This is a genomic window from Glutamicibacter protophormiae (genome assembly GCF_016894325.1).
Taxonomy (GTDB): domain Bacteria; phylum Actinomycetota; class Actinomycetes; order Actinomycetales; family Micrococcaceae; genus Glutamicibacter; species Glutamicibacter protophormiae.
Map to the genome: position 1 here is coordinate 1078952 of NZ_CP069806.1, position 57671 is coordinate 1136622.

A 57671-nucleotide genomic window follows, 5' to 3' on the forward strand; every position below is an offset into this window, starting at 1 on the left:
CGATGAGTCCGCAATGTTGAGCGCACACCGATGAACAATCAGTTCTGCGTGATCCACCGTGCGGCGGAAGAATTTCACGAATTACACAGCTGATCTGCCAGAACACCTAAGTCCCAACGGACTCGGGGTTTATGCAGATCACATCAAAACAGGAGAGATGTGGCTAAACCCCGCGTTCACGAGCTCGCTAAAGAGCTCGGAATTACTTCGAAAGAAGCACTGACCAAACTGCAGGACATGGGCGAGTTCGTTCGCTCTGCATCCTCAACCGTTGAGCCTCCGGTCGCCCGCAAGCTGCGCGACGCATTCCCGGGTGCCAACGGCGGCGCAGCCAAGCCTGCTGCCGCACGTCCGGCAGCAACCCCGGGAGCAGGCCGCCCGGCTGCTCCGAAGCCAGCTGGCACCAAGCCGGCTGCCGCCCCGAGCCCGCGCCCGGCAGCAAATCCTGCCGCCGCCGCGCCGAAGGCCGCTCCGGCTGCCCCCGCGGCACCGGCAGCCCCAGCCGCACCAGCGGCTCCGGCGGCTCCGAAGGCCCAGGCCACCCCGGGAGCACCTGTTCCAGGTGCACCGAAGCCAGGCGCACGTCCGGCTCCGAAGCCGGGTACCCCGCGTCCGGGCAACAACCCGTTCAGCTCCCAGCAGGGAATGCGCGCCGGTGACTCCACCGAACGCCGCGGCGGAGGCCGCGACGGATCGCGTGCTCCTCGTCCGGGTGCTCCACGCCCAGGCGGCCCACGCCCGGGCAACAACCCATTCAGCTCGCAGCAGGGCATGCGGACCGAAGGCGGTTCCGCTGGTCCGCGTCCACCACGCGACGGCCAGCGCGGCCCGCGTCCGGGCGGCGCCGGTGCAGCTCAGGGCGGCCCGCGCCCACCACGCGACGGCCAGCGCGGCCCGCGTCCAGCCGGCCAGGGCGGTCCACGTCCAGCCGGTGCAGGCGGCCCGCGTCCAGCCGGCCAGGGCGGTCCACGCCCAGCCGGTGCAGGCGGCCCGCGTCCAGCAGGTGCAGGCGCACCGCGTCCGGGCGGCACCACTGCCACCCCGCGCATGATGCCTAACCGCACCGATCGTCCGGCTCCTGCCGGCGGCGGTCGTCCGGGTGCAGGCGCCGGCGGCCGTGGTCGTCCGGGCGGCGGCACCGGTGGCGGCGGCGGTACCGGTGGCGGTTTCCGCCCAGGTGCACCACGCGGCCGTGGCGGCGTGGGCGGTGCCTTCGGCAAGGGAGGCGCCGGTCGCGGCAAGCAGCGCAAGTCGAAGCGTGCCAAGCGCCAGGAATTGGAGCAGATGAGCGCTCCGTCGTTGGGCGGCGTGAATGTTCCGCGCGGCACCGGCGACACCGAGATCCGTCTGCGCCGCGGCGCATCGATCACCGACTTCGCAGACAAGATCGGCGCAAACCCGGCAGCACTGGTGACAGTACTGTTCCACCTCGGTGAAATGGCTACCGCCACCCAGTCGCTGGACGAGGCCACCTTCGAGGTGCTGGGCCAGGAACTGGGCTACAAGGTTTCGGTCGTCTCCCCTGAGGACGAGGACCGCGAACTGCTCGAAGGCTTCGGCCTCGACCTGGATGCCGAGCTTGAGGCTGAGGGCGAGGACGAGCTCGAGGAGCGCGCCCCGGTCATCACCATCATGGGCCACGTCGACCACGGTAAGACCCGACTGCTGGATGCCATCCGCAAGTCCAACGTTATCGAGGGCGAGCACGGCGGCATCACCCAGCACATCGGTGCCTACCAGATCACCCATGAGCATGAGGGCCGCGACCGCTCCATGACCTTCATCGATACCCCGGGCCACGAAGCGTTCACCGCCATGCGTGCCCGTGGCGCCGAGGTCACCGACGTGGCCGTGCTGGTTGTCGCAGCGGACGACGGCGTCATGCCGCAGACCATTGAGGCGCTGAACCACGCACAGGCCGCAGGCGTGCCGATCATTGTCGCAGTGAACAAGATCGACAAGCCGGAAGCCAACCCCGACAAGGTCATGGGCCAGCTCACCGAGTACGGTCTGGTGCCCGAGGAATACGGTGGCGACACCATGTTCGTGAAGGTCTCCGCCCTGCAGAAGCTGGGCATCGAGGAACTGCTCGACGCCGTGCTGCTGACCTCCGACGTCATGGAGCTCCAGGCCAACCCGGACAAGTCCGCCCGCGGCGTGGCCATTGAAGCCAACCTGGACAAGGGCCGCGGTTCCGTGGTCACCGTCCTGGTGCAGTCCGGTACCCTCGCGGTCGGCGACACCATGGTGGTGGGCACCGCCCACGGCCGTGTTCGCGCCATGTTCAACGAGAACGGCGAAAACCTGGACATCGCCCTGCCATCGCGTCCGGTACAGGTCCTCGGCCTGTCTTCGGTGCCGCGTGCAGGCGACAGCTTCCTGGTCACCGACGACGAGCGCACCGCCCGCCAGATCGCCGACAAGCGTGAAACCGCCGAGCGCAACGCCATGCTGGCCAAGCGCCGCAAGCGCATCACGCTGGAGGACTTCGACAAGGCCGTGGCCGACGGCAAGATCGACACCCTGAACCTGATCCTCAAGGGCGACGCCTCCGGTGCTGTTGAAGCACTGGAAGACTCGCTGATGAAGATCGACGTGGGAGAGGACGTGCAGCTGCGCGTCATCCACCGCGGCGTCGGTGCGATCACCCAGAACGACGTCAACCTGGCGACCGTGGACAACGCGATCATCATTGGCTTCAACGTGCGTCCTGCCGAGCGCGTTGCCGAAATGGCCGACAAGGAAGGCGTTGACATGCGCTTCTACTCGGTCATCTACGGCGCCATCGATGACATCGAGGCTGCGCTCAAGGGCATGCTCAAGCCGGAGTTCGAAGAAGTTGCGCTCGGCACCGCCGAGATCCGCATGGTCTTCCGCTCCTCGAAGTTCGGCAACATCGCCGGCTCGATCATCCGCTCGGGCACCATCAAGCGCAACACCAAGGCCCGCCTGGTGCGCGACGGCAACGTGGTCGCCGACAACCTGTCGATCGACTCGCTGCGCCGCGAGAAGGACGATGTCACCGAGGTCCGCGAGGGCTTCGAATGCGGTATCGGCCTGGGGTCGTTCAACGACATCAAGGAAGGCGACATCATCGAGACCTTCGAGATGCGCGAGAAGCCACGCGTCTAGCAGCATCCCGCTGGTAGCTTCGTGACTTACCGATTCGTGGGCGCTTGACCGCTGCCAAGCGGCCAGGCGCCCACGAATTTTGAACCATAAGGAGAAAACCATGGCTGATTCAGCCCGTGCCGCCCGTCTTGCCAAGCGCGTGCAGGTCCTCATGGCCCAGTCCCTGCGCACCGTCATCAAGGACGAGCGCATCGACAACGTGACGGTGACCGATGCCCGCGTCACCAACGACCTGCAGCACGCCACCGTGTACTACACGGTGTTCGGCGACGACGAGTTGAAGACCGACGTCGCCGCCATGCTCGAAAAGCGCGGGGGAGCCCTGCGCAAGGAGCTGGGACGCAACCTGACCATCCGGCTGACCCCGACACTGACCTTCGTGGCCGACGAGATCCCCGAGGGCGCTTCGCACCTGGAGGAACTGCTGGCCAAGGCCCGCGAGAAGGACGCCGAGGTCGCGGCCCTGCGCGAAGGCAAGCACTTTGCCGGCGACGAGGACCCGTACAAGAAGGACGAGGACCAGGACGCAGAACAGGCCTAGGCCTGCCTGCGCTTCCAGAGCCGCTGGCCGGAGCGCCAAGCTGGGAAATCCCCGGCGCCCGCACGATGAACATCGTGCGGGCGCCGGGGATTTCGCTTGTCCGGACCGGGGGAGCGCCGCCGGGTGCGGCGTCGCGGATCATTCCACGGTGAACTGCACCCGGTGCCAGCCAGAGGAGCCGTCGGGCACCGGGTCGGCACGCTCCTCGGTCTGCAGCTTTCCGCTGCGGTCGTAGGCGCGCACTGCCACCGCATGCAGGCCGGGCACCGCCTGCTCCCAGCGGTAGCTCCACTGGCGCCAGGTATCGAGCCCGGCCGCGTCGGCCAGCTCGGCATCGCGCCACTGCCCGCCGTCGATGCTGACCTGGACCCGGGAAATGCCGCGGGTCTGCGCCCAGGCGCTGCCGCCGATATCCACCCGGCCAGCGGGCACCGTGGCAAAGGACTGCGGGGTATCCACCCGGGAGGACATCTTCACCGGGCCGCGCTCGGACCAGCCGCGGGTGGTCCAGTAGGCGGCCTTGTCCGCAAAGCGGGTCACCTCCAAGTCCACCACCCACTTGGTGGCCGACACGTATCCGTAGAGCCCGGGGACCACCATGCGCACCGGAAAACCGTGCTCCATGGGCAGCGGTTCCCCGTTCATGCCCACGGCCAGCAGCGCCATGCGCCCATCGGTCAGCGCTTCCAGCGGAGTGGACGCGCTGAACCCGTCAATCGAGGTGGACAGCACCATGTCCGCCCCCGCGGTCGGCTTGGCGCGGGCCAGCACCTCCCGCAGCGGATATCCCAGCCACTTCGCATTGCCCACCAACTCCCCGCCCACAGGGTTCGAAACGCAGGTCAGCGTCAGGTAGTGCTCCACCAGTTCCTGGTCGAGCAGCTCCTGGAAGCTCATCGTGAACTCGTGTTCCACCAGCCCATGGACGCGCAGCGACCACTGCGCCGGGTCGACGCCGGGCACCGTCAGCGCGGTGTCGATGCGGTAGAAATCCTGGTTCGGGGTAATGAACCGGGGCATCCCGGCGAGCTGCAGCTGGGCGCCCGGGGGCACCGCGGGGGCCGGGGTCCGGGCGGCCGGAAGCCGCAGGGCCTTGCGCGCCAGGTCGGCGGCATTGCGGGTCGCGGACAGCGACCTGGACAGGAAGACGGCACCCGCCGCGAGCACCACGGACCCGGCGGCGCCGAGCATGAAATTGCGCCGGGCCACCCCGTCGGAGGGATCATCGCAGTGCGCCGGATCCAGCCGTGCAGCCAGCGAACACAGCCACCGCAAGGTGGACAGCGCCGCCACGGTGCCCAGGACCGTCGGAACCAGGTCCAGCGGGCCGGTGGCGGAACGCGAGATCACTGCGGCGCCCAGGATTCCAGCCAGCACCAGCACCGCCGCCGACGCGGCAGCGGTGCTGCGCCGGCCCAGCACGCCGATCAGCGCGGCGAGCACGATAGCCACGGCTCCCATCGAAACGAACAGGGCCAGCTTGTCGTTGGTGCCGAACAGCGAAATCGCCAGGTCCTTCAGCCACGGAGGGGTGAAATCGATAACCGCGGATCCCAACGCCACCATGGGCGCGGACGAAGCCGCGAAAAAGGCCGACGCCAGCTGGGCGACGCCGAACAGCACCCCGGCCGAGCACAGTCCCGCGAGCGCATACGCTCCGCGCGCTCCCAGGCTGCGCGTCGTTGTTTCCTTCACGGCATGTCACCTCCGGTGAAATTGGCCGCCGTCCCGTGGTTCCGGGGCGGCTGGTCCTTGAGCAGGTGGTTCGGAGCCGTGCTGGCCGCGGATTGGCCCGGACGGGCTCAGAGTTCCTGGACCATCAGCGGTTCGGTGGTCGGCGCGGGCGAACCCGCAGCCGGTTCAACGGTGATGCCGAAATGCGAGATCCCGTCCATGGCCCCGGAGACCAGCTTCAAGCCGTCGGCGTCGGCTCCCGGGAGCATGCCGGCCGGCTGGGCGCCGTCCGCGGAGATCAGCCAGAGCTCGTAGCCCTTGTCCCGGGGCAGCTCGGGCATCCCGGCGGTGGTGACGGCCATCAGGCCGCGCTCCACCGAGTAGGACAGGGTCACGCTCGCCCCGTCGGCCATGGCCTGGGTTTTGGTTTTCACGTCCGGCGCTCCCAGCAGCGCGGTGAGCTCGCTCTGGCGTGCGCCGAGATCGGTGAGCTGTGCCTGCAGCTCGCGCTGTTCCGCCTGCTGCAGGTAAACCACGGTTCCCAGCCCTGCCGAGCCCAGCAGCAGGATGGCGGCGGCCAGCGCGAAGAACTTCGCTGACCCGCGGCGGGCTGGCCGGGTCTGCCACCCGGGCGCGGGGTCCGCGGCGAGTGCCGGCCCGGCCTGCGGGTCTTGACCCGCGGGACCGTCGGCGGGCAGCTGCGGGCGTCGGGCGATCTCTTCCATGAGACGGGATTTCACCCCGGCCGGCGGCGGCACCGGTGCGCTGCCCAGCGCCAGCATGGCGGCGGTCTCGTCCATGGAATCCATGTCGGCCTTCAGCTCGGGGGAGCCTGCGGCCAGTGCCAGCAGCCTGGCGCGTTCCTCCTCGCCCAGCGCATGCAGGGCGTAGCTGCCGGTCAGCTCGTTCTCGTTCGGTTCCACTACGCCACCCCCATCAGGTCTCGAAGCTTAATCATGCCATCGCGGATGCGCGTCTTGGCGGTGCCCACCGGGATTTTCAGTAGGTCGGCCACCTCGTGGTGCGTGTAGCCTCCGAAGTAGGCCAGCTCGATGGCGGCACGCTGGGTCTCGCTCAGGCGCTTCAGCGCCTGGACGATGCGCCGGCTCTCGTCATGGAGGATGGCGTTCTCTTCGACGTCGTTGTACTCGGTGCCGATGTCCTGCAGCCCCATGCGCAGGTCGCGGTCCCGGCTCGCCTGGCTGGAGCGGATGCGGTCCACCGTGCGGCGGTGCGCGAGGGTCAGGAGCCAGGCCGCGGCGCTGCCGCGGGCCCGGTCGAACCGCTTGGCCTGCTGCCAGGCCTCCACGAAGATTTCCTGCAGCACTTCCTCGCTTTGCGCCTCGTCCTTGAGCAGGCGCCGGACCAGTCCAAAGACCCGCGGAGCGAGGCAGTCGTAGAACTGCTCGAAGGCGCGCTCGTCGCCGTCGGCAATACGGCGCATGAGTTCTTCGGGTGAAACCATCACCCGCTCTGGAACTGCGTCGCTCATCTCCGAACTCATAGACCCAAGAATCTCATGCACGACTGGATCTTTCCCATGGTTCTCATCCACCGTTCAGTTTCAAGGGCGTTCGCCGGTACCTGCCGCGGCGCGCGGCGCACGGCGGCGTCCGGATCCTCCGCCGGAACCGGACGCCGCCGTGCCTTGGTTGGTCGGACAGGGTGCTTGCGCCGCGGCTACTTGTCGGCCGGCGGCATCAGGACGGTGTCGACCAGGTAGACCACCGCGTTGGCGGTCTGGACTCCGCCGCAGACAACCTTGGCGTCATTGACCATCAGGTTGTCGCCGCTTCCGGTCACCTTCAGGTCCTGGCCTTCAACGGTGGTGTGAGTTCCTGCGATGTCTGCGGGCTGGATCTCCCCGGGAACCACGTGATAGGTGAGCACCTTGGTCAGCATGTCCGAATCCTTGACGACCGCGTTCAGATCCTTTTCCGGAATGGCCGCGAAGGCCTCGTCAACCGGTGCGAAGACCGTGAATTCGGCGCCGTTCAAGGTGTCGACCAGATCGACGTCCGGGTTCAGCTTTCCGGAGACCGCTTTGGTCAAGGTCTTCAGCAGCGGGTTGTTGGATGCCGCGACAGCGACCGGGTCCTTGGCCATTCCGGCGACCGAACCGTCGCCGCTCGGAACCGCTTCGGCATAGGCCGAACATCCCGAGCCGACCAGGCTCCCGGCCGGATCCATGCCGCTGTCGGCGGCTGGGCTGCTTTCGGCAGCCATGTCCGAGCTGGAAGCCGCGGGTGCGGATGAGCTCGATGATTCCGGGGTTCCGCTGTCCATTGAGCAGGCACTGAGCCCCAGCGCGGCAACCGCGATCAATCCCAGGGCTCCGGCGAACGTTTTCTGAGTGTGCTTCATGTCGTTCTCCCTCTGCGGCGACGGCGAGAACCGTCGCGGTGTCCCGTCCCGGAAGGGGCGGGCTTTCACAGGGTATTCGGGGCGCACCGCGTTGCGGATTGGAATGGATCGAAAATAATTTGAAAATGGTCCAAATGGGGCAGGTGCCGGTTCTTCCCTACAAAGTGAGGAACCGGCACCTGCGCGGTATTGCGGAGGGGGAGGAATACCTAGATCAGGTCCTCACCGCGGCGCTTGGCCTCGCGGACCTCGGAAATGAATCCCTTGCAGATGACGACGGCGACCACGGCCACGATCACCGGCCAGATAAGAACATAGAGGCTGAGGGCTAGCATTTATTCACGCTCCTGAACGGTGGTGGTGGTGTTCCCGCTGTCGGCAGAAGGCACGGCGACCGGCTGTTCTCCGGTGTCGAAGTCCCCAGCCCGCTCGGCGATGACCGAGAAGTCGAAGTTCTGCGTTGACTTGAAGGACATGAGATAGCAGATGATGGTACTGACCGAATAGGCGACGAGCGAGGCCGACAGTGTCGTGTAGTCGCGCAGGAATCCGAAGCAGAACGGTGCCGCGACCACGGTGGCGCCGATGCCGAGGACCAGCGCCGGGCGCAGGCCGAAGAAGCCGAAGGCCATCAGGCCCAGGACGATGCCGATGCCCAGGACGGCCAGCAGTTCGATCAGCACGGCGGTGACGCCGGTCATCGGGATCATGTCGAAGCGCACCGGAATGAACACCGCCAGCGCGGCGATGACGGAAACGGTAAAGGCCTTGTTGGTGACCTTCTTCCAGTAGAAGCTGGCGAGCACCGGGAAGACCAGCGCGCCCCACAAGGCGCCGACGAAGACAAGCAAGTCGAGGATGTTCATCTGCATGCTGGCCAATGCGACGGCCAGCGCGGTCGCGGCGACCATGGTCAGCCGTCCGACCAGCAGCATGGTTTTCGGGTTGGCCTTCTTCTTGCCTGCAATGTTCTGGCCGTAGATGTCGGCCATCATGATGGAAGACAGCGCGGACAGGTCGGAGTCGGCAGTCGAGGACAGCGCGCCGATGATCATGATGAAGAACAGCGCCAGCAGGATGCCCGGAAGGTAGCTTGCAGCCATTTCAGGGATGATGTTGTTCAGGTCCCCGCCGGTCGGCTCGAAGCCCAGGTACAGGGCCAGTACGCCGAGCATGCCGACGCCGATGACCATGGCGCCGTAGCCGATGGTTGCGGTGATGAATGTCGGCTTGATCAGGTCCTCGCGCACAGCGAACAGGCGCTGGGCGATCGTCTGGTTGCCGATGGCGTAGGCCAGGACCGCTGCGATGTATGGGGCGCCCTGGTTCAGGAAGGCCTCGGAGGAGAAGAAGTTCGACTGCTGCGCGGTGAGGTTCGACGCCCCGGTCTCGAAGGCTGCGGGGAATCCCGCCGCGAAGAAGATGAACGGCACGATGATTGCCACTGCGCCGAGCATGGCGATGACCTGCATGAAGTCGGTAAGCACCGAGGCTCGGAAGCCCGACCACAGGGTGTACAACAGCACACCGCCGGCCACGGCGAAAACGCCCTGGATGAAGTTGAAGGGGGAGAGCATGGAAATCAGCACGCCGCCAGCGATGAAGTTGGACATCAGCGAGATTACCGAGCCGACCACGTTGGAACCTGCCAGCATCAGCTGGCTGGAGCGGCCGTGACGGACATACATGACTTCTGCCAGCGTATGCGCCTTGGGAGCCACCTTGCGGATGCGTTTGCCGAAGGGGTAGATGAACAGGATCATCAGGGCGCCCCATAAGCCGTAGTGGATGGGGCCGCTGATTCCGTAGGTGTAGCCGGACGAGGCCGAGGCGTACATGGAAGAGGCCCAGATCCAGGTAGCGGTCATACTTGCCGCTGATATGCCGAAGCCGATTTTGTTGCCGGCGGTCATGTACCCGTCGGCGTTTTCATTCTTCTTACCGATACGGGTGGAAACGTAGAAAGTTCCGCCGTAAAACAAGACCAATAGAAGTACAACGGTCAGAGCGCTGAAACCGACTGTTTCCGGGTTCACACTCCACCTCCTTAGGATCGACGAGTTCGAGAATCGACACCTGGGCGGGACAGGGCCCGCCAAGGCGCATGGTTCTGCACGTCTCATCCCGCGCACTGCGATGGCGGGGTTCGATTAGCCGACGCACACAAGCCCTGTGGCCATTAATCACTCTCCGTCCTTTGCTCGGTTCATATCTTGCCTGGACCAGCCTATTTTTAAGCGCGCTGAGTCAGTTCGCAGTCGTGCTCTCGCTTGCCTTGCGAAGGCATAATGCTCGTTGAATGATCGATAATTCGATCCTGAATGAATCGAACGCGCCGAGCAAACAGTTCGGCGGCAAAATCACCATTCATCCTTGGCTCTGCCCCATTTGACGGCGAAATTCAAGCCAGTCAAAGAACCAGTCGATGATCCGCATCGTCGGGCAGGCGGCCGCTCTGCGTCTGCAGTTCACCGGAAAATAGGTGTTGTTGATCCTGCCGTGTCCGACTTGCGTCGTAGACCCGGCGGGATCATCGACTGCTTGAGCGTAGCATGAATCGCGGAACCCTGCTCAAATCGTTCCAGATTAGGACCTCTGATCAAGGATCGTTTTAGACCGTTTTGACATCAAATCCAATAACTCAAAAATGATGACTAATCGTTATACTGCGATGAAATTTAACGAAATGCAATATTCATTTATGGATGCATTTTTCTGTTTAATTGCCTAGTTTTTATGTCGGATCATCGGCGGAGAATTCGTCTCGGGCCGGCGTGGCAAACGGGTTTGTGGCGACGTGCACAGCAATGCCTGGCACGACCGCCGAGCGTCGTATTCCAACGCCAGGCCTTGACCGGTCGACTTGGAGGAAACACGGCTGGGTGTGGCCTTGCTGCACCAAATGGCCCGTGTTTCCCGAATTTGATCGAGAAGGGCAAGCCGCAGCTGCGCAGTTCTGCAGCTATGCCGCCCTGCTCAAGGCATTGATAGCAAGCGCCGCATCCGGGGGAACGCCGCCGCGGTAAAGAACACCGTCACTTTGCTCATGCCGCATGTCGGTGGGCGGACGCCGTCAAGGACTTGCCGCCCTGGCAAGGAGCAATGCCTCCGACAAGTTCCGGTGTTCACCAATGCCAGGTCTGCGGCGTGGGATTTCCCCATCGAGCGCTCGGTGCGCTGCCAGCAGGGATTCTTCGCCAGACAATAGAACTCCGTGCAGGTCTCCCCAGAGCCCTGCACGGATTCAATTCCCGTGGTTCACATTAGCGATGACCGTGGTGGCTGCGTCCCAACGTCGCAGTGACAATCGATCCGGATGGCACCAGCGCATTCGTGCTGACAGCGATCCGGTGCCCGCTGATTGCCACGTCGGAGGCCATCTGCGCAGGCAACACGTTGACCGCCTTGCCCTTGACGATCTTGGACACGCCTCCGCCGAACAGCTCGGTAACGAAGACGGTTCCGCGTTCATCCACTGCGACGCCGGTCGGCGCACTCAGGCCGCTGGCCACGACGTAGCTCCTCTTGCTATGGAGATTCATCTTGTAGACCTTGCCCTTGGACATGGATTCGCCCGGAGATCCCGGCAGCACGGTGTAGTACAGCCAGTCACCCCTCAGCGTGATGTCGGTGGGAACGGGCTGGGCCCAGTAGGTGCGTCCCATCATGCATTCCGGAACGGTCAGGCCGGCCTCCGCAGCTGCGGCGACGACTGCGTCATCGATCACCACGGGCTCGGCGGGGAGCAGCTTGAGCACGCTGGCCTTGCCACGAGCATCCACCTTCCACAGCGCGTTGCCGCCCGCGTCGCCCACGTAGACATTGCCGCGCGACACCGCGGTGGAATACGGATGGGAATAGACCTCGCCGGTGGACTGCAGCCACGGTGCCTGGTCCAGGCAGGTTTGCGGGGCATCGCGGACACCGTAGACGGTCTTTCCGTCCGGGTTGAGCTTGACTTCCCACTTGGTCATGTCGGTGATGGTCCGGGTCTTGCCGTGGTGGCTGATGGATTTGAGCAATGCCGGGCCGACGACTTCGGGATTTTCATCGGTGCCCGCCACGTTTTCAAAGTAGTACGTGGTGCCGTGCGAGTACGACACTGCACCGATTTCCTTGCCCGGCGCGGAAGCCAGAACCTTCTTGGTTCCGTCCGGTGCCACCGATGAAAGCATGCCTGCGAAGGACTCTGTGACCAGGATGCTGCCTCGGGGTCCATGCGCCACCTTCAACGGCCCGCCGAGGCCCTCGATCAGGGTTTCGACATTCTTCACCGTTGTCCGGGAGTCATGGTGGGATCCGCCTCCGGCTTGTGCCGGGGCGATATTCAACGTTGTTGCCAGAAGCGCCCCCGCAGCGACCGCTGCGAATGCACGGAATTTCATGGGGTGTTCCTTGCCTAGCTGGTGACTCGCGGTCCGATATGGGACCGCGCGAAGTGGATCTTCACCCGCAAGATCGCTGGAAGTCATCACACGGCAACGTACCCCTGATGGCGTACGGCCATGGGGAACAGGTTTTGATAGCCCCAAGAATTTTGCGAGTGAATGGAAGCCGTGCGAGGCGGCTCGCGGCGAAGCGCCCCAGTCACCTCGTCCCCAACAACACCGGCGTGAAAAGCCACGCAAGTGTTTAGATTCTAGGAGCGTAGCCGCCACCGGTCAATCGTTTCCCAACGGTAACCTGCGCCTCCGTCCAACAGGGAGCGGGAGGCAGCGACGGGTCACCGGAAGATCTGTCGTGAACAAATTTTTTGTTCACTTCGCACGCCGCGGACTGCTGCTTGGCAATTTCCGGCGGCGTGGAAGTCGCGCTGCGGCCGGCGGCGTGCCGGAGCGCTATCCGGCAGCGGAAATCCGCCCCGGAAATCCGCGGTCCGAGGGGCCAAGCGCGCACCGGTGATGGGATCGACCACATCTGCGCCCCAAACAGGTCATTGACCGGGGCAGCGCCTATACTGGAACGCGTGAGTAAAGCCGGGCAGAACACTGAAGAGCAGGCCTCTGGCCTCGTACTAGTCGATAAAGAACAGGGCATGACCTCCCACGATGTGGTCGGCCGCATCCGCCGACTGGCGGGCACCCGCAAGGTGGGCCATGCCGGAACGCTGGATCCCATGGCCACGGGCGTCCTGGTCATCGGCATCAACAAGGCAACCCGTTTGCTCACCTACATCGTCGGGCACGACAAGACCTATACGGCCACCATCCGCCTGGGCCAGAGCACCGTCACCGATGACGCCGAGGGAGACATCGTCTCCGAGCGCATCGCCGCCGCCGTGACCGATGAGGATATCGAACGCGAAGTGGCCAAGCTGCGCGGGGAGATCCAGCAGGTCCCCAGCCAGGTCTCCGCGATCAAGGTCGACGGCAAGCGCTCCTACGCCCGGGTTCGCGCCGGCGAGCAGGTGGAACTGAAGTCCCGCCCGGTCACGATCAAGCGCTTCGACATCCACGAGATCCGCCGCGAAAACGGCGGCAAGATCCTCGACGTTGACGTCACCGTCTCCTGCACCTCCGGAACCTACATCCGGGCGCTGGCCCGCGACCTGGGCGAAGCGCTGAACGTCGGCGGCCACCTGACCGCGCTGCGCCGCACCGAGGTCGGCCCGTACAAGATCAAGCTGACCCGCACCCTGGAGCAGCTGGCGCAGGAGTTCGAGATCCTGCCCCTGGAAAAGGCCGCCGCCGCGATCTTCCCGAACCGCACCGTGAGCGTCGACGAAGCCGTGGAGCTGTCCTTCGGGCGTCCCATCGCCGCGTCAGCCAAGACCATGGACGTTCCCGCAGGCGAGCCCGTCGCGGCTTTCGCGCCCAACGGCGTACTGGTGGCACTGTTGGAAGACAAGGGCGACAAGGCCCGCACCACGCTGGTATTCACCGCCAAGTAAGCTGCGGCCCAGCTCGTAATCCAGGGAGGATTGCCCTTTTGATTGTCATGAACGGCTTTTTCATTGCCGGCGCGATTGTCTGCGCGGTGGCGCTGCTTGTCGCGGTTATCGCCACGGCCATCCGCAGGCATCCCGACGACTGGGCCCTGGTCGGCGCGATCGCCACCGAGGTGTTCCTGATCGTCTACGGCATTGCCGCGGCCATCCGCCAGGCCGGGGGAGAGGCGGTGGCCGGAGACCCGATCGAATTCTGGGGCTATTTCATCACCGCGCTGATCATGCCGCCGATCGCGTTCTTCTGGGCGGTCAGCGAGAAAAGCCGCTGGTCAAACGCCGTGCTCGCGGCCTCGTCCCTGGTCACGTTCGTAATGTTGTTCCGCATGGAACAGATCTGGCAGTAGGAGCCATCACATGAGTCAGAAGCCACGCAATTCGCGCATCCTGCAGGCGGCCGAAGCCAAGAAATCCGCAGCCGGGCCCAAACCCAGCCGTACCACGGGTCTGGGCCGGGTCATCATCGCCGTCTACGGCATTCTCGCGCTGGCCGCGACGGTGCGTGCGGTCTACCAGATCGTGAGCAAGTTCGATGAAGCCCCGGAAGCCTACGTCCTTTCGCTGATCTCCGGCCTGATCTACTTCGTTGCGACCTTCTCGCTGTCCTCGGCCAAGCCGCATGCCTGGCTGGTGTCGCTGTGGGCGGTGAGCATCGAATTGGCCGGTGTGCTGGTGGTCGGCACGCTGTCGCTGACCCACCCGGAGATTTTCGCGCACCCGTCGGTATGGAGCGGTTTCGGCGAGGGCTATGGATACATCCCGCTGGTGCTCCCGATCGTCGGCCTGTGGTGGCTGTACCGTAATCGTAGTGAGCGTCACAGCTAAACCCGTGTAAGAATTGCTACGGCGGGTTTTTTGATCGGCCGAAGAAAGTACCCATAAAGGAGCAAAGTGCACTATTGGAAGGGCCTGGACGCAGTCCCCACAGACGTGGCTCCCACCGTTGTGACCATTGGTAACTTCGACGGGGTCCATCTGGGGCACTGCGAAGTCCTGGACGCCGTCGTTTCACTGGCGAAGCAGCGTGCGGCCAAATCGGTGGCCATCACCTTTGAACCCCACCCGGCACTGGTGCACCGCCCGGACAGCGCGCCGGAACTGATCATGGGTCTTGCCGACCGGGTGGACACCTTGGCCAGCGTGGGCCTGGATGCGGTCCTGATGATCCACTACACCCTGGAATTCGCAGACCAGAGCGCCGAAGAGTTCGTGAAGTCCATCATCGTGGACACGCTGCACGCCACGGCCGTCGTGGTGGGCCATGACGTGCGCTTTGGCCGCAACAACTCCGGCGACTTCGAATACATGCAGGAACTGGGCCGGAGGTACGGTTTCGACGTCATCGGCGTGGATGACGTGGGCGACAAGCGCCGCCTGTCCTCCACCTGGGTGCGCGAAGAGCTGGCCGCCGGCAATGTCGAAGCCGCCGCCTCGATCCTCGGCCGCCCGCACCGCATGCGCGGCGAAGTGGTCCACGGGGCCGCCCGCGGACGGGAACTCGGCTTCCCCACCGCAAACCTGTCCGCGGACGCTTCGGGCATCATTCCGGCCGACGGCGTGTATGCCGGCTGGCTGGTCGACGAGGCCGACGTGCGCTGGCCCGCCGCGATTTCGGTGGGTTCCAACCCGACCTTCGACGGCATCTCCCGCGTCGTGGAGGCCCATGTCATGGACCGTCCGGACGAGGGAGTCGAGGACTTCGACCTCTACGGCCAGCAGGTCGTCATCGAGTTCGTCTCCCACCTTCGTCCGATGGTCGCCTACCGCGGCATCGAGGCCTTGATCGACCAGATGGCCGAGGACGTCGAGCAGGCCCGCTCGGTTTTGGCCCTGGAGCAGCACTAGGCTCGATGGCTGAAATTCCCTCCCTGCCGCAGCGCGCCTTCACCGTCGATGCTGCGCGGCGCACCGAGCTGGCCTCCGCCTTCCAGAGCGGGGCGGACAGCTACGACAAGATCCGCCCGTCCTATCCGCCGCAGGCGCTGGACTTCGCGCTGCAGGCGCGGCCGCGAACCGCGGTGGACATCGGCTGCGGCTCCGGCATCTTCACCGAGCAGCTCGCGTCCCGCGGGCTGGAAGTCAGCGCGGTCGACCCATCGGCCGACATGCTCCGGGTGCTGGCCGAGCGCCTGCCGCAGGTGGCGCGCACCTGCGCCGCGGGAGAGGACACCGGGCTGCCGGAGAACGCTTTCGACCTGGTCAGCTATGCGCAGGCCTGGCACTGGGTGGACCATGCCAAGGCCAGCGCGGAAGCCGCGCGGCTGCTGCGCAACGACGGCTGGCTGACACTGCTGTGGAACCAGCTGAACGTCACCATTCCCTGGGTGCATCGGCTGGCGCGGATCATGCATGCCGGCGACGTCCACCGCCCAGAGCTGGAGCCGCCGCTCGGCGCCCAGTTCGAAAAGCCCGAACACGGCATCTGGCATTGGTCCATGGCGCTGGACTTCGCCGAGATCATCGAACTGACCAAATCCCGCAGCTACTATCGCCGATCAAGCGAGAACACTCGAACCAAGGTGGAGGGAAACCTCGCCTGGTACTGGCTGGATCATCTGGGCCACGCGGCCGGGGACAAGGTCCAGGTGCCCTATCTCACGCATGCCTGGAGGGCGCGCCGGCGCACCCGTCGATGATATGATTATTGACGGCCTTCGCTGCAGTCCGCGGTTGCGAGATGCCACCGCGAGCGTTTGACGCTCGCATCTGAATGAAACGCGGTCCAACTCTAGGAGTTTGTTATGGCACTGGATGCCGCAATCAAGAACGAGATCATCAAGGCTTACGCCACCCACGAGGGTGACACCGGTTCGCCTGAGGTTCAGATCGCCGTCATGTCCCGTCGTATTTCGGACCTGACCGAGCACCTGAAGATGCACAAGCATGACCACCACACCCGCCGTGGCCTGATGGCCCTGGTTGGTCGTCGTCGTCGTATGCTCGGCTACCTCAAGAACACCGACATCGAGCGCTACCGCGCGCTGATCGAGCGTCTGGGCCTGCGCAAGTAGTCTCCGGCTGTTCAGCCGAAACCCCCGGTTCCTTCTGGAACCGGGGGTTTTCGCATCCCAAGGGAGTCTCCGGCTACTCGGCGGGCTGGGCTGCGGTTTCAGCCGCGGCTTGGGCCTGCGCAGCGGCCTTCTCCTGATGGATCGCCTCGGCCAAGAGCTTCTCCATTTCCTTGGCCACGCCGCCGGCGGAGGCAGGGTTCTGCCCCGTCACGAGCCGGTCGGAGACCTGCACGTTCTCCTCGAAGTCGTCCGCTGCCACGTGGGTGGCTCCCTGCTCTTCCAAGCGGTCCGCCAGCAGGAACGGGACGATCTTTTCCTTGCCCACCGCGACTTCTTCGGAATTCGTGAAGGCGGCGACCTGTTTGCCCGTCAATAGCTTCATCCCGTGGTCGAGTTCCACATCAAGCAGCCCGGCCGGGCCGTGGCAGACCGCGCCAACGATGCCGCCCTTGAGGTAGATGCTGGAAATCAGCGCCTGCAGGCCCTCGTTGTCCGGGAAGTCCCACATGGTGCCGTGCCCGCCGACGAGGTAAACCGCGTCATACTGTTCCGGGTCGATGACTTCAACCCTGGCGGTGTTGTAGAGGCCCGCCCGGGTCGTCTCATCCTGGGTAAACGCCACCTGGATCGGGTCGGAAGAATCTACGGTGTCCTGTGGCGGCTGGCCTCCCTTGATGGAGGCGAAATCCACGAAATGCCCTGAGTCGCGGAAGACTTTCCACGGATGGGCTGCTTCGGCGACGTTGTAGCCGGTTGGCTCTCCAGTGTCGCCGAGTTCAGAAACGCTGGTAAGGACCATGAGGATTTTCTTCAAGGTGTACTCCTTTCGCTTTCGTGCTTCCAGCCTTGTCGATGGAAACGGAGGGTTCAAGGAAATGGAGGGACTTGCCAGTTAGGGCATTGGGCTTGATGGCCTATGCCCAGGGTTCGTGCCTGAATCTGATCAAAAAATTTGATCAGGAATTCCGCTCAGGAACTTCGTCCGAAACCAGTGGCGGGAATCTGATCAAAAAAATTGATCAAAAAAACGGTTCACCCGATGATTGGGCCGGGATCCTAGGTCGGGGAAATGCTCCAGCCTCGAAAATGTTCGGATTCGACGGACTCCGGGTGCGGATGTGCAAGAATCCGATTCATTGACGGTGCAGGAAACTGCGTGGGAGATGAGAGGGGCGTGGGAATGGCCGGACGACACCAGCGGCGTCCGCCGGTTCTCGAATGGATCTTTCGGGTCGCCCTGTTGTTCAAGGGACTCGACGGTATCTTGGAGATCGTCGGCGGCGTGCTGTTCCTCTTGTTCAACCCCGGCCAGCTGGATTCACTGGCCAAGATGCTCACACAGCATGAGCTGTCGGAGGACCCGGGGGATCTGATCGCAAACCTGCTGCTGCATGCCAGCGGTTCGCTCACCGTTTCCGGATATTGGTTCGCAGCCGCCTATCTTCTGCTCCACGGGGTGGTCAAAGTAGTCCTGGTGTGGGCGGTGCTGCTCGACAAGCTGTGGGCTTATCCGTGGATGATCGGGTTCCTGGCGATCTTCATCGGTTACCAGGCCTACACCCTTTTTACCGGCTTCAGCGCAGGGATGCTGCTGCTGACGTTGTTCGACGTGTTAATCCTCTGGCTCACGCTGCGCGAGTATCGGATCAAGCGCCGTCGAGGCCCGAAGAGCCCGGGGCCAAGTGCTGAGCTGGTTCCCTGACACCGGCGCAATTTTGTCATACGGAAGTTAACTTTCGTTTTAGTTTGGGTGTGCCGTTAGGCTTGAGGCACGTTCGAGCTTCACCGTGTCAAGAAAGCGAGCCGTCATGACCCAGCCAGTTCTCCAGCGCCAACTTTTCGGTCCTGGTCCCAGCAACCCGTATCCGGAAGCCACCGCGGCGCTGGGCCTGCCGCTACTCGGGCATCTTGATCCGGCATTCATTGCCCGCATGGACCGGGTCTGCGATTCGCTGCGCATCCTGTGGGGAACCTCCAATGCCCGCACCCTGCCGCTGAGCGCTACCGGATCCGCCGGCATGGAAGCCGCGTTCGTCAACACCATCAACCCGGGCGATGTAGCAGTGATCGCCGTCAACGGGCTGTTCGGCGAGCGCATGTGCGAGGTGGCCTCGCGCGTGGGCGCCGAGGTAGTCCGCGTGGACCACGACTACGGAACCCCGGTCGACGCACAGCGCGTGGCCGAGGCCCACTCGAATCCAACCGTCATTGCGGCAGTCCACGCAGAGACCAGTACCGGCGTGCTGTCCGACATTGCCGCGCTGGGTGCGATCAAGGGCGACGCCCTGCTGATCACCGACGCGGTGACCTCCATCGGCGGCATGCCGGTGCAGGCCGACGACTGGGGTATCGACGTGGGCTACGCCGGCACCCAGAAGTGCATCGGCGTGGCTCCGGGTCTGGCGCCTTTCACGATTTCGGACCGCGCCTTCGAGCGACGCGTGCAGAAGCCGCAGTCCTGGTATCTGGACCTCGGCCTGCTGGGCGGGTACACCACCGGTTCCACCGGCGGCGGCCGCACCTACCACCACACGGCCCCGGTGGCCATGGTCGCATCGCTGGAAGCCGGGCTGGACCGCATCCTCAGCGAAGGCCTTGATTCGGTCACCGCGCGCCACCAGTCCGCCGGCTCCGCTCTGCAGGACGGCCTGCAGGAAATGGGGCTGGAACTGTTCGCGGCCGAGGGCTACCGCCTGCCGCAGCTGACTACCGTCAAGGTCCCGGAGCACGTGGACTCCGCCAAGGTCCGCGGCTACCTTCTGGAGCGATTCAACATCGAGATCGGCGGCGGCGTGGGACAGTACGCCAACACCGTGTGGCGCATCGGCCTGATGGGCCCCAACGCCAACCCCGCCTCCGTGGCGCTGCTGCTGGCAGCACTGAAGGAAGCGATCGACAAGGCGTAGCTGCAACGCCGCCTTGCCGCGGCAATCACGCACAAGATGCTGACGGGCCGGCGCTCGCCGAAGGAATTCGGTGGGTGCCGGCCCGTTGCGCCTTTCCGGCTGGAAATCAGCCAGCAAGGCCCTCTGGCTCATGCGCGAAGTCCAGCCGGACGCTGCCGCCGGTGGTATCCAGTGCCGCCCAGCCTCCGATGGGCAATGTGAACATCGGGCTGGTATGCCCGAAATCCAGATTGGCGACAACCGGCACGGTGGACAGCATCGGATGCTTGGCGAGGACCTGTTCCAACAGCGAGCGGGTGATCTTGGATTCGAGCTGGAACCTGCCAAGGGCCAGGCCCCGGATCCTGGAAGCCTCCGGCATTTGCAGCAGCGAGGCGAGGCTTCGCGCGAACTCATCGACGTCCGCGGCGCAGTCGTCTTCGAGGAACAAGAACGCGCCAGCCAGCTGGGGCAGCAGCTCGCCGCCCTGCAGCAGCCGCAGCGTTCCGAGATTTCCGCCGATGACCCGGCCGGCCGCCTGCCCGGGATTCAGTACCCATGGGCCGTCAGTGTCATGCACGGTGCGGCGGTCCTGGTCCATGAACCACAGGTCGTCGGTGAACTGGGCGGCATGCTCAATGGACCACGATAGTTCGTGGGTGGCCTGCCGAAACCACCATCCGGTGGGTTCGAAATGGTCCCGCATCCCGAAGGATGACCAATGGGCGCCGACATAGGTGATCAGCCCGGTCTTCGCATAGATGGCGTTGGCGAGGACGGTGAAGTCCGAGTACCCGCAGAAGACCTTGGGATTGGCGGCGATCAGCTCCCAATCCAGGTAGGGCAGCAGCTCGTTGGCGTTGAATCCGCCGATGACGCTGATGATCCCGTCGACTCCCGGATCCGCGAACGCGGCGTGCAGGTCCGCCAGCCGGGAGGCAATGGGGGAGCTGTCGAAGTCGTCCAGCTCATCCACGTGCTCGCCGAATTGCAGCTGCAGGCCCATGCCGGCAAAGCGTTCGTTGATCCATTGCGTGTTGTCGTGTTCCATCACATAGGCACGCGAGCAGGACGGGGCGATGGCCCGCAGGGTGGCTCCGAGGACAAGCCTGCGGGCGATCTGCGGTGGCGGGGTCGAGGCTGTCATTTTCCCATCCTAGGCCTGCAGCCGGCCGGACGGGGTGCGGCGAAGACAGGGAAGGCAGTTTCCGGCGGGGCGTCATGGGACGGGGAAAGGACCTCGACCGGCTGCCCGCCGCAGGTCCGCCGGGGGAGCCCGGGACAACGCGCTGGAGCTGAACGAGCTCTGCCAGTTCCCGGGGCTTGGTGCAATTGATGGAAAATCCGAGTGAACTCTCTTATCAAGCGACGATTTGTTGGGTAGTCTCGGCATCATCATCCGCAGTGGCATGAGAAAGCAGGCAAAACAGTGAAAGCCCTTTTCGATTTCGACTTCAGGAAATTCATTACCCCGTCGATCATCAAGATCGTCTACATCTTGATTATGGTGTTGCTCGTCATCGGCTACCTCGTGTTCGTGATCGCCAGTTTCAGGGCCAATGGCGCCCTTGGATTCACGGTGCTGATCTTGGTCGGTCCGCTGTTCGTTCTCATCTATCTGGTGCTGGCGCGTGCAGGGCTTGAATCCCTGATCGCACAGATCCGCACCGCAGAAAACACCGCCGAGCTGGTTCGCCTGGCAGGCGGCACTCCACCAAGCGAGCAGGGTTCGTTCCAGATCAATCCGGCCCCGCCATCGGGACCGGCCGCTCCGCGAATGCCGAATCCAGGGCCTTCCGCACCCCGGCCTCCGGCGGGGCCGACTACGGAGGGCGGTCCCTCAGCGCCACCGAACCCGTACAAGCAGTAGACGGCAGGGCCCAACCACCGCCCCGGGCCAGTTGACGGCCCGGGGCGGTGGTGTACGCAAGTGCCTTCGCCAGAGGGCATTGCACTCTCCTGCGGGTCCTGCGCGGCCGATGGAATCGCGTCGGCTGGCGGGCAGACGGCTGGCAGCGTTTGGGTTATGATCTAAGACACTGGGCGCGGCCCCGCGATGCCGTGCGTCTTAGCGAGGAGGCGTGGTGTCACAGCCTACGTTGATCGGCTCGGTACAAAAGGCACTGAGGTTGTTGGAGGCGGTGGCTTCAAGCAGCACGATCGTGCCTGCCAAGAAATTGGCCCGGCTCACCGATCTGCCGCTTCCCACGACCTACCACCTCCTGCGTACCCTGGAATTCGAAGGCTACCTGTGCAAGGTGGACGGAGGATACCTGCTTGGCACGGCGGCAGTAGCCAGAACCCGGCCAGCGCGGCAGGAGCTCCTTGCGCGCGTCCGGCCCGTCCTGCGCTCCTTGAGCGAAGAATTGGGCGGCGCCACCTATCTGGCGGCATTCGAGGAGGGGGAGATCCGCCTGGTCGCGATTGCCGAGGAATCGGAGGCCCAGCGTGTAGACCTGTGGGTGGGGGTTCACGAGTCCGCCCATGCGACGGCGTTCGGCAAGGCAATCCTGGCCGGCATGGATCCAGCGCAACGCGATGACTACCTCAGCAGGCATGACCTGTACGATCTCACCCCGCACACGATCACGAGCAAGGCAGACCTCGCCCGCAGCCTGGCCAGCGGCGTCACGGTCTGGAGCGATGCAGAGGAATATCTGCTGGGTGTATCCTGCCTGGCGGTCTCGATTCCCAGCGAGGATTTGCTCGGGGCGGTTGCCGTGTCCCTGCCTTCGCGCCGAGCGGTTGCGGAGTCCGACGTGCAGAGCCTGCAACGGGCTGCACGCCGTCTGGGGGCATCGATGAGCAACGGGCTTATCACTATCTGAAATCCCCGCCCTTGAAGCGCCGAAGCGACTGGGCCCATCATGAACTCCTAGGCAACGGGAGGAACGATGGAACAAACGGTGCAACGCGACCTGTACCAGCAGATGGTGCTGATTCGCGCCTACGAAGAAGCGATCCTGCGCGAATACCATGCGGACAAGAAGCCCGTCTTTGACATCGGGGCCGGGCTGATCCCCGGTGAGATGCACCTTTCAGCCGGCCAGGAGCCCGTAGCCGCGGGGGTCTGCGCCCATTCGATTCCCGGCGACTCCGTCACCGCCACGCACCGCCCGCACCACTTCGCGTTGGCCCACGGCGTGGACATGAAGGCCATGACCGCGGAGATCTTCGGACGCGTGGACGGCCTGGGCCGCGGACGCGGCGGGCACATGCACCTGTTCGACCCCATGACGAAGTTCTCCTGTTCGGGAATCGTCGGCGAAGGACTGCCGGTGGCCGTGGGGCAGGCGCTGGCCTTCAGCCGGCGCGGCACGGGGAATGTCGCCATCGCGGTGGCCGGAGAGGGCGCGGCCAACCAGGGGGCTTTCCATGAAGCCCTGAACCTCGCCGCCGTCTGGAAGCTTCCGGTGCTGTTCGTCATCGAGGACAATGACTGGGGCATTTCGGTTCCCCGCTCCGCTGCCACCTCCGTTCCCTCCAACGCCACACGGGCGCAGGCCTACGGGATCCCCGGGGTGCGGGTCGAGGACAATGCCGTCGAAGCGGTCTACGCAGCGGCCGGTTCCGCTGTCGAACGGGCACGCAACGGCGGTGGACCGACATTGCTCGAGGTCCATACCTTGCGCCTCTGGGGGCATTTCGAAGGCGACGCCCAGGGGTACCGCGACGATCTGGAACAGGTTCCCGGCCGCGACCCCATCCCGGGATACGAGCAGCATCTGCGCTCCGCCGGAGTGCTGGATGACGCGGAGGTGGCGCGGATCCGCGGTGGGGCGGTCGAACTGGTCGAACAGGCCATCGACTTCGCCAAGAGCAGCCCCGAGCCGGACCCTTCCACCGTCGGAAACTACGTTTTCGCCCAGGCCTAGAGGAGCAGGAACATGAACAGCAATGCAGCGCCAACCCGCCGGCTGAACACGGCCAAGGCCATGGTGGAGGCCATCGCCAGGGAAATGGAACGCGACGAGGACGTGTTCGTCATGGGAGAAGACGTCGGCGCCTACGGCGGCATCTTCTCCTCGACCACCGGGCTGCTGGAGCGCTTCGGCCCCCAGCGGGTCATAGATACGCCGATATCCGAAACCGGTTTCATCGGGGCGGCCATCGGCGCGGCCACCGAGGGCATGAGGCCCATCGTGGAGCTCATGTTCGTCGACTTCTTCGGGGTCTGCATGGACCAGATCTACAACCACATGGCCAAGATCCACTACGAATCCGGCGGCAACGTGAAGGTGCCGCTGGTCTTGACCACAGCGGTCGGCGGCGGGTACTCGGACGGCGCCCAGCATTCGCAGTGCCTGTGGGGGACCTTCGCCCACCTGCCGGGCCTGAAGGTCGTGGTGCCCAGCAACCCGGCGGACGCGGCGGGGCTGATGACCGCAGCCATCCGTGACGACAACCCGGTGGTCTTCATGTTCCACAAGGGGGTGCAGGGACTGCCGTGGATGGCCAAGAACCGCCGCTCCATCGGCCCGGTGCCCGAAGGGGAACACGTGGTGCCGATCGGCAAGGCCGCCGTGGCGCGCGAGGGCAGGGACGTGAGCATCGTGACGCTGTCGGTGCACCATGCGCTGGATGTGGCCGAGGAGCTGGCCGCCGAGGGAGTCGACGTGGAAGTGCTGGACCTGCGCAGCCTGGTCCCGCTGGACACCGAGGCGATACTCGCCACCGTGGCCAAAACCGGACGCCTGGTCATCGTGGACGAGGACTACCAGTCCTTCGGGCTCTCCGGGGAGATCGCGGCCCGGATCGTCGAGCACGACCCGGGCCTGCTGACCGTGCCAATCCAGAGGGTTGCCAATCCGGACGTGCCGATACCCTATGCCCGTGCGCTGGAATACGCGGCGCTGCCCACGCCGGCGCGCATCAAGGCCGCGGTGCTCAAGGCGGTGGCACGATGACCGAGATCCTGTTTCCGGTCCTGTCCGAGAAGAACCCCGAAGCCGAAGGGACCGTCGCCACCTGGTTCGCCCCCGACGGCGCCGCAGTGGCCCGGGGCGAGCTGCTTGCGGAGGTCGCCGTGGACAAGGTGGACATGGAGATCACCGCCCCCGAAGCCGGGACCCTGACCCACCTGGCGGAGGAGGGAGCCATCGTCAAACAGCAAACGGTGATCGCGACCATCGGCTGACTCCCAGCGCCGATGCTCAGTTCATCGGCGGCCGCCGGACCGGCCCCCAACGGTTCCGCGGCCGCCGGTGCGCGCCCGGCGCCGAACCGTCGGTGCCGCCTCCTAGGCTGGGTCCCATGATTGATACTTCACAAGCCGTGGGCCTGCTGGATCTGCACCACCTGCGCGAGTGGTATTCCGCGGAGGAGCTGAACCTCCTGCTGGAGGATCCTGAGCCGGTTGAAGAGATGTTCTGGACGACCAGCGAAACGCCCGTGTGGGAAGAGCTCGAATCGATCCCGCAGATTGCCGAGGTGCTGCACTCGCTGACGGAGCCGGGACAAACCTTCACTTTCCAGGGGGAGGAACCGATCAACAAATATGCGCAGGGCGCACGCCTGGACGACGGCAATTTCATGCTGGAACTGGCAGTGGTCGACGGCCGGGCCTACAACATGCGCATCGCCTATGGTCCGGATGCGGACCAGATGTCCAGCCATCCGGATGACGACGTGGAGCGCTACGGACCGCAGTCGCTGACACTGGCCCAGGTCTACGAGGTCCTGGCCGGGTGGGTTTCCGGGCGCGGACTTCCCGCCGGATACGGTGGAAGCATCCATATCTACGGGTAGCCAGTGCCGGTGACGGCCCGGCAGCAGGGAAATGCGGAAATTGCAGTCCTCGGATCGGCTAAGCCAGGCCCGACGCGGCCAGCGGTTCGTAGGCCGGGTCGCTCATCATCGCCTGGAGCTGGCGGCGGCGTACGCCGATATTGCCGCCTTCGATGATCGGGTAGGCCAGGACGTCCATCAGGTGGCGGAGCATGGGGAAATTGCGGTCGTAGGCGGTGACTCCGACGGCCTTGATGAGCGCGTTGATCACCTCGACCCCGGTTTCGGAGCCGAAGATCTTCGCGAGCAGCGCCAGTTCGGGGGCGCCGGGCCGCCCGGAGAACACCGCATCCAGCGCCGACCACGACAGCAGGCGCACCGCTTCGATTTTTCCCTTGGCGTCGGCGAGGATATCGGCGACCGCCTGGTGCTCGATGACGGGGACCAGGCCGCCGCGCTTCTCGCCGTGGGCGAAACGCAGGGCGATGTCGAAGGCCTGGCGCATGGCCGCCACCGAAAAGGTCCCGATGGAGGCCCCGCTGGCCTGGAACGCATTGCGCGTCAGCCGGACTCCGTCTCCTTCGTCCCCCAGCAGGTGGTCCTTGGGGACCCGCACATCCCGCAGCGTAACCCGTGTGGTGAGGCAGCCGCGCAGGCCGGGAAGATCGTAGTACTCGTCCACGTCGATATGCCCGCGAAGCTGTTCGCGTTCGGCAACGATGAGCGATACGCCCTTGTCCGTCCGGCAGACGATGGTCATCAGGTCAGGCCCCTCGCCGTCCCATCCGCCCAGGTGCGAGGCCCAGGCCTTGGATCCGTTGATCACCCATTCATCGCCGTCCAGGACCGCGCGCGTCCGCACGCCCTCGGCCGGCGCCTCGGCATCGAAGTTCGCGCTGCCGCCGGGCTCGCTGTAGGCCATGGCCGCTACGGGTGCCCCGTGATCGGCCAGGAACGGCGCGACGAAGCGGGCAATCTGCTCGGGGGTTCCCACTTCGTAAACCGGCGCCAGGGCGATCAGCGGTCCGGCCATCGAGATCACGAAGTCCGGGCTGTCGGAAGCCAGTTCCTCAATGAAGATCGCTGCGTCCACGCCGCTGCTGGCCAGGCCGCCGAAGGGGACCGGGATCAGGGACTTCAGGAAGCCGGCCTGCACTGCCTGTTCCATCACCGGGCGCAGCAGCAGCGCACGCTGCAGCGGGTCCGCACTTTGGCCGACGGCGGTCATGAGCGGCCGCAGCTGCTCGCGGGCGAAGCTGCGGGCCTGCTGCTTCAGCTGTTCCTGGTCTGCGGTGAGCGAAAATGAAACGGTCATGATGATCTCTCTCAAATTTCCTGGGCGCTGGTGGCCCGAGCGAACTGGTCTTGAGATCCATATCACTGCTTTTTCCGTGCAATAGCTATGCAGTTCGTGCGGCGGTCCTATGCAGTTTGCGCAGCGCGGGCGCGGCGCAGCTCAAGGGGACTCACATCGAAGTGCCGCCGAAACGCCCTGGAGAAGGAACTGGGGTCGTAGAATCCGCAGATCCGGGCCAGCTCGGTCACGGACAGCGAGCAGGAGGGATCCGAGAGCACGTCGAACGCGTGCTGGAGCCGAAGCTGCCTGACCAGCTTCGCGAAGGAGGTGCCGGTGCCCTCGAAAAGAGTGTGCAGGGTGCGCGGGGAAATCGAGAATACGCGGCTGACGAGGTCAACACCCAGGCCCGGATCCCCGTAGTTCCGCTTCACGAATTCCATGACGGCGGCCCGCAGGGGGGTCGTGCCGATGGCGTCGCCGGCCGGGCCGGGAGCCGCCGCCAGGGTTCCGATGACCGCGGACTCGAACGCCTGGACCAAGGCTTCTGCAGAAGCCGGCGGGAGGTCGTCAGGCAGGGAGCTCAAGCTGGTCATCAGGCTGGTCACCGCCGCACCGGCGCCGGTTGAGCCGATCGAAGTGCCCAGCCGGGAGCGGAAAGCCGCCAGCCGATGGGCGAGGCTGGCATGCTGCACGCGGAAGGAGAGCATCCTCCAATCGCCCTTGAACTCGAATTCATAGGGCTCGGTGGTGTCGACAACCATGAAATCCCCCGGAGCAACCACGGAGCAGGTTCCCCCGACACGGGCCAGGCATTGCCCGGCAAGCTGCAGGTTCACGAAGAAATACGCCTGATCCGAAACCGCGATTTCCCGGGAACTGCGCCGGGTGATCTGCGCCTTGGACATGATGCTGGCGCGGTTGAGCGAACCGAGCGCGGAGGTTTCGACCTTCGAAGCGAAGCCCGTGATCTCGCCGGTCTTGACGGCCGACAAGGGCACGAACTCGCGGCAAATGACATCCTGCCAGTAGTCGAATTGTTCACGTGTAGGAACGTCCGTCCCGTCCCACAGTCCCATCATGCCTCCCGACGTCCAGAAGCTCTGCCAACGGTTGTGCAAGCCAACGCACTGCGGCGGGTGATCGCCGCCCTTGTTGAATACAGTGAACCACACTACGCCGCCCGATGGATGGCGGGCGTCGTCGTGGGCGCAAGGCCGGCATGCTGGACGGATTAACGCGCAAGCCGCGCCACCCCGAGGGGGCGGCGCGGCGTGGAAACCTCGTGGGCTAGTGCGCGGACTTGCGTCCCACGGCAACGAACCAGGCGATGGCGCTGACGACGTGCATCAGGCCGAGCCAGGTGCCAGCGGCAAAGCTGTCGGTCGCGATGTAGGAGCTGGCGATGGAGCCCAGGGCCACGATGACGCCGATCCAGCGGACTGCCGGGAGGATGGACGGCTTGAGCCAGCCCAGGTACAGCGCGATGGTGCCCATCAGCAGGAGCGGCACGAAACTTGCCACGCCCACCAGGGTGTAGGTGATTTCGTCCATCGGCGCCCCGGTGACATCGAAAGAGGCCCCGGCGGCCATGCCGGTGAAGTACAGCGCGGAGTTCACGGTTGTCGCGCCCACAGCAAGGATCAGCAGTTCGACCATGCTGACTCTGTACTTGGGTCGTGCTTCGGCCCGGGTGATGACGGCACTCATGTTTTTCGCTTCTCCTGGTTGGTGGGATTCTCCACACCACCATACGTGGCGCCTCGAGGGAAAGAGCAGAAACCCGGGGAAGTGAGAGGGACACCACCTTTGGCCCGGTCACAATGAAAAAAGCCTAGTGAAAGTGCCTAAACGCTTTACCAATGGGTAATATTCCCTGGGCGGAACTCAGCGGTTTCACACAACGGGCCCTGCCTCGGGAACGGGGCAGGGCCAGCGAATCAGCGGGCCGGCAGCGGGGCTTTCCCGCCGTAGTGCGCCGCCAGCTTTTCCAGTCCGCGATCGATCGTGACCTCGGGCTGCCAATCCAGCACCCGGCGGGTTTCGCGCTGGTCGAACCAGTGCGCGGTGGACAGCTGCTCGGCCAGGAACCGCGTCATCGGCGGCTCGTCATGGACCAGGTTGCGCGCCCCGGCGGCAAGCCAGGCGCGTTCGATGACCGCGCCGGCGCCCCGGGCCAGCCAGCCAGGCACGCTGAACTTCGGGGATGGCGCGCCTCCGGCGCGGCAGATGCCGGCGATGAGCTCGCCGACCTGGCGCGGCTCGCCGTTGGTGACGACCAGCGCAAGTCCCTGCGCCTGCTCCATGCGCTCCAGCCCGCGGACAATGGCGGCGGCCGCGTTGTCGATGTAGGTGGTGTCGATCAACGCCGCCCCCTGGTCCAGCAACGGCAGCCGGCCGCTCCTGGCCCGCTCCAGGACCCGCTCGACCAGTTGCGTATCGCCCGGTCCCCACACCACGTGGGGGCGGATCGCGGCGACCCGGAACTCCTGGCTGTTGCGCGAGAGCGCGTCGAGCTCCGCAGCGGCCTTGGACCGGGCATAGCTGCCGCGGGCCTTGGGCGGGTCGGCCGTCCCGGCGTCGGCCCCGGCCAATGGCTCGCCGAAGTGGGCGACGGACGGGGAGGAGACGAACACGAAGTCCCTGGCTCCGGCGGCCTCGGCGGCATCCAGCAGGTGCTTGGTCCCCTCGATGTTCGTGGCGACGAAGTCCTCCCAGCGGCCGGTGAAGGAGACCTTGGCGGCCAGGTGGATGACGGCGTCCATGGAGTCCACCGCCCGGGCGAGCTGCCCCGGGTCGGTCAGCGAACCGAGCACCTCGTCGGTGGCGCCCTGGGAGGCGCGGCGCTGGAAGGTGCGGACGTGGTGGCCCTGTTCGCGCAGCAGCTGCGCGACGGCGCCGCCGAGCATGCCGCTGGCGCCGGTAACCAGCACCCGGCGTGCAGGGGCGGGGCGATTCACTGGATTCACGGCTTGCGGATCCTTCCTCCGGCCAGCGTCGCGGCGGCCCAGCCGGCCAGGTGCGCGCGGTCGATCTTCGAATTGTGGCGGATGTCCGTGGGAAGCTCGGGGACCACCAGCACGGCACAGGCCTCGATGCCCGCCGCGGCCACCGCGGCGCGGACCCGCCCGGAGAACTCGGGGTTGGCCGGACCCGGTTTGCGGGCCGGCGGCACGGTTTCCATCACGAGCACCGCACGCTGCGCCCCGGCCGGGCCGACCGGCACCAGCGCCGCGCGTCCGGCGCCGGGCACCGACTGCGCCAGGTGCTCGGCTTCCACCGGGGTCAGCGGTCCGCTGGCGGTGCGCAGCACATGGCCCAGGCGGCCTTCGACCCACAGGCGGCCCTGGGCGTCGAGATGCCCCACGTCGCCGGTGCGGTGCCACCCCGGGATGGAGGTGCTGTGCTGCTCGGTGATCCACAACCGGTCGTAGCGGTCCTTCACGTGCGGGGCGCGGACCAGGATCTCGCCGGTCAGACCCGGTTCGGTGGACGGCTCGCAGGCCGGCTCGCCGTCGGCGTCCAGCACCGCGACGGCTACGCTGGCCCCGGCCACCGGGGTTCCCACGCAGACGCCGTTGCCCGCCCCGGCTGCGCGGATGCCCGCCAGGTCGATGTCGGTGACCGGCAGCGCCTCGGTCATGCCGTAGGGGGTGTGCACCGCGGCGTTCGGGGCCAGCTGCTGGACTTCGGCCAGCAGCGGCTCGGGGATCGGGGCCCCGGCCGAAAGCAGCAGGGACACCTTCTGCAGCGCCCGGCGCTGCGCCCCGGTCAGCTGGTCCCGGGTTTCCAGCACATTGGCCAGCGCGGCCGGGGAAGCGAAGACCACGGTGGCGTCCACCGCGGCGGCAGCATCGGCCAGCGCCGCGGCGGTCAGCGTTTTCGGGGAGGTGACGTCCATGTCCGGGGTCACCGAGGTGACGCCCAGGGCCGGGCCCAGCAGCGCGAAGGGGGCGAAGCCGGCCACCAGGGCGGAACCGGGCTCCAGGCCGTAGGTGGCGGCTAGGGTATCGCGCATGGCGGCGAGCTGGCGGTGGGTGTACACCACGCCCTTGGCCGGGCCGGTGGAGCCGGAGGTGAAGAGCACCGCCGCATCCGCGTCCGGGTCCGCCGGGGTGAAGTCCGCGGCCGCCGGCGCACCGGCGGCGCCGGCCTCCAGCAGCTCGGGCACCGTGTGCTCGATGCCCAGCACCTTGGCAAGGACCGGCGGCAGCTGGGTGGCGGCGATGCGCGTACCCGGCCAGTTCAGCGCCTTGGCTCCGATGAGCGCGCGCTGGATGCCGATCAGGAACTGCGGCCCGGCGCCCTTGATGGCGCGGCCCAGCCCCTTGGTGCCCAGCCCGGCGTCGGCCACCACGATCACCGCGCCCAGGCGCAGGCAGGCGTAGATCAGCGTGGTCAGTTCGATGCCCGGCGGGACCAGCAGGTTCACGCGCGAGCCGGGGCGCACGCCGATCTGCTCCAGGCCCCTGGCCAGGTCGTTCACGCGCTGCCCGAGCTGCGCCCAGGACAGCGAACGCGGCGGGTTGACGTCCACCACGGCGGCGCTGTGGTCCGCGGTGCGCTCATCGAGCTGCGCGAGCATCGGGCGGTAGTCCTGCAGGCTTGCCGCCCGCGCGGATTCGCCGGCACCGGCGGCCAGCCACTGGAAGATCGGGGTGGCGATGTCGCGGTCCTCGGCCACCAGGTGCCCGGCGCCCTCGAAGCGGTGCACCTTGGCCTGGGGCAGGCGGTCCATCAGATCGCGCAGATAGCGGTCGGAGAACACCGGGTCCTTCGGACCCCAGAGCAGCAGGGCCGGCACTGTCAGCTCGCGGACGGCCGCGGAGATGGAATCAAGGGCCGGGCGGCTGGGGTGGTCGGCGGCGAAGGGGATGTCGGCCACGAAGTTGCCCACCCCGGTGCGCTGCGCGGCGGTGGTATAAGGGGCCATGTAGGCCTCGCGGATCTCCGGGGCCAGCGCCGGGGTGGCCAGCGAATGGGTGACGCGCAGGAACGCGTCGGTGCTGGTGGTTCCCCAGCCGTGCACCGCTGGGTGGGAGGCCAGCTGCAGGGCGGCGGGCAGCTCGAATCCCGCCGGGTGCACCGCGGTGTTGGTCAGCACCACGCCGGCCAGCTGCTCGCGGTGGGCAGCGGCCCAGCCCAGCGAGATGATCCCGCCCCAGTCATGCCCCACGGTGGTGACCGGGCCGTCCAGGCCCAGCGCGTCGGTCAGGTCGCCCAGGTCGTTGACCCGGTCGGCCAGCCGGCGGAAGACGCCGGTGCGTTCGGAGAAGCCCATGTCCAGCTGGTCGACCGCGATGATGCGCCAGGGCAGGGCGTGCTGGGAGACGTGGGAGAACAAGGACCGCCAGAGATAGGACCAGGTGGGGTTGCCGTGCACGCACAGCAGGGTCCCGGCCGGGGTGATGCCGGCGGCCTCAAGCTCGGCGCCGTTGTCCAGCAGGTGCCAGCGGTGGCTGGTGCCCGGAACGTCGACCAGGGAGGTGGACGGGATGGTCAGATGGCGGGAATGCTGTTCGGCGACGCCGGGGAACGGGCCGGTCACCAGGCCAGCTCCATCATCGCGGTGTTCAGCCCGGAGCCCACGCCCATGCACAGCACCCGGTCCCCGGGCTTCAGGGTCTTGGCTTCCTGCCACAGCGTCATCGGCAACGAGGCCGGCCCCACGTTGCCCCACTTGGGGAAGGTGACCGGAACCCGGTCCCGGACCAGTCCCACGGCCTTGATGATGGCGTTGGTGTAGGACTTGGAGACCTGGTGGGTGACGTAGCGGTCCATGGACGTCCAGTTCCACCCGGCGGCGTGCGCCTCGTCCCAGGCGTCGACCACCAGTTCAAGCCCGTTGTCCAGCAGGCCCTTGCTGTCGGTGTACATGCCGGCCGGCCCGCCCACGCACAACTCGTGGTGCGCGGTGCCGGCGCGGGAGACCCCGCCCAGGATCTTCGGCTTGCCCGGGTGCGCATCGGCAGGGCCGATGACCGCGGCAGCCGCGCCGGAGCCCAGGGTGAGGGTGGCGAACTGGCGCAGGTAGTCCTCGCGGGTGGAATTCGGGTCGTTCAGCCGCTGGAAGGTGACTTCCTGGGTGGGCTGGGCGTCCTCGCCGGCGACGATCAACGCGTAGCTGATCTGCCCGGAATCGATCATGTTCGCGGCCAGGGTCATGCCGTTGACGAAGCCCAGGCAGGCGTTGGCGATATCGAAGTTCATCGCGGAGGAGGGCAGTCCCAGGCCGTGGTGGATCTTGGACGCCACCGAGGGCTCCAGGTTGCGGCGGGTCACCGAGGTGTTGATCAGCAACCCGATCTGCCCTGGCTCGATGCCGGAGGCCTCCAGCGCCTGCTTGCCGGCCTTCACCGCCGCGTCGTCGAAGGTGGTTCCCTCGGACCACCAGCGGCGTTCGGCGACGCCGGAAACGCGTTCGAGCAGTTTCTTGGACAGGCGCAGCCGCTTCAGACTCGGGGCCAGCCGCTCGTCGAATTCGGCCGAGCTGAGCACCTGATCGGCCAGCACGCTGTTCACCGAGAGGAGGGCTACATTGTTGTGTCTGAAGGTTGCATTGCCGTTCAAAATTAAGCCTTTACAGGGGGACAGGCGTGCCAAACGGGGCCACGGCGCCGGGTGCTCGGTGGGCCCGTCGGGGAGCCAACGAGCGGGTTTCCTCCTCTAACGGTATTCCCTCGGGTGCGGTTCACCCTATTTCCTGCGCAATTTCAGCCAATAGCCCGAAAAAACCCCTGCGTTGCTGTGCAGGTCCTGATAATCAGCCATGAGTATGGGTGGTGATCCGGGCCTCCCGGAGGCCTCGGGGATTCCATGCTCGGCCTGGAACCGGTTTCGGGACCCGCCCCGGAGCGGGATCCGTGCGGTGGCTGCGGGCCCCGATAAACTCGTGGCCATGCAACCCGTGATACCACTGCGTCGAATGCTCACACTGCGCATCGTGCTGGAAGGCTCCGAACCGGCCATCTGGCGCACCCTGGAAATCGATGACGGCATCATGCTCGACGAGGCAGGGCTGGCGCTGCAATGCGCGATGGGATGGGAGCACGCGCACCTGCAGGCCTTCCACAGCGCCCCACCGTATGAGCTCCGGGGCGCCGCGGACCCCATCACCTGGTACGAAGAGCGCAGCCGGTGGGAGATCGGGATCGGCGAACCGCAGGAGACCACGACGCTGGGCCAGGCGCTGAACGCAGCGGACGGCGAACTGTACTTCGAATACGACTTCGGCGATTGCTGGATGCACAAGATCACCGTCGAGTCGCAGCGGGCCAAGGCCCGGGACGAGGCTCCCTACCGCGTCATGGACGGGCAGCTGCGCGCCCCGCTGGAGGACAGCGGCGGGATCCACGGCTGGCAGGAGAAGCTCTCGATCTTCCGCGGTGCCCCGGCCCCGGATTTCCTCGATGCCCAGCACATCGTGGACTGGATGCACTGGCGCGGGGGACGCTGGAATCCGTTGGAGCCCGCCGAGTTCCGCAGGGAGGTGGCCAACCTGCGCCTGGACATGCTTGCCGCGCAATTCACCGGCGGCAACGGCTTGGGCCGCTGGTTCGAAACGATGGAACCGGAGCTGCGCAGGGCGCTGTCCGTGCCTGCCGCGCAGATAGGCTTGGGCCTGGACCCGGCAGGCGGCGCCGTGCCGCCGTGGTTCGTGGAGCTGCTCCGCCCCTTCGCGGTGCTGATCGAGCTGTGCAGCGAGCCGGTGAAGCTCACCGCCGCCGGCTGGCTGCCGCCGAAGGTCGTCGGCGAGCTGCTGGGCCGCGCGCAGCTGGCGGGCATCGACTACGAACGCGGGGCCACCCAGCGCGAGAACAACATGCCTGCGGTGATCCGGCTGCGCGAAGCGGCCCAGCAGATGGGACTGCTGCGCAAGGCCAAGGGGGTGCTCGCCGCGACCCAGCGCGGCCGCAAGCTCATGGACGATCCGGCGGCGCTGGCCTGCCATGTGGCCCAACGGCTGGCCTTGCCCAAGGGAGAAGGTCCGAAGGGCCGGGACATCGAGAGCGATTCGACGTTCGCCGGGTGGATGATCCGCGCCGGCGGCTTCATCCCGGACCGGATGCAGAAGTACTCGCGGCACCCCGAGCTGTTCATGGACAAGTCCGAGCTGCTGGAGATGTTCGGCTACTGGGATCCGAACCAGGGTGGACCGGTCAACGACCAGTCCCGCCTGCCCGCCCTGCAGTTCTGGTACCTCATCGAACGGCTGCTGGAATTCCGGATGCGCGCGGCGGGGATGGAAGCGCACCTCCCGCAACGGCTGGCCGAACTGTCGCGCTACCTGCTCCAGGAATAGCCGGCCGGATGTTCCCCGCAACCCGATGAGGGCCGCGGCCCCGCCAGGGGATCCGCGGCCCTCGCCAGGCTGCACTTACGGCCGGCCGGGTGCCTTGAGGGACAAGACCGGGCAGCCGGCCTGCAGGATGACCCGCTGGGCGGTGCTTCCCATGAGGAACTTGCCCACCGCGGTCCGCTTGCGCAGCCCGATGACAATCAGCTCCGCTTCCTGGGCCGCGGCCGCCGCAAGGATCTCGTCCGCGGCGTCGCCGCCCCGTGCGGAGCGCTCGATCCAGAAATCCACGCCGGCCTCGGCCAGCCGCCGCTCCAGCGCGTGGTGCTGCCGGGCGTCGATCAACCGGTCGTCGACGGGGGCGTCTCCCTTGGAGGTGTTGACCACCACCAGCCGGGTGCCGCGCCGGAGGGCTTCATCGACGGCCCGGTCCAGGGCCGCCTCGCCCTCCGCATTGGGGAGGTATCCCACCACGATGCTCATGAGCGGTCCTTCCCTCGGTCCTCGTCCTGCGGCTCCGAGAGCGGCACGGTGTGCACCGCGCGGTCGGGGCCGGCCTGGGCCTCGGCCCCCGGCTCCTCGACGGAGGCCTGGGCGCCGGGTCCGTCCACCGGTCCGGCGGCGGATGCGGCCAGCGCTGACGCCGAGCCGCCGCGCAGCCGGCGCACCAGCTTGAGGATCAGCGGGAAGAGCAGCACCAGCGCGATGATCACGTAGATCGCCACGGCCAGCGGTTCGCTGAACAGCCCGGAGACCTCGCCGCTGGACAGCTGCAGGGTCTGGCGCAGCTGCTTCTCGGCGCGCGGACCGATGATCACACCCAGGATCAGCGGCAGCACCGGCAGCCCGAAACGCCGCATCGCGAAGCCCAGCGCGCCGATGACCAGCAGCAGCACCAGGTCGGTGGCCTGTAGGTTGACGGCGAAGGCGCCGAGCGTGGCGAAGAACAGGATCCCGGAATACAGGTACGGGCGCGGGATCTTCAGCAGCTTGGCCCACATGGGCGCCAGCGGCAGGTTGATCAGCAGCAGCAGGGCGTTGCCGATGAACAGGCTGGCGATCATGGTCCACAGCAAATCCGGCTCGTTGTCGAACAGGAACGGGCCGGGCTGGATGCCCTTCTGCACCAGGAAGGCGAGCATGACCGCGGCGGTGGCGTTGGTCGGCAGGCCCAAGGTGAGCATCGGGGTCAGCGTGCCGGCGGCCGAGGCGTTGTTCGCCGCTTCCGGGCCGGCGACGCCCTCGATGGCGCCGTGCCCGAATTCCTCCGGGTGCTTGCTCAGCTTCTTCTCGGTGACATAGGACAGGAAGGTGGGGACCTCGGCGCCGCCGGCCGGCAGCGCGCCGAACGGGAAGCCGTACGCGGTGCCGCGCAGCCACGGTTTCCAGGAACGCTTCCAGTCCTCCTTGCCCATCCACGGGGTGCCGACCGGGATGGTTTTCACCGGGGTGCGGCGCAGGTGCGCGGCGATCCACAGCGCCTCGCCGATCGCGAAGATCGCCACGGCCACCACCACGATGTCCAGCCCGTCGGCCAGCGGCGCGAAGCCGAAGACCAGCCGGTTCTGGCCGGAGACCGGGTCCATGCCGACCAGGCCGATGGCCAAGCCCAGGCCCAGAGCGGCGAACCCGCGGATCTTCGAGGAGCCGAGCACCGCGGTGACGGTGATCAGCGCCAGCAGCATGATCGCCATGTAGCTCGGGGCGCCCATGCTGACCGCGAAGTCCGCCACGATTGGTGCGAAGGCGACCAGCAGCGCGGTGCCGATGGTGCCGGCGATGAAGGAGCCGATGGCGGCGGTGGCCAGTGCCTGCGCGGCGCGCCCGGCCTTGGCCATCTTGTGCCCTTCGATCGCGGTGATCACCGTGGCGGATTCCCCGGGGGTGTTCAACAGGATCGAGGTGGTCGACCCGCCGTACATGCCGCCGTAGTAGATGCCGGCGAACATGATCAGCGCCGCGTCGGTCTGCATGCCGTAGGTGGCCGGCAGCAGCAGCGCGATGGCCATGGCCGGGCCGATGCCCGGCAGCACACCCACGGCAGTGCCCAGCAGCACACCCAGGAAGGCGAACAGCAGGTTGATCGGGGTCAGCGCGGAGGCGAAGCCCTCCATCAGCAGATTCAGGGTATCCATCTACAGCACCCCCTGAAGGATTCCGGCCGGCAGCTTGATGCCCAGGCCCAGGTAGAAGCCGTAGAAGGAGCCCGCGGCCAGCAGCAGGGAGATGATGAAGGTCAGCACGTAGCGGCGGCCGCCCAGGGCGATCACCGATCCGAAGAACAGCAGCGTGCCGGAGATGACCCAACCGGCCCAGTTGATCAGCACGATGTTCAGCACGAACACGCCGACCAGCGGCAGCAGCGTCTTCCAGTCCGTCGGCTGGCTCAGGTCGATGTCCTCGCCTTCGTCGCCTTCGGCCAGATGGCCGCGCAGCACCGTCACGCCCAGGGCGACGGCCGAGGCCATCAGCAGCCCGGCGACCAGGTAGGGGACCGTTTTGGGTCCCACCGGGTCGGCCTGGGAGTACGTCACATGGATCTGCGACGCGTCAACGAGCACCAGGACGCCGATCAGGAAAAGAAACGCGGCGAACAGCAGTTCGACGCGTTTCTTCGCCGGCGTGGCTACCTGGCTCACGCCAGCCCCAGGGCCTTCAGCACGTCGGCAACACGCTGGTCCTGCTCGGTGAGGAAGGTGGAGAACTCATCGCCGGTGATGAATGCGTCGGTCCAGCCGTTGGTCTCCAGCGCCTGCTTCCAGGCGTCGGACTCGTGCATGGTGGTCAGTGCGGTGATCCACTTTTCCTTGTCGGCTTCGGAGATCTCCGGCGGAGCGACCACGCCGCGCCAGTTGGTGAAGTTCAAATCGATGCCGGACTCGATGAAGGTCGGGGCATCGACGTTCTCCAGGCGTTCCTCGCCGCTGGTGGCCAGCACTCGGATCTCGCCCTTCTCGATCTGCTGCATGTACTCGCCCGCGCCCGAGGCGGCCACGTCCACCTTGTTGCCCAGGATCGCCGGCAGCAGGTCGCCGCCGCCGTCGTAGGACACGAAGTTCACCTTGGTCGGATCGATGCCCACGGTCTGGGCCAGCTGCATCGGCAGCAGGTGGTCCGGGCCGCCGGGGGAGGACCCGCCGCCGACGCTGATGCTTCCCGGGTCCTTCTTCCAGGCCTCGACCAGGTCGTCGATGGTCTTGAACTCGGAGTCCTTGGAGACCATGATCGCGCCGGGCTCCTCGATGAGCTTGGCGATCGGGGTGGTATCGGTCAGCTTCGCGTCGGTGTCGTTGGTGTAGCTGGCGCCGACCACGCCCAGGCCCATGAGCATGGCCAGATCGCCGTTGCCGGACTCGTTGACGATGCGGGCCAGGCCCACGGTGCCGCCGGCCCCGGCGAGGTTGAAGACCTCGGGGTTGGCTGCGATGTCGGTTTCCTCCATGACCTTGGCGGCCACGCGGGCGGTGGTGTCATAGCCGCCGCCGGGGGTGTTGGGCACCAGGATCCGCAGGCCCTCGACCGGGCCGGACGCGGCCGGTGCTTCGCTGGAGTCGGTGCCGGAGCTGGTCACTCCGCAGCCGGTGGCGGCCAGGGCTAGGCCGGCGGCGACGGCGGCCAGGCGCAGGGTCTTGAATGTTCGCATGGTGATTCCTCATCGAATCGGTGGGTGAGTGGAATTCCTCCACGCTATGCGCGGCGGTGACGCGGCTCACTCTTGCGTACACAAAGTAGATAATGTTCATTGTGTAACCGGGCGTCAGCCTGTGATTCAGGTCTCGAACATGATGGGGTAGTGAAGTCACAAAAAATCTACCCGATCCTGCCCCGGCCGTGCCGCCGGCGCGGGGAGGGATTCGCAGCCCGAAGGAGTGCTGATGCCAGCTGCCGGTGCCCCTGTTGCAGCAGGGCCCAGATTCAAGTTCACCCTGGCCGGCCAATACCTGATCCTGCAGCTGTTGCTGATCTGCGTGGTGTTGGTCGGGGTGGTTGCCTTGACCGTCGGGCAGGCCATCGCCAGCTTCGAGGAGTCCGAAGGCCGGCGCAGCCTGTCCGCGGCCGAATCGCTGGCGGCCAACCCGCTGCTGCGCACGCTGCTCCCGGACGCCGAGCCGCGGCAGGGTGCCGCGCTGCCTGCCATGGCCGAAACCGTGCGCAGCGTCTCCGGGCTGCGTTTCGTCAGCATCTCCGGCAGCGACGGGGTCGTCCTCACCTCCAGCCGACCCGACGAGATCGGCACGAAGGCCATCCCGCCGGAAAGCACCGTGCTCGCCGGGCGGGCCTGGACCGGTGACCTGAAGCGCGGCGGGAACCGGGTGCTCGTCGCCCAGGTCCCGGTCTACGACCTGGACAGCGAAATGGTGGGATTCGTGAGCGTCGGGCAGAACTATCCGAGCACCGAGGAGATCTTCAGCGAGGTCGCCCCGACCACCGCGGCGGTGCTGCTGGTCTCGGTGCTGCTGGGCGGCGTCGGGTCGGTGCTGCTCTCGCGCCGGGTGAAGAAACAGACCCTGGGCATGGAACCGGCGGAGATCGCCGGGCTCGTCGAATACCGCGAAGCGCTGCTGCACGGGGTGCGCGAGGGCGTGGTGTCCATCGGCTCGGACCGGCGGATCACCCTGGTCAACGACGAGGCGCGACACCTGCTCGAACTGCCGGCACGGTGCGTGGGCCGGACGCTGGAGGAACTGGACGTGCCGCGGGCGGTGAGCCAGGCGCTGATGACCGAACAGCCGATCCCGGACCGGCAGATGCTGGTGGGAGAGAAAGTCATCGTGTTTAACCGCATGCTGGTCTCCTCCTCCGGACAGGACCTGGGGTCGGTGACCACCCTGCGCGACCGGACCGACCTCACGCTGCTGGAACAGGAGCTCGGGGACACCAAGGCCGCCACCGACATGCTGCGCGCGCAGACCCACGAATTCGCCAACCAGCTGCACACCATTTCCGGGCTGGTGCAGCTGCAGGAGTACGCGGAGGTCGTGAACTTCATCGACGGGGTGAGCTTCAGCCGCAGCCGCCTCTTCGAGGACATCGCCGCCCGCATCGCGGACCCGACGATCGCCGCGCTGCTGATCGCCAAGACCAGCGTGGCCACCGAAAAGGGGATCAAGGTTCAGCTGGGCGAGGCGTCGCGGCTTGAACGCTGCGACGACGAGCTGGCCCGGGACCTGGCCACCGTCATCGGGAACCTGCTGGACAACGCCATGGACGCGGTCGCCGCAACCCGGGATCCGGCCATCCATGTTTCGGTAGCGGAGACCGGCGGGCAGGTCACCGTCGTCGTCAGGGACAATGGGGTGGGAATCAGCGCCGCTGAACTCACCGAGATCTTCACCCAGGGGTACTCCACCAAGGACAGTTCCAGCGCCGGAGGCCGGGGGTTCGGGCTGGCGCTGGCCCGGCTGGTCTGTCGCAGGCGCTCCGGTGACGTGCAGGCCGTCAACGACGACGGCGCCCGTTTCACCGCCACACTCAGAAAGTAGGAACACCGCGTGATCAAGGTACTGGTGGTCGATGACGATTTCATGGTCGCCAAGGTCCATTCAGGATTCGTGAACAGCGAACCCGGCTATGAGGTGGTGGGCGTCGCCTACACCGCTGTCGAAGCGCTGCGCGCGGTGAAAACGCTGCAGCCGGACCTGGTGCTGCTGGACATCCACCTGCCGGACATGAACGGCCTGGACCTGCTCCAGCACCTGCGCGAGGTCAAGCCGGAGCTGGACGTGATCGTGATCAGCGCCGCCCGCGAAATGGAGACCGTGCGCCGGGCCCTGCGCGGTGGAATAGTCCACTACCTGATGAAGCCGTTCTCCCGCGAGGACCTGCACGACCGCCTGGAGCACTACCGGAAGACCTACCGTTCGCTGCGCGCGCCCGACCAGCCGCTGGACCAAGAGGACGTCAACCGGCTCTTCGGGCTGGGCGGGCAGAGCCGCAAGCCACTGCCCAAGGGCTGCAGCGTTGAAACCATGGGACTTGTCGAGCGGATCCTGCGGGAATCCGCGGGCGCGATTTCGGCCAGCGAAACCGCGGAAAAGCTCGGCACCTCGCGGGTGAGCGCTCGCCGGTATCTCGAATACCTCGCAGAAGAGGGGATCGCGCAGGTCAGCCTGAAGTACGGCGGGGTCGGCCGGCCAGAGCGCCGGTACGCCGTGGGGACCTGAGCAGCGGGACCGAACTGTCGCAGCCGTTCGATAGATTGGCAACAGGCCCACGGGCCGGGGAACGCCTGACGACAAGGGGAATGCATGAAGAATGAAACCGACCGCGACAACCGCGTACGCGGGGTGCTGCTGGGGCTGGCCGCGGGCGACGCGCTGGGCGCCGGCTACGAATTCAAACCGGCCATGGAAGCCGGCGAACCGGTCGGCATGATCGGCGGCGGCCTGGGGGACTTCGCACCCGGCGAATGGACCGATGACACCTCCATGGCGATTGTCATGGCGCAGGCGCTGGCGGCCTCCGGCGGGACGGCGTCGGAGGAAGCCTGCACGCAGATGGTGCGGGGGTGGGTCGACTGGGCCAAGGGCGCACCGGATGTCGGTGTGCAGACCAGCGCGGTGTTGCGGGCGGCGGAATCCCTCGCGCGGCGCGGCGGGCGGGAGCTGCCGGTGGCCGCGGATGCCATCCAGGCTGCGGAGGACGCGCACCAGCGAACGGGCCGCTCGGGCGGCAACGGGAGCCTGATGCGCACCGCACCGGTCGCTCTGGCGTACCTGCACCGTCCGGTCGAGGAAGCCTTCGCGGCCGCCGCAAAGCTCAGCGCCCTGACGCACTTCGACCCGGAGGCTGCAGAAGCCTGCGGGCTGTGGACTGCGGCCATCCGCCATGCGGTGCTCACCGGGCAGCTGGACCTGCGCTGCGGGCTGCACCTGCTGGAACCGGCCCGCGCAGGACTCTGGGAACAGCGCATCAGCGCCGCCGAAGCCGGAGCGCCGAAGGACTTCAGCAACAACGGGTGGGTGGTTGAAGCCTTCCAGGGTGCGTGGAGCGCCATCAGCGCCGCCACCGGCCACGGCACCGGGCAGGCTCCGCTGGACCGGCGGGTGCTGGTCGAAGCGCTGGAAGCCGCGGTGCGCGGCGGGGTGGATACCGACACCGTGGCGGCCATCGCCGGATCGCTGGTCGGGGCCGCCTGCGGCGCCCGCGCGATTCCGGGGGAGTGGCTGGGCATGCTGCACGGTTGGCCGGGGCTCAAAGCTGTGGACCTTGGCGATGCGGCGCTGGAACTGGCTGCAGGCCATTGACCCATAGCCGCGCAGCGGCTGAGCAGATACTCCGTCCGGCCCTCCGCGGCTGGGTCCCTTCTCGGATTGGAGCGGCGGTGCTGGTATCCATGGCACGTCGGCGGGGCCCGGATGCCCGCCAGCGGGTGAGGCTGCCAGTCGAGCCGCGAGGGGCTCTGCGCGGCGCCGCAGCTGGCGTCAGCTTGACCGGCAAAACGTCAGACGTCTAACGTTTGAAAAATGACCGAACAGGTAGATTCCCTCCCAGCTCCATCTCCCGCAGCAGCGGATCCGGCCCCGCCGGCCGCTCACCGCGGATACCGCAGGGTCACCATGGCGCTGGCCCTGGCAGCTGTCGTTCTCCTGGGTTTGAATCTCCGCGTCGCCGTGGCCAGCGCTGCGGCGCTGTTTCCTGCCTTGCAGGAACTGCTGGGCTACGGTCCCGTGGTGGCGGCGCTCCTGCCGACGATTCCCGTTCTGTGTTTCGCCTTTGCCGGGTTGGCGACAACCCGGCTGATGCGGTGGTTAGGGCTGGAACGGTCAATGATGCTGGCGCTGGTGCTGCTTACCGCGGGGCTGTCGATCCGCTTGGCGCCCACCACGTCCATGCTGTTGCTGGGAACTATCGTGGCGATGTCGGGGCTGGCTGTGTGCAATGTGGCCATGCCGTCGTTTGTCCGCAAGTATTTCCCGCAGCGCACGGCGGGCATCACCAGCCTGTATTCCATCACCATGTCCGCGGGAGCTGCCTTGGCATCGGGAATCAGCGTTCCCATCGCCCTGCAGCTGGATTCGCCGTTGGCGGCGTTGGGCGTCTGGGCCATTCCCACGCTGGCGACCCTGGTCGTGGTGGCTCCGCTGGCGATCGGCGCGCGCCGTGAAAAGCCGGCGGTTGGCGCTGCGGACCAGGTGTCGCCCTGGCCGCTGTTGGCGACCCGCCGCGGCCTGCTGATCACCGGGCTCTTCACGCTGCAGGCCCTGCTGGTGTACAGCATCGTGGGCTGGCTGCCCTCGATCCTGGTTGACCGGGGCATGGATCCCACGGCCGCCGGCATGCTGCTCGGCGGGCTTCAGCTGGTCACCATTCCCGCCACGGTGCTGGTCATGGCCCTGGCCGCCCGGGGACTGCTCCGGGCTGCCTTCATGATTGCCAGCTGCGCCGCGTTGGCGGGTTTCGTGTCCCTTGAGCTGCTGCCGGTTCAGCTGGCCCTGCTCCCGACCGTGTTCCTCGGAATTGGCTTCACCATGTTCCCGCTGGTGATGCTCTCCATCAGCCGCAGCGGCGAGAGTGTCGAGGAGTCCTCGGCCATGTCGAGCCTTGCCCAATCGGTGGGCTACATTGTGGCCGCCATCGGGCCGTTCTCGCTGGGGCTGCTCTCCTCGCAGCTGGGCAGCTGGAGCGTGCCGCTGTGGCTCCTCGTGGCAGCGGCGGTGCTGCAGGTGCTCCTGGCCCTATGGCTCAGTGCGGGGACGCGCACGCGCCGTGCCGGCCGGCTTCAGCAAGTCGACGCGGGCGCAGGAAAGTAGTCGGGATGTCTTCCACGCAGCACTTTTCGCGCCGCGGCCCGCTGTCGCATGAAGTCACCGACTGGCTGCGCGAACGCATCGTGTCCGGCCAATGGAAGCGCGACGAACGCATCCCCTCGGAATTCGAGCTCATGGAGCAGCTGCAGGTGTCCCGTGGCACCCTGCGCGAGGCCATCAAGGCCCTGAGCCATGCGGGCATGCTGGAAGTCCTGCGCGGCGACGGCACCTACGTCCGGGCGGCGAATGAATTCGACGGCGCCGCCCAACAGGTGTACCGGGAGCACAAGGACACCGACGTGCTCCAGCTGCGCTTCGCATTGGACACCCAGGCCGCACGGCTCGCGGCGCTCCGTGCGGATGCCGGTGAGATGGCCAAACTGCGCGAACTGCTCGACAAGCGACGCCGCGCCTGGCATGACGGGGACATCCAGGCGTGGATCGACGCGGACTGGAAGTTCCACCTGGTGGTCGCCGAAGTTTCCGGGAACCGGCTGCTGCACGAGGTCTACACGAGTTTCAACGACATCTTCCACGGAACCAAGATGCACCAGCGGCTGCTCGACGGCTTCGACGGATGCCTGGCGGCCGGGCATGAGGAGCTGCTCGGGGCCATCGAGGCACGCGACGAGGAGACGGCCGCAGCCAGCGTTCTGGCCAATCTGGAGTACTGCATGAGCTGGGCGCAACGCGGCTGAGCGCTCCGCCGCACCCCGGGTTCCGCGCCGGCCTGCCCGGCAGGATCAAAAAGCCGTGAAAATCGTCGGTCGGTGCCCATCGGCTGCGGCGTTGGTACGCACCAGTGGTTCGGGTACGACGTGGGCGAAGCATGCTCGTTCTCCGTGACGAGTTGCCTGGCCCTCGTGGAGCTGGACAGCGCCATGAAAATCAGGACCCCGGACTTGCTTCGTTCCACTGCAGCCGGTTTTCGGACAAGCCGTCCCACTCGGGGCGCGCCACGTGATACCTGGCCCACTGCAGCTTTGGCGGTTTCCCGGTAGGCTTAGACATGGGTCGGTGCATCGTGCGCCGCGCCCCGAATGAAAACAACTCCCAGGACTGACCGACCGTTGGTCCCGACCGCCAGCTTCGCGGTCCTCGGTAGTGATCTTCGCAGGGCCCTTCAGGGTCACGCGCGGGTCTCGATCGAAGACCAGATCTGGGTAGGGCCACACGGTTCGCTCACCGTCGCATGGGAGCGATCGAAAGGAGCACCCCCTTAATGGAGGGTCCAGAAATCCAGTTCGCCGAGGCCGTTATCGACAACGGCCGCTTCGGCTCCCGCACCATCCGCTTCGAGACCGGCCGCCTTGCCAAGCAGGCCGCCGGCTCAGCCTTGGTCTACATCGACGAAGAAACCGCGCTGCTGTCGGCAACCACTGCCGGCAAGCACCCGCGCGAAGGCTTCGACTTCTTCCCGCTGACCGTGGACGTCGAGGAGCGCATGTACGCTGCCGGCCGCATCCCGGGCAGCTTCTTCCGCCGCGAAGGCCGTCCGTCGACCGAGGCCATCCTGGCCTGCCGTCTGATGGACCGCCCGCTGCGCCCGGCATTCGTCAAGGGCCTGCGCAACGAGGTCCAGGTAGTTGTCACCGTCCTGGCCATCGATCCGGACGAGCTGTACGACGTGGTGGCCATCAACGCCTCCTCGATGTCGACCCAGCTGTCGGGCCTGCCATTCTCCGGCCCGATCGGCGGCGTTCGCGTTGCCCTGGTCGACGACGGAAACGGCGCCCAGTGGGTTGCCTTCCCTCGCCACTCCGACCTGAAGAACTCGGTCTTCAACATGGTTGTCGCCGGCCGCATCGCCGGGGACGACGTTGCCATCATGATGGTGGAAGCCGAAGCTACCGACAACGCTTGGGAACTGATCAAGGAACGCGGCGCCCAGGCACCGACCGAAGAGGTTGTCGCGCAGGGCCTTGAGGCCGCCAAGCCGTTCATCAAGGTGCTGTGCGAGGCGCAGGCCGATCTGGCTTCCCGCGCCGCCAAGGAAACCGTCGAGTTCCCTGTCTTCCGCGACTATGAAGAGGATGCCTACGCAGCAGTCGAGGCCGCCGCTTCGACCCGCCTGGCAGAGATCTACACCATCGCCGACAAGCAGGACCGCGACAACGCCGCCAGCGACTACAAGGACGAGATCCTTGCCGAGCTGGCCGGCGAAGGCAAGGCTTTCGAGGAGCGCGCAGGCGAGATCTCCAAGGCCTTCGGCTCGCTGACCAAGCACATCGTGCGCCAGCGCATCCTGACCGAGCAGGTCCGCATCGACGGCCGCGGCCTGGCAGACATCCGCCAGCTGTCCGCCGAGGTCGAGGTCCTGCCTCGCGTGCACGGTTCGGCCATCTTCGAGCGCGGCGAAACCCAGATCATGGGCGTCACCACCTTGAACATGCTGAAGATGGAGCAGCAGATCGACTCGCTGTCCCCAGTGAAGTCCAAGCGCTACATGCACAACTACAACTTCCCGCCATACTCGACCGGTGAGACCGGCCGCGTGGGTTCGCCGAAGCGCCGCGAAATCGGCCACGGCGCACTGGCCGAGCGCGCACTGGTTCCAGTGCTGCCTAGCCGCGAGGAATTCCCGTACGCCATCCGCCAGGTCTCCGAGGCACTGGGCTCCAACGGCTCGACCTCCATGGGCTCGGTCTGCGCCTCGACCCTGTCGCTGCTGAACGCCGGCGTGCCGCTGAAGGCCGCCGTGGCAGGCATCGCCATGGGCTTGGTTTCGGACACCGTTGACGGAGAAACCCGCTACGCCGCCCTGACCGACATCTTGGGCGCCGAAGATGCCATGGGCGACATGGACTTCAAGGTCGCAGGTACCTCCGAGTTCGTGACCGCCATCCAGCTGGACACCAAGCTGGACGGCATCCCTGCCTCGGTGCTGGCAGCTGCGCTGACCCAGGCCCGCGAAGCACGACTGCACATCCTGAACGTGCTGAACCAGGCCATCGACGCTCCGGACGAGCTGAACGTCAACGCTCCGCGCATCATCTCGGTGAAGATCCCGGTTGACAAGATCGGCGAGGTCATCGGCCCTAAGGGCAAGATGATCAACCAGATCCAGGAAGACACCGGAGCAGACATCTCGATCGAGGATGACGGCACCGTGCTGATCGGCGCAACCAACGGCGAATCCGCCGAGGCTGCCCGTTCGGCCATCAACGCCATCGCCAACCCTCAGGTTCCTGAGGTCGGCGAGCGTTACCTGGGCACCGTCGTGAAGCTGACCACCTTCGGTGCGTTCGTTTCGCTGACGCCGGGCAAGGACGGCCTGCTGCACATCTCCGAGCTGCGCAAGATCAACGACGGCAAGCGTGTCGAGGACGTCGAAGACGTTGTCGGCGTGGGCCAGAAGATCCAGGTCGAGATCACCAAGATCGATGACCGCGGCAAGCTGTCGCTGGCACCGGTCGTCGAGGACGAAGCCGAGGCCGTAGCCGCCGAGTAATCTCGCTGGCTGACGTCTGACGGGCCCCGTTCCACCCTGTGGTGGAACGGGGCCTTTCTCGTTTCTGTATGGAGACAAACGCCATGGTGCCCCACCGGTCAAAGTCGGCGGGGCACCATCGCGGGGCCAGTGCGCTGAGGTTAGTCGGTGACGAGCTCCTCGCCTGAACGGGCCACGCGAGTTTTTTCCTCGACGATGCGCGGCGGGATCAGGGCGACGGCCACGGCCGCGATCACGCCCACGATGGCGAAGAAGATGAAGTTGAATTCGAAGCTGACGCCGGTGGCGGCGATCCAGCCACCGATGATCGGCCCGGAGATCGCGCCGATGCGGGCGAAGGACAGTGCCCAGCCGGTTGCGGTGCCACGTTGCGCCGCCGGGTAGTAGTCGGCGATGTAGCCGGTCAGCACCAGCGAGGTGGAGATCGACCCGATGCCGGCGAAGGCCACGAGGCACAGGTTCACGAACATGGAGTTCGGGAACATCAGCATCAGGATGCCGCCGGCGCCGAGCAGGTAGAACACCACCAGGATGACCTTTTGGCCGTATTTGTCGGCAAGGTAGCCTAGGATTAGGCCGCCGGCTGCGGAGGCCAGCGAGAAGACCAGCAGGAAGGTCAGCGAGGATCCCAGATCGTAACCGGCTTTGCGCATGATCTGTGGAAGCCAGGTATTCAGGCCGTAGACCAAGACCATGCCGCAGAACAGCGAAATCCAGAAGAACACGGTGGAGCGCAGGTACTTGCCGGAGAACATCGCACCCAGAACTTCACGCCACGGCACCTTCTTGCCCGGGATTGCCGGAGCCTTGGGCTCGTAGTTGCGCACGTTCAGCTTCGCAGCCAAGCTCTTTGCCTCGGCAATACGGCCCTTGGCCACGAGATATTCCAGGGACTCGGGCAGTAACCAAGCGATCACCGGCAGGATGAGCACCGGCAGGGAACCGACGGCAATGACCCAACGCCAGCCGAGCACCGGCAGCAGAGCCATGGCGACCAGCGCGGCGGCAACGATGCCCAGGGAATAGCCCGAGTACATGATGCCGTAGTTCAGCGACCGCTTTTTGGGGGCCGAGTATTCGATGGTCAGCGCTGCTGCGACGGGAATAATACCGCCCATGCCGAGGCCGCCCAGCAGGCGGAAGAGCCCGAAAAGCTCGGGGGTCGGGGCGAGCGCTGCACCGGCTTGGGTGATGGTGAAAATGACCATCGAGGCGAGCAGCATTTTCTTTCGGCCGATCACGTCGCTGAGCGTGCCGATGAACAGCGCGCCGATGAGCATGCCGACCAGCGCGTAGGCGCCCAGACCGCCGAGTTCCAGGGGAGTCAGTGACCATTCCTTGTATTCGGCGAGTGCCGGCAGCACCGCACCGAGCACGCCCACGTCGTATCCTTCGGCCAGGATGGCCAACCAGCAGGCGAACAGCACCAGTCCCGTGGTTCGTTTGGGAATGTTCCATTCCTCGACGTTCTTGACTGTCGTCATGTTGCTCCTCATTGCCATGCAGTGCGGGGTTGCCTGATTCACATATTATGGCGTTAATGTGACGGGCGTTACAATAGTTCGAGAGATTAAGTTTTCGGGACCAGGGGAGTGCGAAATGAGCGATACGGGACAGGCGCAGCGAATAGAGGATGTTGTCGAAGGCTGCCTCGCGGGAGCGGTGGCAGGCACTGCTAGCGAGCGCATCATCGAGTGGGTGGACACCGATGCGGCAGGCCATCAGCACAACTCGGTCATCATGAGATTCGTTGAAGCCGCGGAATCAAAACTGTTCCGTGAACTTGAGCTTCCTGACTACTTTCCCATCGCGCCTCGCGTGCGTCAGGAAGTCGACTACAAGGCCAAACTCTTTTTCGGGCAGCGAGTGACTACGGTGCTGCGTATCGATCGACTGGGGGAGAAATCCCTGAGTTTCTCGTTCAAGGTATTTGGCCATGAGCATGAGGGTCGGGCAATCGTGGAGGCCGCTTCTGGAAAATTCGTTACCGCGTGCGTACTGCTGGGTGCGCAGTCTTCGGCGCCCTGGCCGGACAACGTCCGCCGTGCAATTCTTGGTGGTTAGCGGCGGCGCTAGTTGCCTTTTCCGCGCAGGGTAGCCGAAGGGGATACCCCGAATTGGTGCTTGTAGCTCTGTGCGAAACGCCCCAAATGGGCGAATCCGCAGTCCTGCGCAATCTGCGAAACATTCGCCGACTGAGGGTCGGCGGAGAGCAGCTTGTCGCGTGCCCGTTCCAGTCGCGCCTTGCGCAACTGGGCCGATGGGGTCGAGTTCAGCTCCCGCGCGACGGCTACCTGAAGTGTCCTCGCCGCTACACCTAGCGCCTCCGCCATATCCAAAACCGTGAGGTCTTCCGCGGAGTGGGCCCGCAGCAGGGTGAGGAATTCCTGAATCAAACGCGAAGAGTAACCATTGATGGTCGGGACGTTCCATTGCTCCATGCTCTGCGCGAGATTCGAGCGATTTGCCATGAGCCAGCGGGCCAGGACCAGCTCGTGCTGCAGCCTTCGCGCGTAATCACTGAGGCGGTCGGTTTTCTCATTGAGCATGTCATGCAGTTCAAAGACTGAACGCATAAATGCCTGCCCCTCGGAGCTGGATAGATCCATGGATGGGGTCAGCCTCAACGAGCCGTCAATCTGCGCTCCGTAGAGGCTCTGCGCCGCGGATTCCAGCGCCGCGCGCGGTGCGGTCAAAATTATCTGCGGGGTGTTTTTCTCCCAATGCATGGAGAACTCGGCATCGATCGGCGGCACCGAGGCGATTTGCGGTGTGGACACCACTTGCTGGCGTCCGATCTGGAGTTCTGCGCGCCCGGATAAAGGAATCTGCACCATGTAGAAGGTCTTCAGTGCCTCGGGGCTGATCTTCACGGACGCGCCGTAATCCAGCATGTGCAGCCCGATGCCGGAACCGGTGGAGCGCAGGTTCATCTTCAGCGTGCCCTGGGCGGCGCCCTTCTGCAGCTTGTGAGGACAGAACAGCGTGCCAATTTTCTCGCGGGCCTCGTGCAGATCCGCCGTGGCAAGGGTCGGCAACTGGTCCAGAACGCGGGTTGAAGCTGGGCTCGCAAGAGGCTGGCTGAGCATGACGTGCGCTCCTTCGGGTGTCCATGCGTACTTTGGATATCTGCTGCGTGCAGCGGATAGTACGCACCCCTGAGGCGAAGTAGGTTCTATCCAGAACACCAATTATGACATGCGTCATAGCGTGGGAAAGTTGAGGGGTGCAATGGAAGAACTGCAGGATCGCGTCGTTCTGGTGACCGGTGGCGCTACCAAGGTAGGTGTGGGAATTGTCCAGTGCCTGGCACGCGCCGGAGCGCAGGTCATCGTCCTAGACATCGATAGCGAGGGTGGAGTCCGACTGGCAGAGCAGATTCCACAGGTCGAATTCCACTCACTGGACATCACCGACGACGCGGCCATCACTGGGCTGATGGACTCCGTGTCCCGGCGCTTCGGAAAGCTCGACGGACTGGTCAACCTGGCCTGCAGCTACCTCGACGAAGGAGCCGAATCGCCGCGCGCCGACTGGCTGGCGGCGTTGAACATCAACGTGGTCTCCGCCGTCATGCTGGCCAACTCGGCGCGGCCGCTGCTGGCAGCCTCCGGGCATGGAGCCATCGTCAATTTCACCTCGATCTCCAGCTCCGTCGCGCAGACCGGACGCTGGCTGTATCCGGCCAGCAAGGCGGCGCTGGTGCAGATTACCCGCTCCATGGCGGCCGACCTCGCCGCCGACGGCATCCGGGTGAACTCGGTCAGCCCGGGCTGGACCTGGTCCAAGATCATGGACACGCTCAGCGGCGGCAACCTGGAAAAGACCGACTCCGTGGCGGCCCCATTCCACATCCTGGGGCGGGTCGGCCGCCCCGAGGAAGTCGGCGAGGTCGTCTCCTTCCTGCTCTCGGACAAGGCATCCTTCGTGACCGGCGCCGACTGGGCCGCCGACGGGGGCTACTCCGCGCTGGGCCCGGAACGCAACGAACCTGCCATCCCGCTGCTGGCCGCCAAGTAGCGCCCCAGCCTCACGACGCTTCATCCACCACAAACCACGAAGGATCTCCTGATCATGGATTCACGACACATCACGATCGTCGGCGCCGGGCAGTCCGGCTTGCAGCTGGGCATTGGCCTGCTGGATGCCGGCTACCAGGTCACCCTGATTTCCAACCGCACGCCCGAGCAAATCCGCGATGGCTCCATCGCCTCCAGCCAGTGCATGTTCGACCAAGCGCTGGGACACGAACGCGCCCTGGGCCTGGACCTCTGGCCGGATGCCCCGGTCGTGGAGGGGATCTCCTTCACCATCGCGCCTACCGAGGCACCGGGCGTGAAAGCCATCAGCTGGGACCACCGCCTTGACGCTGCGGCGCAGTCCATCGACCAGCGGGTCAAATTCCCGGCATTCATGGCCGAATTCGAAAAGCGCGGCGGCACCCTGGTCTTCCAGGACGCCGGAATCGCGGAGCTGGAACGCTACGCGGAAACCAGCGACATGGTCCTGGTCGCAGCAGGCAAGGGCGAAATCGCCCAGCTGTTCACCCGCGACGATCAGCGCAGCCACTACGCCGCCCCGCAACGTGCCTTGGCCTTGACCTACGTGAACAGGATGGCTCCGCGCGATGAATTCTCTGCGGTGAACTTCAACGTCATACCGGGTGTCGGCGAATACTTCGTCTTCCCGGCGCTGACCACCACCGGGCCCTGCGAGATCATGGTCTTCGAAGGATTGCCCGGATCCGACATGGATTCCTGGAAGGGGCTGACTCCGGCCGAGCACCTGGAGAACTCCCTGCGCATCCTGCGCACCTATCTGCCGTGGGAATACGAGCGCTGCGCCAACGTTGAACTCACCGATGCCAACGGCGTGCTGCAGGGACGCTTCCCGCCGACTGTCCGCCACCCGCTGGCAACCCTGCCCTCGGGCAAGACCGTGGTCGGCATGGCCGACGTGGTGGTGCTCAACGACCCGATCACCGGCCAGGGCTCGAACAACGCCTCCAAGTGCGCCGCCAGCTACCTGGCCTCGATCATCGGCCACGGGGACGCCGCATACGACGACTCGTTCAAGACCTCGATGTTCGAAGAGTACTGGAAGTACGCGCAGCACGTGGCCCGCTGGACCAACACCATGCTGGCCCCGCCGGCCGAGCATGCACTGGGCCTGTTCGCCGCAGCGCAGCAGAACCCCTCCATCGCCCGGCGTTTTGCCAATGGCTTCGACTACCCGCCGGACTTCGGCTCGTGGTTCCTGGACGCCCAAGGCGCCGCAGAATACCAGGCCTCGTTCAATACCGTGGCCTAGATCAGCCAAGGAGCAGCATCATGCGAAAAATTGCAATCGTCGGAGCCGGCGAATCCGGCGCCCAGCTGGCCCTGGAACTGCAGCGGCTGGAACACGAAGTCACCCTGTTCTCCGACCGCTCCGCGGCCGAAATCCGCAGCGGAACGATCACCTCCAGCCAGTGCGTCTTTTCCTCCGCGTTGCGGGTCCAGCTGCCGCTGGAGATCCCCGGCGCGGACAGCACGTCGATAGGCATCACCGGGATGACCTTCAACATCAAGCCCGAAGAAGGCGAAGCCATCTCCTGGCATGGATCGCTGGAAAACCCGGCGATGTCCGTGGACCAGCGCGTGAAGTGCGCGCTCTGGATTGAGCAGTTCATCACCCGCGGAGGCGACTTCCGCATCGAGAAGCTCAACGTCAAGCGCCTGGATGAACTGGCCGCGCTCTACGACCTGGTGGTCGTCTGCACCGGCAAGGGTGAACTCGGGCAAATCTTCTCCACCGACAAGTCGCGTAGTCCCTATGACCGTCCCCAGCGTGCTGTCGCGGTGACCTACGTGAAGCCGGCCCAGAACAGCGGGCCGGAAAACACCAACGAAATCCGGATGAACATGCTCCCGGGCGTCGGCGAATTCTTCACCTTCCCGGGGCTGAGCACCGAAGGCGCCTGCCAGATGATGGTCTTCGAAGGCATCCCCGGCGGGCCGATGGACTGCTGGGACACCGTCTCGGACGCCGCAGGGCATTGGGAGACCTCCCTGTCCATCCTGCGCGAGCATTTCCCGGCCGAATACGAGTTGTTCAAGGACAGCGAGCTCAACGATCCCGGTGCCTGCCTGCGCGGGCGGATCACCCCGGTGGTGCGTCATGCGGTGGGCGGACTGCCCGGAGGCCGCGCCGTGCTGGGCCTGGGTGATGCCATCATGCTCAACGACCCGGTGACCGGGCAGGGCTCCAACAACGCGACCCTCGCGGCCGACCACTACGCCCGGGCGATCCATATCCACGGTGATGCGCCCTTCGACGAAGCATGGATGACGCGGACCTTCGACGAATACTGGCGCGGCTGGGGCCAGTTCTCGACGGTATGGACCAACTCGATGCTGCGCAGCAAGGACGGATGGCAGCTGGAGGTGCTGGCCAAGGCCAGCGAGCACCAGGCGCTCGCGGACTCGTTCGCCAACGGCTTCGACGACCCCAGGACGCTGTTTCCCTGGTGGTTCGACCGCCAGGAAGCTGCGGCCTTCGTCGAGCGGATCGTCGCCGAGGAAGGCGCCGCCTTCGACCTGCGCGACTTCCGCACCACCCTGGGCCAGTTCGCCACCGGCGTGACCGTGGTGACCACCCGCACCCCGCAGGGTTCGAAGGTCGGCATGACCGCCAACTCCTTCACCTCGGTGTCGATGGATCCGCCGCTGGTGCTGTGGTGCCCGAGCAAGTTCGCCCCGTCGCTGCCGGACTTCGAGGCGGCAACGCACTTTGCCATCAATGTGCTTGAATCCTCGCAACACGTGCTCTCGCGGCAATTCGCCACCCCCGCGGATGACAAATTCGCCGGGGTGGGCATTTCCGAAGGCGTCGCCGGGCTTCCACTGCTCGACGGATCGGTGGCCACGTTCGAATGCCGGACAGTGGCTCGCCACGAGGCCGGGGATCACGTAATTTACGTGGGTGAGGTGGAAAAGTACTCACGGGCCGAAGGAGACCCGTTGGTCTTCCATGCCGGGGCGTACCACAGCACCGAGCTTCACCCGGATTTCAAGTAGCACTGCGCCGGAGCCGTCCGCAGCGGCTCCGGCGCATTACGCAAGCAGGACTGCAACAGAGGAGAGAAGATGCGCAGCGACTACGTCATCATCGGCTCGGGAATCAATTCGCTGGTGGCAGCCGCCGAACTGGCCGGCGGGGGAGCCTCCGTCACGCTGCTCGAGCAGCACGGGAGGATCGGCGGATTCATCGATTCCGCGGAACTGACCCTGCCTGGATTCGTCCACGACACGTATTCCTCTTGGCATCCGTTGTTCGTCTCGGGACCTGGCTATGCGGCCTTGGGCGAAGACCTGCATCGGCACGGGCTGCGCTATCGCAATACCGAAGATGCCGGCATCGACTGGGTTACCGCCAGCGTCGGCACCGATGCGAGCGGGCGGCGGCTCACAGCCATGGCAACCCGGGATCCCAAGGCCACCGCGGAGCTGTTCGGGAACCCTGCGGACCGGTCGGCCTACTTGCAGATGATGGACGAGTTCGGGGCCCAGGCCCCGGTGGTCTTCGGGGCTCTGGGCGGCGAGATGAACTGGCCGGTCCTGGCCAAGCTCGGATTCAAGGCGCTGCGCATGGGGGTGGGCAATGCGCAGAACTTGGTGAGGCAGGCGCTGATGAGCGGGCGCAACTACACCCGGAGCCGTTTCACGGGAACGGAAGCCGACCAGCTGTGGGCTCCCTGGCTGCTGCACGCCGGGCTGGGGCCCGAACAAGCCAGCGGTGGCATCATGCTTCCAGTGATGGCAGCCAGCATGCACCAGTTCGGCCTTCCTGTGGTTGAAGGCGGAGCCGGGAACTTCCTCAAAGCGTTCGAAGCATTGCTCATTGAACGCGGAGTCGATATCCGCACCGGAACAAGGGCCGAGCGCATCGGCGCGCTGAACGCCGGCACCCGCACGGTGCTCACCGACCAGGGCGAATTCACCGCGGAGATTGCGGTGCTCGCCTCCGTCTCGGTGCCTGGGCTCTATGACGAGTTGCTCGAAGGCGAGGACACTTCGAAATCCTTTCCCCACGAGACGAAATCCTATCTGCCCGGACGAGCCGCGATGCAGGTCCACCTAGCGCTGGATGCGCCGGTTCCATGGGCCGACCAGCGACTAGCCTCCACGCCGCTGGTCCATCTGAGCACCGGGTCGGATTCCACCGCCATTGCCTGTGCCCAGGCGGAAGCGGGGCTGCTTCCCGCGGAGCCAACAGTCGTGGTGGGCCAGCAATGCGTGCTGGATCCAAGCCGCGCGCCGGAGGGCAAAGCGACGCTGTGGATCCAACTGCAGGAACTCCCATTTGTCCCACGCGGGGATGCCGCCGGTGAGTTGCAAACTGCCAACGGCTGGGACAACGAACTGGTTGAGAAATACGTGGATCGAGTGCTGGATCGCATCGAAGAGTTCGCACCGGGATTCCGGAACCTCGTGCTGGCCCGCACAGCGATCAGCCCGGCGGCGCTCGCCGAAGCCAACCCCAATGCCGTGGCCGGGGATCCCTACGGGGGATCGGCCGAGCTGTTTCAGAACCTGCTGTGGAGGCCTGTGCCCGGTGTCGGCCGGGGCCGGCAGCCAGCCAAGGGCGTTTGGCACATCGGCGCGGCCAGCCACCCCGGGCCAGGCCTGGGCGGAGGCTCCGGGCATCTGGCCGCGCAACAGTTGCTCCGCGCCGCGAAACGGCGCCGGAAATAGTCCGTCATTCAGGCCCGGACACTTCCCTGCGTGAGTCCCCGCTGATAGATTTGGCTCATGCAATCATTGTGACGGTCGTCACTAATTTTCAATAAGTAGTTTCCTCATCTCTTCTTTGGAGGCGTAATGACTCAACTAACCCACGTGCTGACGTCGCTGGCTGCCGGATCGGTGACGGTCCAGGACCTCACCGCTCCGCTGTCCAAGGACACCCCAACGCTGGTTCTGCCGGATCCCTTCTCGAACCTGATCGACTTCAGCCTCGAAGAGGTGTCGGCCTACAATGAGCCCGGCCCGTTCTGGAAGCACCACAACATCCACACCGGTGAGCACATCGGAACCCACATCGATGCCCCGGTGCACTGGATCTCGGGTCGGGAGGGCAAGGACGTATCCCAGATTGATCCGCAGCGTCTCGTTGGACCCGCGGTGGTGCTCGACTTCAGTGCGGAAGCAGCAGCCGACCCCGACTACCTGATTAGCGTCGAGGATCTGAAGTCTTGGCAGGAGGCGCACGGAGAATTTCCGGCCAATGCTTGGCTGCTCTTCCGCACCGGCTGGGACCAGTACGGCGAGGACCGTGCCGCCTTCCTGAACTTGGACGACAATGGATCGCATACACCGGGGTTCACCGCCGAATGCGCCCGGTACATCGCCGAGGAGCTCGACATCTCCGGGGTCGGCGTGGAAACCGTGGGTATCGATGCGGGCAACGCGGCCCTGCTCGACCCGCCGTTCCCAATGCACAATTTCTTGCTGGGCAATGACAAATACGGCATCACGTCGCTGAAAAACCTGTCCAAGCTGCCCATGTTCGGCGCGATGATCGTTGTCGCGCCGCTGCCCATCGTGGGCGGCACCGGTGCGCCGACGCGAGTGCTGGCGCTGATGTAGCTCCGCGGTCCGTAGTTCATCGCAAAGCGGATAGCGGATAGCGCCGATCGGATAGCTGGTGACGGGCGTCACTTGCCACCATTGATCCAACAACGCATAAGCGTTGGGACATCGATTCTGCGAGGTAGCCATCATGACAACGTCGACAGCCCCGAAGAAATCCAGCACCCGGGTTTCCGGCCAGGATCTCCGCGAGGCAATGCGGGTCTGGATCACCGGTACCACGATCGTGACCGCCCGCGAGCCGGGCGGTCAGCGGATCGGACTGGTATCCAACTCGTTCACCTCCGTCTCGCTGAATCCGCCGCTGGTCTCCTGGTGCGTGGACAAGGGCTCCTCGGCAATCGACGCATGGAAGGCGGCCGAGGCATTCTCCGTCCATATCCTGGCCGACGGTCAGGAACACTGGATTCGGAAGTTCGCCACCCGCGGAGCTGACAAATTCCAGGGAGTGGAAACAGCCTCAAGCCTGCTCGGCACCCCGGTGCTGGAGATTCCGGGAACCAGGATGGACTGCCGCGTAGTCCAGCTCCACGAGGCGGGGGATCACTACATCCTCTTGGGCCAGGTCCACCGGATCGAAGAACGATGACCAGTAAGCACAATTACGGACAGGACAAAATCATGACTCGACAGATTCTCGACCGCAAGGATTTCAAGCTCGGACTGTTCTCCGCGAACTGCTCCGGAGGTCTGGCCGTGACCAAGATCGACGAGCGCTGGGGAGCCACCTGGGAAGAGAATCTGGCGATGGCCAAGGTCGCGGACCAATTGGGTTTCGATTTCCTGCTTCCCATCGCCCGCTGGATCGGATACAAGGGCGACACCAATTTCCACGGCAGTGTCCTGGACCCGATCGTCTGGGCCGCTGCGCTGATCAGCAGCACGGAGCGGATCAACGTCTTCTCCACCATCCACACCGCCTTCAACCACCCGATGGTCACCGCCAAGCAGATGGCGACCCTCGACCAGC

The 57671-nt window shown here is 65.7% G+C and carries 52 protein-coding genes (1 of these 52 cut by a window edge); 31 read left to right on the forward strand and 21 right to left on the reverse strand.

Annotation, left to right across the window (positions count from 1 at the left end; translation table 11 throughout):
- Nucleotides 1–159 precede the first annotated feature (159 nt).
- Nucleotides 160–3132 (forward strand): translation initiation factor IF-2, encoded by a 2973-nt coding sequence (infB, locus tag JQN66_RS05165; protein ID WP_204676914.1) that lies wholly within the window; start codon nt 160–162, stop codon nt 3130–3132.
- Between the two features lie 100 nt (nt 3133–3232).
- The gene (gene rbfA / locus JQN66_RS05170) at nt 3233–3673 is read left to right on the forward strand and encodes a 30S ribosome-binding factor RbfA (RefSeq protein ID WP_188949113.1); all 441 of its coding nucleotides are present in this window, start codon (nt 3233–3235) and stop codon (nt 3671–3673) included.
- Nucleotides 3674–3811: 138 nt separating this feature from the next.
- Here rbfA and JQN66_RS05175 read toward each other — a convergent pair whose 3' ends face one another.
- From JQN66_RS05175 to JQN66_RS05200, 7 genes are all read right to left on the reverse strand, one after another.
- On the reverse strand, nt 3812–5368 hold the full coding sequence (locus JQN66_RS05175; RefSeq protein ID WP_239464146.1) for a molybdopterin-dependent oxidoreductase: 1557 nt from the start codon (nt 5366–5368) through the stop codon (nt 3812–3814).
- A gap of 107 nt (nt 5369–5475) precedes the next feature.
- A complete protein-coding gene (locus JQN66_RS05180; protein WP_204676915.1) occupies nt 5476–6270 on the reverse strand; it encodes an anti-sigma factor in 795 nt (264 codons plus the stop codon).
- Nucleotides 6270–6839, reverse strand: coding sequence for an ECF RNA polymerase sigma factor SigK (gene sigK, locus JQN66_RS05185; protein ID WP_204676916.1), 570 nt, complete (start codon nt 6837–6839; stop codon nt 6270–6272). The genes JQN66_RS05180 and sigK overlap by 1 nt, the downstream gene beginning before the upstream one ends.
- Nucleotides 6840–7027: 188 nt before the next feature.
- Nucleotides 7028–7711, reverse strand: a complete 684-nt coding sequence (locus JQN66_RS05190; protein ID WP_204676917.1) for a fasciclin domain-containing protein — start codon at nt 7709–7711, stop codon at nt 7028–7030.
- A 209-nt stretch (nt 7712–7920) separates the two neighbouring features.
- Nucleotides 7921–8046: a putative transporter small subunit gene (locus tag JQN66_RS18465; RefSeq protein ID WP_239464147.1), complete on the reverse strand. Its 126-nt coding sequence runs from the start codon at nt 8044–8046 to the stop codon at nt 7921–7923.
- A complete protein-coding gene (locus tag JQN66_RS05195; RefSeq protein WP_239464148.1) occupies nt 8047–9747 on the reverse strand; it encodes a sodium:solute symporter family protein in 1701 nt (566 codons plus the stop codon). It abuts the gene before it with no gap.
- A gap of 1227 nt (nt 9748–10974) precedes the next feature.
- A complete protein-coding gene (locus JQN66_RS05200) occupies nt 10975–12096 on the reverse strand; it encodes a ScyD/ScyE family protein (protein WP_204676919.1) in 1122 nt (373 codons plus the stop codon).
- A gap of 650 nt (nt 12097–12746) precedes the next feature.
- Here JQN66_RS05200 and truB point away from each other — a divergent pair.
- The 6 genes from truB to rpsO all read left to right on the forward strand — a co-directional run bounded on the left by truB (nt 12747) and on the right by rpsO (nt 16666).
- Nucleotides 12747–13601: a tRNA pseudouridine(55) synthase TruB gene (truB, locus tag JQN66_RS05205; protein ID WP_229777411.1), complete on the forward strand. Its 855-nt coding sequence runs from the start codon at nt 12747–12749 to the stop codon at nt 13599–13601.
- 47 nt (nt 13602–13648) lie between these two features.
- Nucleotides 13649–14002, forward strand: a complete 354-nt coding sequence (locus tag JQN66_RS05210) for a hypothetical protein (RefSeq protein ID WP_239464191.1) — start codon at nt 13649–13651, stop codon at nt 14000–14002.
- Between the two features lie 10 nt (nt 14003–14012).
- Nucleotides 14013–14480, forward strand: coding sequence for a hypothetical protein (locus tag JQN66_RS05215; protein ID WP_188949120.1), 468 nt, complete (start codon nt 14013–14015; stop codon nt 14478–14480).
- Between the two features lie 66 nt (nt 14481–14546).
- Nucleotides 14547–15500, forward strand: a complete 954-nt coding sequence (locus tag JQN66_RS05220; RefSeq protein WP_204676920.1) for a bifunctional riboflavin kinase/FAD synthetase — start codon at nt 14547–14549, stop codon at nt 15498–15500.
- Between the two features lie 5 nt (nt 15501–15505).
- The gene (locus JQN66_RS05225; RefSeq protein WP_204676921.1) at nt 15506–16291 is read left to right on the forward strand and encodes a class I SAM-dependent methyltransferase; all 786 of its coding nucleotides are present in this window, start codon (nt 15506–15508) and stop codon (nt 16289–16291) included.
- Nucleotides 16292–16396: 105 nt separating this feature from the next.
- Nucleotides 16397–16666, forward strand: coding sequence for a 30S ribosomal protein S15 (gene rpsO / locus JQN66_RS05230; RefSeq protein ID WP_188949123.1), 270 nt, complete (start codon nt 16397–16399; stop codon nt 16664–16666).
- 73 nt (nt 16667–16739) lie between these two features.
- Here rpsO and JQN66_RS05235 read toward each other — a convergent pair whose 3' ends face one another.
- Nucleotides 16740–17480 (reverse strand): type 1 glutamine amidotransferase domain-containing protein, encoded by a 741-nt coding sequence (locus JQN66_RS05235; protein ID WP_204676922.1) that lies wholly within the window; start codon nt 17478–17480, stop codon nt 16740–16742.
- A 342-nt stretch (nt 17481–17822) separates the two neighbouring features.
- On the opposite strand from JQN66_RS05235, the gene JQN66_RS05240 reads away from it, so the two are divergent.
- Complete coding sequence (locus JQN66_RS05240; RefSeq protein ID WP_204676923.1) at nt 17823–18368, forward strand: DUF2127 domain-containing protein; 546 nt, start codon at nt 17823–17825, stop codon at nt 18366–18368.
- A gap of 106 nt (nt 18369–18474) precedes the next feature.
- Nucleotides 18475–19572, forward strand: coding sequence for a pyridoxal-phosphate-dependent aminotransferase family protein (locus JQN66_RS05245; RefSeq protein ID WP_204676924.1), 1098 nt, complete (start codon nt 18475–18477; stop codon nt 19570–19572).
- Between the two features lie 106 nt (nt 19573–19678).
- Here the strand turns inward: JQN66_RS05245 and JQN66_RS05250 are convergent, their stop codons facing one another.
- Nucleotides 19679–20698: a S66 family peptidase gene (locus JQN66_RS05250; protein WP_204676925.1), complete on the reverse strand. Its 1020-nt coding sequence runs from the start codon at nt 20696–20698 to the stop codon at nt 19679–19681.
- A gap of 282 nt (nt 20699–20980) precedes the next feature.
- Here JQN66_RS05250 and JQN66_RS05255 point away from each other — a divergent pair, with 282 nt between their 5' ends.
- From JQN66_RS05255 to JQN66_RS05280, 6 genes are all read left to right on the forward strand, one after another.
- Nucleotides 20981–21421 carry a DUF4282 domain-containing protein gene (locus JQN66_RS05255; protein ID WP_188949129.1) on the forward strand — a complete coding sequence of 147 codons (441 nt, stop codon included), beginning with the start codon at nt 20981–20983 and terminating at the stop codon, nt 21419–21421.
- A 214-nt stretch (nt 21422–21635) separates the two neighbouring features.
- A complete protein-coding gene (locus JQN66_RS05260; RefSeq protein WP_204676926.1) occupies nt 21636–22379 on the forward strand; it encodes an IclR family transcriptional regulator in 744 nt (247 codons plus the stop codon).
- Between the two features lie 78 nt (nt 22380–22457).
- Nucleotides 22458–23426, forward strand: a complete 969-nt coding sequence (locus tag JQN66_RS05265) for a thiamine pyrophosphate-dependent dehydrogenase E1 component subunit alpha (RefSeq protein WP_239464149.1) — start codon at nt 22458–22460, stop codon at nt 23424–23426.
- A gap of 12 nt (nt 23427–23438) precedes the next feature.
- Nucleotides 23439–24458 carry an alpha-ketoacid dehydrogenase subunit beta gene (locus JQN66_RS05270; protein ID WP_204676928.1) on the forward strand — a complete coding sequence of 340 codons (1020 nt, stop codon included), beginning with the start codon at nt 23439–23441 and terminating at the stop codon, nt 24456–24458.
- On the forward strand, nt 24455–24688 hold the full coding sequence (locus JQN66_RS05275; RefSeq protein ID WP_204676929.1) for a biotin/lipoyl-containing protein: 234 nt from the start codon (nt 24455–24457) through the stop codon (nt 24686–24688). The genes JQN66_RS05270 and JQN66_RS05275 overlap by 4 nt, the downstream gene beginning before the upstream one ends.
- A 116-nt stretch (nt 24689–24804) precedes the next feature.
- The gene (locus tag JQN66_RS05280) at nt 24805–25299 is read left to right on the forward strand and encodes a hypothetical protein (protein WP_204676930.1); all 495 of its coding nucleotides are present in this window, start codon (nt 24805–24807) and stop codon (nt 25297–25299) included.
- 58 nt (nt 25300–25357) lie between these two features.
- On the opposite strand, the gene JQN66_RS05285 is transcribed toward JQN66_RS05280, so the two are convergent.
- The 6 genes from JQN66_RS05285 to JQN66_RS05310 form a co-directional block, all read right to left on the reverse strand.
- A complete protein-coding gene (locus JQN66_RS05285) occupies nt 25358–26593 on the reverse strand; it encodes an acyl-CoA dehydrogenase family protein (protein ID WP_204676931.1) in 1236 nt (411 codons plus the stop codon).
- 107 nt (nt 26594–26700) lie between these two features.
- A complete protein-coding gene (locus JQN66_RS05290) occupies nt 26701–27654 on the reverse strand; it encodes an AraC-like ligand-binding domain-containing protein (protein WP_204676932.1) in 954 nt (317 codons plus the stop codon).
- Between the two features lie 208 nt (nt 27655–27862).
- Nucleotides 27863–28282 (reverse strand): DUF6069 family protein, encoded by a 420-nt coding sequence (locus JQN66_RS05295; RefSeq protein WP_204676933.1) that lies wholly within the window; start codon nt 28280–28282, stop codon nt 27863–27865.
- 230 nt (nt 28283–28512) lie between these two features.
- Nucleotides 28513–29481, reverse strand: coding sequence for an NAD-dependent epimerase/dehydratase family protein (locus tag JQN66_RS05300; RefSeq protein WP_204677488.1), 969 nt, complete (start codon nt 29479–29481; stop codon nt 28513–28515).
- A gap of 56 nt (nt 29482–29537) precedes the next feature.
- Nucleotides 29538–32123 carry an alpha/beta fold hydrolase gene (locus tag JQN66_RS05305; protein ID WP_420870954.1) on the reverse strand — a complete coding sequence of 862 codons (2586 nt, stop codon included), beginning with the start codon at nt 32121–32123 and terminating at the stop codon, nt 29538–29540.
- A complete protein-coding gene (locus JQN66_RS05310) occupies nt 32117–33142 on the reverse strand; it encodes a 3-oxoacyl-ACP synthase III (protein WP_188949140.1) in 1026 nt (341 codons plus the stop codon). The genes JQN66_RS05305 and JQN66_RS05310 overlap by 7 nt, the downstream gene beginning before the upstream one ends.
- A gap of 355 nt (nt 33143–33497) precedes the next feature.
- On the opposite strand from JQN66_RS05310, the gene JQN66_RS05315 reads away from it, so the two are divergent.
- Nucleotides 33498–34874 (forward strand): plasmid pRiA4b ORF-3 family protein, encoded by a 1377-nt coding sequence (locus JQN66_RS05315; protein WP_204676935.1) that lies wholly within the window; start codon nt 33498–33500, stop codon nt 34872–34874.
- Between the two features lie 75 nt (nt 34875–34949).
- On the opposite strand, the gene JQN66_RS05320 is transcribed toward JQN66_RS05315, so the two are convergent.
- From JQN66_RS05320 to JQN66_RS05335, 4 genes are read right to left on the reverse strand one after another with little or no spacing between them, the layout of a single operon-like run.
- On the reverse strand, nt 34950–35351 hold the full coding sequence (locus JQN66_RS05320; protein ID WP_204676936.1) for a universal stress protein: 402 nt from the start codon (nt 35349–35351) through the stop codon (nt 34950–34952).
- Nucleotides 35348–37003 (reverse strand): tripartite tricarboxylate transporter permease, encoded by a 1656-nt coding sequence (locus tag JQN66_RS05325; RefSeq protein ID WP_204676937.1) that lies wholly within the window; start codon nt 37001–37003, stop codon nt 35348–35350. The genes JQN66_RS05320 and JQN66_RS05325 overlap by 4 nt, the downstream gene beginning before the upstream one ends.
- Nucleotides 37004–37507: a tripartite tricarboxylate transporter TctB family protein gene (locus tag JQN66_RS05330; protein WP_204676938.1), complete on the reverse strand. Its 504-nt coding sequence runs from the start codon at nt 37505–37507 to the stop codon at nt 37004–37006.
- Nucleotides 37504–38511, reverse strand: coding sequence for a Bug family tripartite tricarboxylate transporter substrate binding protein (locus JQN66_RS05335; RefSeq protein WP_204676939.1), 1008 nt, complete (start codon nt 38509–38511; stop codon nt 37504–37506). Before JQN66_RS05335 ends, JQN66_RS05330 begins: the two co-directional genes overlap by 4 nt.
- Before the next feature lie 232 nt (nt 38512–38743).
- Here JQN66_RS05335 and JQN66_RS05340 point away from each other — a divergent pair, with 232 nt between their 5' ends.
- From JQN66_RS05340 to JQN66_RS05365, 6 genes are all read left to right on the forward strand, one after another.
- Nucleotides 38744–40351: a sensor histidine kinase gene (locus JQN66_RS05340; RefSeq protein WP_204676940.1), complete on the forward strand. Its 1608-nt coding sequence runs from the start codon at nt 38744–38746 to the stop codon at nt 40349–40351.
- 9 nt (nt 40352–40360) lie between these two features.
- On the forward strand, nt 40361–41032 hold the full coding sequence (locus JQN66_RS05345) for a response regulator (protein WP_204676941.1): 672 nt from the start codon (nt 40361–40363) through the stop codon (nt 41030–41032).
- A gap of 84 nt (nt 41033–41116) precedes the next feature.
- A complete protein-coding gene (locus JQN66_RS05350; RefSeq protein ID WP_204676942.1) occupies nt 41117–42115 on the forward strand; it encodes an ADP-ribosylglycohydrolase family protein in 999 nt (332 codons plus the stop codon).
- 219 nt (nt 42116–42334) lie between these two features.
- Nucleotides 42335–43621 carry an MFS transporter gene (locus JQN66_RS05355; RefSeq protein WP_239464150.1) on the forward strand — a complete coding sequence of 429 codons (1287 nt, stop codon included), beginning with the start codon at nt 42335–42337 and terminating at the stop codon, nt 43619–43621.
- A gap of 5 nt (nt 43622–43626) precedes the next feature.
- Nucleotides 43627–44316, forward strand: a complete 690-nt coding sequence (locus JQN66_RS05360) for a FadR/GntR family transcriptional regulator (protein WP_204676943.1) — start codon at nt 43627–43629, stop codon at nt 44314–44316.
- A gap of 524 nt (nt 44317–44840) precedes the next feature.
- Entirely contained in the window at nt 44841–47069 is a 2229-nt protein-coding gene (locus tag JQN66_RS05365; RefSeq protein ID WP_204676944.1) for a polyribonucleotide nucleotidyltransferase, read from the forward strand.
- Nucleotides 47070–47209: 140 nt separating this feature from the next.
- Here JQN66_RS05365 and JQN66_RS05370 read toward each other — a convergent pair whose 3' ends face one another.
- Nucleotides 47210–48553: an MFS transporter gene (locus tag JQN66_RS05370; protein WP_204676945.1), complete on the reverse strand. Its 1344-nt coding sequence runs from the start codon at nt 48551–48553 to the stop codon at nt 47210–47212.
- 115 nt (nt 48554–48668) lie between these two features.
- On the opposite strand from JQN66_RS05370, the gene JQN66_RS05375 reads away from it, so the two are divergent.
- The gene (locus JQN66_RS05375) at nt 48669–49133 is read left to right on the forward strand and encodes an acyl-CoA thioesterase (protein ID WP_204676946.1); all 465 of its coding nucleotides are present in this window, start codon (nt 48669–48671) and stop codon (nt 49131–49133) included.
- Nucleotides 49134–49141: 8 nt separating this feature from the next.
- Here JQN66_RS05375 and JQN66_RS05380 read toward each other — a convergent pair whose 3' ends face one another.
- A complete protein-coding gene (locus tag JQN66_RS05380) occupies nt 49142–50158 on the reverse strand; it encodes an AraC family transcriptional regulator (protein WP_204676947.1) in 1017 nt (338 codons plus the stop codon).
- A 142-nt stretch (nt 50159–50300) separates the two neighbouring features.
- On the opposite strand from JQN66_RS05380, the gene JQN66_RS05385 reads away from it, so the two are divergent.
- From JQN66_RS05385 to JQN66_RS05415, 7 genes are all read left to right on the forward strand, one after another.
- Nucleotides 50301–51089, forward strand: a complete 789-nt coding sequence (locus JQN66_RS05385) for an SDR family oxidoreductase (RefSeq protein ID WP_204676948.1) — start codon at nt 50301–50303, stop codon at nt 51087–51089.
- 54 nt (nt 51090–51143) lie between these two features.
- Entirely contained in the window at nt 51144–52379 is a 1236-nt protein-coding gene (locus JQN66_RS05390; protein WP_204676949.1) for a styrene monooxygenase/indole monooxygenase family protein, read from the forward strand.
- A 20-nt stretch (nt 52380–52399) separates the two neighbouring features.
- Entirely contained in the window at nt 52400–54127 is a 1728-nt protein-coding gene (locus JQN66_RS05395; RefSeq protein WP_204676950.1) for a flavin reductase, read from the forward strand.
- 69 nt (nt 54128–54196) lie between these two features.
- A complete protein-coding gene (locus JQN66_RS05400) occupies nt 54197–55804 on the forward strand; it encodes a phytoene desaturase family protein (protein WP_204676951.1) in 1608 nt (535 codons plus the stop codon).
- A 126-nt stretch (nt 55805–55930) separates the two neighbouring features.
- Nucleotides 55931–56698 carry a cyclase family protein gene (locus JQN66_RS05405; protein WP_113606627.1) on the forward strand — a complete coding sequence of 256 codons (768 nt, stop codon included), beginning with the start codon at nt 55931–55933 and terminating at the stop codon, nt 56696–56698.
- 133 nt (nt 56699–56831) lie between these two features.
- Nucleotides 56832–57290 (forward strand): flavin reductase family protein, encoded by a 459-nt coding sequence (locus tag JQN66_RS05410; RefSeq protein ID WP_204676952.1) that lies wholly within the window; start codon nt 56832–56834, stop codon nt 57288–57290.
- Between the two features lie 32 nt (nt 57291–57322).
- Nucleotides 57323–57671 carry the 5' end (the start) of an LLM class flavin-dependent oxidoreductase gene (locus tag JQN66_RS05415; protein WP_239464151.1) on the forward strand. It continues 755 nt past the right edge of the window, so the window shows 349 of its 1104 coding nt (coding positions 1–349); the start codon lies at nt 57323–57325; the stop codon falls past the right edge of the window.

What these genes read in the sequence shown, in the direction of transcription:
- rbfA (WP_188949113.1), top strand. Translation starts at nt 3,233, where the DNA reads ATGGCTGATTCAGCCCGTGCCGCCCGTCTTGCCAAGCGCGTGCAGGTC.
- sigK (WP_204676916.1), bottom strand. Translation starts at nt 6,839, where the DNA reads ATGAGCGACGCAGTTCCAGAGCGGGTGATGGTTTCACCCGAAGAACTC.
- JQN66_RS05190 (WP_204676917.1), bottom strand. Translation starts at nt 7,711, where the DNA reads ATGAAGCACACTCAGAAAACGTTCGCCGGAGCCCTGGGATTGATCGCG.
- JQN66_RS18465 (WP_239464147.1), bottom strand. Translation starts at nt 8,046, where the DNA reads ATGCTAGCCCTCAGCCTCTATGTTCTTATCTGGCCGGTGATCGTGGCC.
- JQN66_RS05200 (WP_204676919.1), bottom strand. Translation starts at nt 12,096, where the DNA reads ATGAAATTCCGTGCATTCGCAGCGGTCGCTGCGGGGGCGCTTCTGGCA.
- truB (WP_229777411.1), top strand. Translation starts at nt 12,747, where the DNA reads ATGACCTCCCACGATGTGGTCGGCCGCATCCGCCGACTGGCGGGCACC.
- JQN66_RS05210 (WP_239464191.1), top strand. Translation starts at nt 13,649, where the DNA reads ATGAACGGCTTTTTCATTGCCGGCGCGATTGTCTGCGCGGTGGCGCTG.
- JQN66_RS05215 (WP_188949120.1), top strand. Translation starts at nt 14,013, where the DNA reads ATGAGTCAGAAGCCACGCAATTCGCGCATCCTGCAGGCGGCCGAAGCC.
- JQN66_RS05225 (WP_204676921.1), top strand. Translation starts at nt 15,506, where the DNA reads ATGGCTGAAATTCCCTCCCTGCCGCAGCGCGCCTTCACCGTCGATGCT.
- rpsO (WP_188949123.1), top strand. Translation starts at nt 16,397, where the DNA reads ATGGCACTGGATGCCGCAATCAAGAACGAGATCATCAAGGCTTACGCC.
- JQN66_RS05245 (WP_204676924.1), top strand. Translation starts at nt 18,475, where the DNA reads ATGACCCAGCCAGTTCTCCAGCGCCAACTTTTCGGTCCTGGTCCCAGC.
- JQN66_RS05250 (WP_204676925.1), bottom strand. Translation starts at nt 20,698, where the DNA reads ATGACAGCCTCGACCCCGCCACCGCAGATCGCCCGCAGGCTTGTCCTC.
- JQN66_RS05270 (WP_204676928.1), top strand. Translation starts at nt 23,439, where the DNA reads ATGAACAGCAATGCAGCGCCAACCCGCCGGCTGAACACGGCCAAGGCC.
- JQN66_RS05275 (WP_204676929.1), top strand. Translation starts at nt 24,455, where the DNA reads ATGACCGAGATCCTGTTTCCGGTCCTGTCCGAGAAGAACCCCGAAGCC.
- JQN66_RS05280 (WP_204676930.1), top strand. Translation starts at nt 24,805, where the DNA reads ATGATTGATACTTCACAAGCCGTGGGCCTGCTGGATCTGCACCACCTG.
- JQN66_RS05285 (WP_204676931.1), bottom strand. Translation starts at nt 26,593, where the DNA reads ATGACCGTTTCATTTTCGCTCACCGCAGACCAGGAACAGCTGAAGCAG.
- JQN66_RS05290 (WP_204676932.1), bottom strand. Translation starts at nt 27,654, where the DNA reads ATGATGGGACTGTGGGACGGGACGGACGTTCCTACACGTGAACAATTC.
- JQN66_RS05295 (WP_204676933.1), bottom strand. Translation starts at nt 28,282, where the DNA reads ATGAGTGCCGTCATCACCCGGGCCGAAGCACGACCCAAGTACAGAGTC.
- JQN66_RS05300 (WP_204677488.1), bottom strand. Translation starts at nt 29,481, where the DNA reads ATGCTCGGCGGCGCCGTCGCGCAGCTGCTGCGCGAACAGGGCCACCAC.
- JQN66_RS05315 (WP_204676935.1), top strand. Translation starts at nt 33,498, where the DNA reads ATGCTCACACTGCGCATCGTGCTGGAAGGCTCCGAACCGGCCATCTGG.
- JQN66_RS05320 (WP_204676936.1), bottom strand. Translation starts at nt 35,351, where the DNA reads ATGAGCATCGTGGTGGGATACCTCCCCAATGCGGAGGGCGAGGCGGCC.
- JQN66_RS05325 (WP_204676937.1), bottom strand. Translation starts at nt 37,003, where the DNA reads ATGGATACCCTGAATCTGCTGATGGAGGGCTTCGCCTCCGCGCTGACC.
- JQN66_RS05335 (WP_204676939.1), bottom strand. Translation starts at nt 38,511, where the DNA reads ATGCGAACATTCAAGACCCTGCGCCTGGCCGCCGTCGCCGCCGGCCTA.
- JQN66_RS05340 (WP_204676940.1), top strand. Translation starts at nt 38,744, where the DNA reads ATGCCAGCTGCCGGTGCCCCTGTTGCAGCAGGGCCCAGATTCAAGTTC.
- JQN66_RS05350 (WP_204676942.1), top strand. Translation starts at nt 41,117, where the DNA reads ATGAAGAATGAAACCGACCGCGACAACCGCGTACGCGGGGTGCTGCTG.
- JQN66_RS05355 (WP_239464150.1), top strand. Translation starts at nt 42,335, where the DNA reads ATGACCGAACAGGTAGATTCCCTCCCAGCTCCATCTCCCGCAGCAGCG.
- JQN66_RS05360 (WP_204676943.1), top strand. Translation starts at nt 43,627, where the DNA reads ATGTCTTCCACGCAGCACTTTTCGCGCCGCGGCCCGCTGTCGCATGAA.
- JQN66_RS05365 (WP_204676944.1), top strand. Translation starts at nt 44,841, where the DNA reads ATGGAGGGTCCAGAAATCCAGTTCGCCGAGGCCGTTATCGACAACGGC.
- JQN66_RS05370 (WP_204676945.1), bottom strand. Translation starts at nt 48,553, where the DNA reads ATGACGACAGTCAAGAACGTCGAGGAATGGAACATTCCCAAACGAACC.
- JQN66_RS05375 (WP_204676946.1), top strand. Translation starts at nt 48,669, where the DNA reads ATGAGCGATACGGGACAGGCGCAGCGAATAGAGGATGTTGTCGAAGGC.
- JQN66_RS05380 (WP_204676947.1), bottom strand. Translation starts at nt 50,158, where the DNA reads ATGCTCAGCCAGCCTCTTGCGAGCCCAGCTTCAACCCGCGTTCTGGAC.
- JQN66_RS05385 (WP_204676948.1), top strand. Translation starts at nt 50,301, where the DNA reads ATGGAAGAACTGCAGGATCGCGTCGTTCTGGTGACCGGTGGCGCTACC.
- JQN66_RS05390 (WP_204676949.1), top strand. Translation starts at nt 51,144, where the DNA reads ATGGATTCACGACACATCACGATCGTCGGCGCCGGGCAGTCCGGCTTG.
- JQN66_RS05395 (WP_204676950.1), top strand. Translation starts at nt 52,400, where the DNA reads ATGCGAAAAATTGCAATCGTCGGAGCCGGCGAATCCGGCGCCCAGCTG.
- JQN66_RS05400 (WP_204676951.1), top strand. Translation starts at nt 54,197, where the DNA reads ATGCGCAGCGACTACGTCATCATCGGCTCGGGAATCAATTCGCTGGTG.
- JQN66_RS05405 (WP_113606627.1), top strand. Translation starts at nt 55,931, where the DNA reads ATGACTCAACTAACCCACGTGCTGACGTCGCTGGCTGCCGGATCGGTG.
- JQN66_RS05410 (WP_204676952.1), top strand. Translation starts at nt 56,832, where the DNA reads ATGACAACGTCGACAGCCCCGAAGAAATCCAGCACCCGGGTTTCCGGC.